52 protein-coding genes and 3 pseudogenes (2 of these 55 only partly in view) are annotated in these 55,873 nt (G+C 72.8%); 19 read left to right on the top strand and 36 right to left on the bottom strand.

Annotation, left to right across the window (positions count from 1 at the left end):
* On the top strand, window positions 1–277 hold the 3' portion of the coding sequence (locus tag ACFV0T_RS01745) for an ArsR/SmtB family transcription factor (protein WP_385773277.1). It extends 83 nt beyond the left edge of the window; the window shows 277 of its 360 coding nt (coding positions 84–360); its start codon lies off the left edge, out of view; the stop codon is at window positions 275–277.
* Between the two features lie 85 nt (window positions 278–362).
* Here ACFV0T_RS01745 and ACFV0T_RS01740 read toward each other — a convergent pair whose 3' ends face one another.
* Both ACFV0T_RS01740 and ACFV0T_RS01735 read right to left on the bottom strand, forming a co-directional pair.
* Entirely contained in the window at window positions 363–1,598 is a 1,236-nt protein-coding gene (locus ACFV0T_RS01740) for a 4-hydroxybenzoate 3-monooxygenase (protein ID WP_385773275.1), read from the bottom strand.
* A 132-nt stretch (window positions 1,599–1,730) separates the two neighbouring features.
* Window positions 1,731–2,138, bottom strand: coding sequence for a CoA-binding protein (locus ACFV0T_RS01735; protein ID WP_385773273.1), 408 nt, complete (start codon window positions 2,136–2,138; stop codon window positions 1,731–1,733).
* Window positions 2,139–2,302: 164 nt separating this feature from the next.
* On the opposite strand from ACFV0T_RS01735, the gene ACFV0T_RS01730 reads away from it, so the two are divergent.
* Together ACFV0T_RS01730 and ACFV0T_RS01725 are read left to right on the top strand one after the other, a co-directional pair.
* Complete coding sequence (locus ACFV0T_RS01730) at window positions 2,303–3,031, top strand: hypothetical protein (RefSeq protein ID WP_385773271.1); 729 nt, start codon at window positions 2,303–2,305, stop codon at window positions 3,029–3,031.
* A gap of 5 nt (window positions 3,032–3,036) precedes the next feature.
* Window positions 3,037–3,603: a SixA phosphatase family protein gene (locus ACFV0T_RS01725; protein WP_385773269.1), complete on the top strand. Its 567-nt coding sequence runs from the start codon at window positions 3,037–3,039 to the stop codon at window positions 3,601–3,603.
* A gap of 50 nt (window positions 3,604–3,653) precedes the next feature.
* Here the strand turns inward: ACFV0T_RS01725 and ACFV0T_RS01720 are convergent, their stop codons facing one another.
* Window positions 3,654–5,645, bottom strand: coding sequence for an amino acid transporter (locus tag ACFV0T_RS01720; protein WP_385773267.1), 1,992 nt, complete (start codon window positions 5,643–5,645; stop codon window positions 3,654–3,656).
* 131 nt (window positions 5,646–5,776) lie between these two features.
* Here ACFV0T_RS01720 and ACFV0T_RS01715 point away from each other — a divergent pair, with 131 nt between their 5' ends.
* From ACFV0T_RS01715 to ACFV0T_RS01705, 3 genes are all read left to right on the top strand, one after another.
* A complete protein-coding gene (locus ACFV0T_RS01715) occupies window positions 5,777–6,403 on the top strand; it encodes a YigZ family protein (protein WP_385773265.1) in 627 nt (208 codons plus the stop codon).
* A 203-nt stretch (window positions 6,404–6,606) separates the two neighbouring features.
* Window positions 6,607–7,770, top strand: coding sequence for an exonuclease SbcCD subunit D (locus tag ACFV0T_RS01710; protein WP_385773263.1), 1,164 nt, complete (start codon window positions 6,607–6,609; stop codon window positions 7,768–7,770).
* On the top strand, window positions 7,767–10,760 hold the full coding sequence (locus ACFV0T_RS01705) for an AAA family ATPase (protein WP_385773261.1): 2,994 nt from the start codon (window positions 7,767–7,769) through the stop codon (window positions 10,758–10,760). The genes ACFV0T_RS01710 and ACFV0T_RS01705 overlap by 4 nt, the downstream gene beginning before the upstream one ends.
* Before the next feature lie 79 nt (window positions 10,761–10,839).
* On the opposite strand, the gene ACFV0T_RS01700 is transcribed toward ACFV0T_RS01705, so the two are convergent.
* Entirely contained in the window at window positions 10,840–11,286 is a 447-nt protein-coding gene (locus ACFV0T_RS01700; protein ID WP_385773259.1) for an Lrp/AsnC family transcriptional regulator, read from the bottom strand.
* Window positions 11,287–11,434: 148 nt separating this feature from the next.
* Here ACFV0T_RS01700 and ACFV0T_RS01695 point away from each other — a divergent pair, with 148 nt between their 5' ends.
* A complete protein-coding gene (locus tag ACFV0T_RS01695) occupies window positions 11,435–11,974 on the top strand; it encodes a rhodanese-like domain-containing protein (protein WP_385773258.1) in 540 nt (179 codons plus the stop codon).
* Between the two features lie 225 nt (window positions 11,975–12,199).
* On the opposite strand, the gene ACFV0T_RS01690 is transcribed toward ACFV0T_RS01695, so the two are convergent.
* A complete protein-coding gene (locus ACFV0T_RS01690) occupies window positions 12,200–12,994 on the bottom strand; it encodes an ATP-grasp domain-containing protein (protein WP_385773257.1) in 795 nt (264 codons plus the stop codon).
* 77 nt (window positions 12,995–13,071) lie between these two features.
* On the opposite strand from ACFV0T_RS01690, the gene ACFV0T_RS01685 reads away from it, so the two are divergent.
* Together ACFV0T_RS01685 and ACFV0T_RS01680 are read left to right on the top strand one after the other, a co-directional pair.
* Entirely contained in the window at window positions 13,072–13,587 is a 516-nt protein-coding gene (locus ACFV0T_RS01685) for an Imm21 family immunity protein (RefSeq protein ID WP_385773255.1), read from the top strand.
* Between the two features lie 117 nt (window positions 13,588–13,704).
* Window positions 13,705–14,550, top strand: coding sequence for an SDR family oxidoreductase (locus ACFV0T_RS01680; RefSeq protein WP_385773253.1), 846 nt, complete (start codon window positions 13,705–13,707; stop codon window positions 14,548–14,550).
* Between the two features lie 70 nt (window positions 14,551–14,620).
* Here ACFV0T_RS01680 and ACFV0T_RS01675 read toward each other — a convergent pair whose 3' ends face one another.
* From ACFV0T_RS01675 to ACFV0T_RS01650, 6 genes are all read right to left on the bottom strand, one after another.
* Window positions 14,621–16,312, bottom strand: a complete 1,692-nt coding sequence (locus ACFV0T_RS01675; protein WP_385773251.1) for a DUF885 domain-containing protein — start codon at window positions 16,310–16,312, stop codon at window positions 14,621–14,623.
* 216 nt (window positions 16,313–16,528) lie between these two features.
* A complete protein-coding gene (locus tag ACFV0T_RS01670; protein ID WP_385773250.1) occupies window positions 16,529–16,804 on the bottom strand; it encodes a hypothetical protein in 276 nt (91 codons plus the stop codon).
* Window positions 16,801–17,271, bottom strand: a complete 471-nt coding sequence (locus ACFV0T_RS01665; RefSeq protein ID WP_385773248.1) for a GntR family transcriptional regulator — start codon at window positions 17,269–17,271, stop codon at window positions 16,801–16,803. Before ACFV0T_RS01665 ends, ACFV0T_RS01670 begins: the two co-directional genes overlap by 4 nt.
* The gene (locus ACFV0T_RS01660; RefSeq protein ID WP_385773246.1) at window positions 17,264–18,058 is read right to left on the bottom strand and encodes a hypothetical protein; all 795 of its coding nucleotides are present in this window, start codon (window positions 18,056–18,058) and stop codon (window positions 17,264–17,266) included. Before ACFV0T_RS01660 ends, ACFV0T_RS01665 begins: the two co-directional genes overlap by 8 nt.
* A 713-nt stretch (window positions 18,059–18,771) precedes the next feature.
* The gene (locus ACFV0T_RS01655) at window positions 18,772–19,278 is read right to left on the bottom strand and encodes a hypothetical protein (protein ID WP_385773244.1); all 507 of its coding nucleotides are present in this window, start codon (window positions 19,276–19,278) and stop codon (window positions 18,772–18,774) included.
* Window positions 19,248–19,550, bottom strand: coding sequence for a hypothetical protein (locus ACFV0T_RS01650; RefSeq protein WP_385773242.1), 303 nt, complete (start codon window positions 19,548–19,550; stop codon window positions 19,248–19,250). Before ACFV0T_RS01650 ends, ACFV0T_RS01655 begins: the two co-directional genes overlap by 31 nt.
* A gap of 530 nt (window positions 19,551–20,080) precedes the next feature.
* Between ACFV0T_RS01650 and ACFV0T_RS01645 the strand changes: the two genes are divergently transcribed.
* Together ACFV0T_RS01645 and ACFV0T_RS01640 are read left to right on the top strand one after the other, a co-directional pair.
* Window positions 20,081–20,719 carry an RNA polymerase sigma factor gene (locus tag ACFV0T_RS01645; RefSeq protein WP_385773240.1) on the top strand — a complete coding sequence of 213 codons (639 nt, stop codon included), beginning with the start codon at window positions 20,081–20,083 and terminating at the stop codon, window positions 20,717–20,719.
* Window positions 20,716–21,777, top strand: a complete 1,062-nt coding sequence (locus tag ACFV0T_RS01640; protein ID WP_385773238.1) for a CU044_5270 family protein — start codon at window positions 20,716–20,718, stop codon at window positions 21,775–21,777. Before ACFV0T_RS01645 ends, ACFV0T_RS01640 begins: the two co-directional genes overlap by 4 nt.
* A 330-nt stretch (window positions 21,778–22,107) precedes the next feature.
* On the opposite strand, the gene ACFV0T_RS01635 is transcribed toward ACFV0T_RS01640, so the two are convergent.
* Window positions 22,108–22,707 carry an Lrp/AsnC family transcriptional regulator gene (locus tag ACFV0T_RS01635; protein ID WP_385773236.1) on the bottom strand — a complete coding sequence of 200 codons (600 nt, stop codon included), beginning with the start codon at window positions 22,705–22,707 and terminating at the stop codon, window positions 22,108–22,110.
* A 60-nt stretch (window positions 22,708–22,767) separates the two neighbouring features.
* Between ACFV0T_RS01635 and ACFV0T_RS01630 the strand changes: the two genes are divergently transcribed.
* Entirely contained in the window at window positions 22,768–23,985 is a 1,218-nt protein-coding gene (locus tag ACFV0T_RS01630) for a trans-sulfuration enzyme family protein (protein WP_385773234.1), read from the top strand.
* A 247-nt stretch (window positions 23,986–24,232) separates the two neighbouring features.
* Here ACFV0T_RS01630 and ACFV0T_RS01625 read toward each other — a convergent pair whose 3' ends face one another.
* The 5 genes from ACFV0T_RS01625 to ACFV0T_RS01605 form a co-directional block, all read right to left on the bottom strand.
* Window positions 24,233–25,693: a GNAT family N-acetyltransferase gene (locus ACFV0T_RS01625; RefSeq protein ID WP_385773232.1), complete on the bottom strand. Its 1,461-nt coding sequence runs from the start codon at window positions 25,691–25,693 to the stop codon at window positions 24,233–24,235.
* A gap of 178 nt (window positions 25,694–25,871) precedes the next feature.
* Complete coding sequence (locus ACFV0T_RS01620; protein ID WP_385773230.1) at window positions 25,872–28,538, bottom strand: DUF6493 family protein; 2,667 nt, start codon at window positions 28,536–28,538, stop codon at window positions 25,872–25,874.
* Entirely contained in the window at window positions 28,535–29,956 is a 1,422-nt protein-coding gene (locus tag ACFV0T_RS01615; protein ID WP_385773228.1) for an SWIM zinc finger family protein, read from the bottom strand. Before ACFV0T_RS01615 ends, ACFV0T_RS01620 begins: the two co-directional genes overlap by 4 nt.
* Before the next feature lie 147 nt (window positions 29,957–30,103).
* Window positions 30,104–31,690, bottom strand: coding sequence for an alkaline phosphatase D family protein (locus ACFV0T_RS01610; protein ID WP_385773226.1), 1,587 nt, complete (start codon window positions 31,688–31,690; stop codon window positions 30,104–30,106).
* 681 nt (window positions 31,691–32,371) lie between these two features.
* Entirely contained in the window at window positions 32,372–33,202 is an 831-nt protein-coding gene (locus ACFV0T_RS01605) for an alpha/beta fold hydrolase (protein WP_385773224.1), read from the bottom strand.
* 336 nt (window positions 33,203–33,538) lie between these two features.
* Here ACFV0T_RS01605 and ACFV0T_RS01600 point away from each other — a divergent pair, with 336 nt between their 5' ends.
* On the top strand, window positions 33,539–34,300 hold the full coding sequence (locus ACFV0T_RS01600) for a GntR family transcriptional regulator (RefSeq protein WP_385773222.1): 762 nt from the start codon (window positions 33,539–33,541) through the stop codon (window positions 34,298–34,300).
* 95 nt (window positions 34,301–34,395) lie between these two features.
* Here ACFV0T_RS01600 and ACFV0T_RS01595 read toward each other — a convergent pair whose 3' ends face one another.
* The 3 genes and pseudogenes from ACFV0T_RS01595 to ACFV0T_RS01585 form a co-directional block, all read right to left on the bottom strand.
* The gene (locus tag ACFV0T_RS01595; RefSeq protein ID WP_385773220.1) at window positions 34,396–35,553 is read right to left on the bottom strand and encodes an ROK family transcriptional regulator; all 1,158 of its coding nucleotides are present in this window, start codon (window positions 35,551–35,553) and stop codon (window positions 34,396–34,398) included.
* 90 nt (window positions 35,554–35,643) lie between these two features.
* A pseudogene (locus ACFV0T_RS01590) lies at window positions 35,644–36,119 on the bottom strand (response regulator transcription factor).
* 14 nt (window positions 36,120–36,133) lie between these two features.
* Window positions 36,134–36,305, bottom strand: a pseudogene (locus ACFV0T_RS01585) (two-component sensor histidine kinase); the annotation flags it as partial.
* 19 nt (window positions 36,306–36,324) lie between these two features.
* Here ACFV0T_RS01585 and ACFV0T_RS01580 point away from each other — a divergent pair.
* Window positions 36,325–36,570, top strand: a pseudogene (locus tag ACFV0T_RS01580) (ABC transporter ATP-binding protein); the annotation flags it as partial.
* A 173-nt stretch (window positions 36,571–36,743) separates the two neighbouring features.
* Window positions 36,744–37,187: a hypothetical protein gene (locus ACFV0T_RS01575; protein WP_385773218.1), complete on the top strand. Its 444-nt coding sequence runs from the start codon at window positions 36,744–36,746 to the stop codon at window positions 37,185–37,187.
* Between the two features lie 29 nt (window positions 37,188–37,216).
* On the opposite strand, the gene mug is transcribed toward ACFV0T_RS01575, so the two are convergent.
* The 9 genes from mug to ACFV0T_RS01530 all read right to left on the bottom strand — a co-directional run bounded on the left by mug (window position 37,217) and on the right by ACFV0T_RS01530 (window position 47,209).
* Window positions 37,217–37,762 carry a G/U mismatch-specific DNA glycosylase gene (gene mug / locus ACFV0T_RS01570; RefSeq protein ID WP_385773419.1) on the bottom strand — a complete coding sequence of 182 codons (546 nt, stop codon included), beginning with the start codon at window positions 37,760–37,762 and terminating at the stop codon, window positions 37,217–37,219.
* Window positions 37,759–39,201: an adenylosuccinate lyase gene (gene purB, locus ACFV0T_RS01565; RefSeq protein WP_385773217.1), complete on the bottom strand. Its 1,443-nt coding sequence runs from the start codon at window positions 39,199–39,201 to the stop codon at window positions 37,759–37,761. The genes mug and purB overlap by 4 nt, the downstream gene beginning before the upstream one ends.
* 59 nt (window positions 39,202–39,260) lie before the next feature.
* A complete protein-coding gene (locus ACFV0T_RS01560) occupies window positions 39,261–39,602 on the bottom strand; it encodes a DUF4326 domain-containing protein (RefSeq protein ID WP_385773215.1) in 342 nt (113 codons plus the stop codon).
* 5 nt (window positions 39,603–39,607) lie between these two features.
* Window positions 39,608–40,396, bottom strand: coding sequence for an SGNH/GDSL hydrolase family protein (locus ACFV0T_RS01555; RefSeq protein ID WP_385773214.1), 789 nt, complete (start codon window positions 40,394–40,396; stop codon window positions 39,608–39,610).
* Between the two features lie 130 nt (window positions 40,397–40,526).
* The gene (locus tag ACFV0T_RS01550; RefSeq protein ID WP_385773213.1) at window positions 40,527–41,540 is read right to left on the bottom strand and encodes a hemolysin family protein; all 1,014 of its coding nucleotides are present in this window, start codon (window positions 41,538–41,540) and stop codon (window positions 40,527–40,529) included.
* Window positions 41,537–42,916 carry a hemolysin family protein gene (locus ACFV0T_RS01545; RefSeq protein ID WP_385773212.1) on the bottom strand — a complete coding sequence of 460 codons (1,380 nt, stop codon included), beginning with the start codon at window positions 42,914–42,916 and terminating at the stop codon, window positions 41,537–41,539. The genes ACFV0T_RS01550 and ACFV0T_RS01545 overlap by 4 nt, the downstream gene beginning before the upstream one ends.
* Window positions 42,917–43,117: 201 nt before the next feature.
* Complete coding sequence (locus ACFV0T_RS01540) at window positions 43,118–43,543, bottom strand: GNAT family N-acetyltransferase (protein WP_385773210.1); 426 nt, start codon at window positions 43,541–43,543, stop codon at window positions 43,118–43,120.
* A gap of 293 nt (window positions 43,544–43,836) precedes the next feature.
* Window positions 43,837–46,404, bottom strand: coding sequence for an ABC transporter permease (locus tag ACFV0T_RS01535; protein ID WP_385773208.1), 2,568 nt, complete (start codon window positions 46,402–46,404; stop codon window positions 43,837–43,839).
* 4 nt (window positions 46,405–46,408) lie between these two features.
* Entirely contained in the window at window positions 46,409–47,209 is an 801-nt protein-coding gene (locus tag ACFV0T_RS01530) for an ABC transporter ATP-binding protein (RefSeq protein ID WP_385773206.1), read from the bottom strand.
* A gap of 221 nt (window positions 47,210–47,430) precedes the next feature.
* On the opposite strand from ACFV0T_RS01530, the gene ACFV0T_RS01525 reads away from it, so the two are divergent.
* Entirely contained in the window at window positions 47,431–47,670 is a 240-nt protein-coding gene (locus ACFV0T_RS01525) for a toxin-antitoxin system HicB family antitoxin (RefSeq protein ID WP_385773204.1), read from the top strand.
* Window positions 47,671–47,674: 4 nt separating this feature from the next.
* A complete protein-coding gene (locus ACFV0T_RS01520; RefSeq protein WP_385773202.1) occupies window positions 47,675–48,049 on the top strand; it encodes a fic family toxin-antitoxin system, toxin component in 375 nt (124 codons plus the stop codon).
* Here ACFV0T_RS01520 and ACFV0T_RS01515 read toward each other — a convergent pair.
* From ACFV0T_RS01515 to bioB, 4 genes are all read right to left on the bottom strand, one after another.
* Complete coding sequence (locus tag ACFV0T_RS01515) at window positions 48,044–48,748, bottom strand: class I SAM-dependent methyltransferase (protein WP_385773200.1); 705 nt, start codon at window positions 48,746–48,748, stop codon at window positions 48,044–48,046. The genes ACFV0T_RS01520 and ACFV0T_RS01515 overlap by 6 nt on opposite strands.
* A 318-nt stretch (window positions 48,749–49,066) precedes the next feature.
* Window positions 49,067–49,783: a dethiobiotin synthase gene (gene bioD, locus ACFV0T_RS01510; RefSeq protein WP_385773198.1), complete on the bottom strand. Its 717-nt coding sequence runs from the start codon at window positions 49,781–49,783 to the stop codon at window positions 49,067–49,069.
* Window position 49,784: 1 nt separating this feature from the next.
* Window positions 49,785–51,065, bottom strand: coding sequence for an adenosylmethionine--8-amino-7-oxononanoate transaminase (locus tag ACFV0T_RS01505; RefSeq protein ID WP_385773196.1), 1,281 nt, complete (start codon window positions 51,063–51,065; stop codon window positions 49,785–49,787).
* Complete coding sequence (gene bioB, locus ACFV0T_RS01500) at window positions 51,058–52,302, bottom strand: biotin synthase BioB (protein ID WP_385773194.1); 1,245 nt, start codon at window positions 52,300–52,302, stop codon at window positions 51,058–51,060. The genes ACFV0T_RS01505 and bioB overlap by 8 nt, the downstream gene beginning before the upstream one ends.
* 147 nt (window positions 52,303–52,449) lie before the next feature.
* Between bioB and ACFV0T_RS01495 the strand changes: the two genes are divergently transcribed.
* Window positions 52,450–53,577 carry an 8-amino-7-oxononanoate synthase gene (locus tag ACFV0T_RS01495; RefSeq protein ID WP_385773192.1) on the top strand — a complete coding sequence of 376 codons (1,128 nt, stop codon included), beginning with the start codon at window positions 52,450–52,452 and terminating at the stop codon, window positions 53,575–53,577.
* A gap of 302 nt (window positions 53,578–53,879) precedes the next feature.
* On the opposite strand, the gene ACFV0T_RS01490 is transcribed toward ACFV0T_RS01495, so the two are convergent.
* Window positions 53,880–54,104, bottom strand: a complete 225-nt coding sequence (locus ACFV0T_RS01490; RefSeq protein WP_385773190.1) for a DUF397 domain-containing protein — start codon at window positions 54,102–54,104, stop codon at window positions 53,880–53,882.
* 9 nt (window positions 54,105–54,113) lie between these two features.
* The gene (locus tag ACFV0T_RS01485) at window positions 54,114–54,971 is read right to left on the bottom strand and encodes a helix-turn-helix domain-containing protein (RefSeq protein WP_385773188.1); all 858 of its coding nucleotides are present in this window, start codon (window positions 54,969–54,971) and stop codon (window positions 54,114–54,116) included.
* Window positions 54,972–55,180: 209 nt separating this feature from the next.
* Here ACFV0T_RS01485 and ACFV0T_RS01480 point away from each other — a divergent pair, with 209 nt between their 5' ends.
* Complete coding sequence (locus tag ACFV0T_RS01480; protein ID WP_385773186.1) at window positions 55,181–55,639, top strand: ATP-binding protein; 459 nt, start codon at window positions 55,181–55,183, stop codon at window positions 55,637–55,639.
* 74 nt (window positions 55,640–55,713) lie between these two features.
* Here ACFV0T_RS01480 and ACFV0T_RS01475 read toward each other — a convergent pair whose 3' ends face one another.
* On the bottom strand, window positions 55,714–55,873 hold the 3' end of the coding sequence (locus ACFV0T_RS01475; protein WP_385773184.1) for a C40 family peptidase. 314 nt of this gene lie beyond the right edge of the window; the window shows 160 of its 474 coding nt (coding positions 315–474); its start codon lies beyond the right edge, outside the window; the stop codon is at window positions 55,714–55,716.

The raw sequence follows: 55,873 nt of genomic DNA, 5'->3' as shown, positions 1-55,873 counted from the left end.
ACTCCTCGCCCTGCTCGGCGACCGCACCCGCCTCACGTTGCTGCACGCGCTGTCGGCGGGGGAGGCCGACGTCTCCACCCTCACGGAGGCGTGCGGCGCGGCCCGGCCGGCCGTGAGCCAGCATCTGGCGCGGCTGCGCCTGGCCGGTCTGGTGAGCACCCGCAAGGAGGGCCGCCGGGTGATCTACGCACTGCGCGACGGCCATCTGCGCCGCCTGGTGGACGAGGCGCTGAGCGTGGCCGACCACCGGCTCGGCGACCGGCCCGTGCACGACTGACCGACGGCCCTTCACGTCCGTCGGCGGGCAGCGGTGCCCAGGCACCGCTCCGCGTCCGTGGCGGCCACCGGGGTACTGCTCCGCGTCAGTGGCGTGCGGCCGTACCGAGGTACTGCTCGGCGAAGGCGGCGGCCGCGACCGGCGAGGTGAACAGCCGCCGCAGCCGGGCCCGCGCGGTGCCCGCGCGGAACGGGTCGCCCGTCGCGGGCCCGTGGTACACCTCGGAGAGCCACTGGGAGAACTCCTGGTAGTCCCACACGCGCCGCAGGCACGCCTCCGAGTAGCCGTCGAGCGCCCGCCGGTCGCCGTCGGTGACCTGGGCGGCCAGCGCGTCGCCGAGCAGGAACGCGTCGTGCAGGGCGAGGTTCATGCCCTTGGCCGCGATCGGCGCGACGAGGTGGGCCGCGTCCCCGGCCAGGAAGAGCCGCCCGTGGGCCATCGGTTCGACGACGTAGTCGTGCATGTCCAGCACGCGCTTCTCGATCAGCCGTCCCTCGGTGAGCGGTGGAGCGCCCGCCGCGCCGAGGCGCAGGTGCAGCTCCGCCCAGACCCGCTCGTGCGGCCAGCCGTCCGGGTCGTCCCCGGGCGGGCACTGGAGGTAGTAGCGGGTCACCTCGGGACCGCGGGCCATGTGCCCGGCGAATCCCCGCGGATGGACCCCGAACAGGACGCAGTCGGACGACGGGGGTGCCTCGGCGAGCAGGGCCAGCCAGCCGACGCCGTAGTCGTGCCGCGCCGTGCGGGCCCGGTCGGACGGCAGGGCGGCGCGCGTCACGCCGCGCGCCCCGTCGCAGCCGGCGACGAAGTCGCAGCGCAGCACGTGGCGTAGGCCGGTCTCGGGGTCGAGGTACGACACCGAGGGGCGCTCGGAGTCCAGGTCGTGCAGCCGTACGTCGCGCACGCCGAAGCGTATGTCCCCGCCGCGCACGTCCGCGTACTCGCGCACCAGGTCCGTCACCAGCAACGGCTGCGGATAGACATAGTGGTGACGACCCGTCAACTCCTCGTAGGGGAAACGGTGTCGCTCGCCGTCGAACCGGAACTCGCACTCGGTGTGCACCTGCGCCCGCTCCAGCAGGTTCGCCGCGAGACCGCGCCGCCGGAGGGCTCGCACGGCCCACTCCTCGACGACCCCGGCCCTGGGCCGTCGCTCGATGAACTCCCGCGTCTCCGTCTCCAGCACCACACACGCGACCCCCGCGGCCCGCAGGACGTTGCCGACGGTGAGTCCCGCGGGCCCGGCACCCACGACGACGACCGGATGGTGTCGCGGGGAAGGGGAGCCGGGGTGGCGGCGGGCGGGCGACGGGGACTCGGCCATCGTTCTTCCTCGGGTCTGCGTGACGCGGCGGAGCCCGGCGCGCGGGGCCCCGGACCAGGCTGCCAGAGGCCCGCCGCGCGGCTCGCGGCGGGTCCTGGCAGACGCTCCGTCAGCTACCCCACGGAGGCGCGCTCACCGCAGCGCCGGGATCTCGATCGCCGGGCAGCGGTCCATCACCATGTCCAGGCCCGCCGCGCGGATGCGGTCGTACGCCTCCTCGTCGACGACGCCGAGCTGGAACCAGACCGCCCGCGCGCCCTTGGCGACCGCGTCGTCGGCGACCGCACCGGCAAGATCGCTGTTGACGAAGACGTCGACGACGTCCACCTCGAAGGGGATGTCCGCGAGGGACGCGTAGCCCGGCTCGCCGTGCACGGTCTCCGCCTTGGGGTGGACCGGGACGACCCGCTTGCCGAAGCGCTGGAGCACCTCGGCGACACCGTACGCGGCGCGGCTCCGGTTCGACGACAGGCCCACCACGGCCCAGGTGTCACCGAGCTCGGTGAGGATCTTGCGGATCGTTGCCTCGTCGCCGTACACCGATGGCCTCCACGGAAGAGAGCGGGGGAAGAGCTGTCAGGGGGACAACAGCGCGGGGCGCGGCGGGATTCCGGGCCGGACCGCCCTACTCCCGGATCCGGCGCCGTGTCCTGATTCCACGCGGCCTGCCTGCGCTTCGGCGTCCGCCCGCCTACGCTCAGCCCGTGCTCCGCATCATCGACGCCCGTACCGGCGAATCCGTCGACGCCGCCCCCGCCCGCCGAGGCCTGACCCGTGTCGAGGCGCACGTGCCGGGATTCGACCCCTCGGCCGTGCGCGTGCTGCTCGTCACCGACCTGCTCGTGCGCGCCCTGGAACTCGGCGGTACGCCGGTCTGGGCGCTGCTGAGCGCACCGCGCGACCTGGCCGAGCTGCGCGCGAGCGCCGCCGCCCTCGGCGTCCGGCCCTTCGAGGACGGACAGGACACCGGGCCGGGACTGGGCGAGGCCCAGGTCCTGCAGGTGACCGGCGAGGGCGGCGCCGTGCCCGACGGGGTCCGGGTCGAGGTCGCGGCCGTCCACTGCGCGCAGCCGGCTGTTGCGGAGGGCGCCGACCCCGCCGCGCTGCGGCTGGCCCTCCTGGGATCGCCCCGCGGCGCGCCCGTCACCCTCGGCCCGGCGGCCCTGGCGGACGCCGAGCGCACCCTCGGGCGCTGGCGCCGCGCGGTCGCCACCTGGGCCCACCGGCCGTCCCGGCCGGTCCCCGACGACGTGCGCGCACGGCTGCGCGGCGCCTGGGAGGACGACCTGGACGTGCCCGAGGTGCTGCGCGTGCTGCACGCGGTGGAGGAGGCGGGACCGGAGCTGCCGGACGGCGCCCGCTTCGAGACGTACGCCTACGCCGACCGCCTCCTCGGCCTCGAACTCACCCGCGACCTCGGGGCCCTCGCGTGAACGGCGTGATTCCGCGTGCCGGGGCGGGACCGCTGCGCCGTCTCATCGTGCTGCGGCACGCCAAGTCCGCCTGGCCGGAGGGCGTCCCCGACCATCGGCGGCCCCTGGCGCCGCGTGGCCGCCGGGACGCCCCGGCCGCGGGCCGCGCGCTCGCCGAGGCCGACTCCCTGCCCGACCTCGCCCTGTGCTCGACCGCCCTGCGCGCCCGTCAGACCTGGGACCTGGCCGCCGCCCAGTGGGGCACCCCGCCGCCGGTGCGCTACGAGCCGAGGCTGTACGAGGCCGACGCGGCGGAGTTGCTGGAGGTGGTGCGCGAGACGCCCCCCGAGGTCGAGTCGCTGCTGCTGGTCGGGCACAACCCCGGCCTGGAGGACCTGGTCCTCGACCTGGCCGACGACGGCCTCGACGGGGCCTTGGACGAGGTCCGCGTGAAGTTCCCGACCGCGGCGATCGCGGTCCTCGCCTGGCACGGCCACACCTGGCGCGCGCTGGCCCCAGCCACGGCCCTGCTGACGTCGATGACCGTGCCGCGGGGGAGGAAGGGGGAGGAGGGCGGAGGACGAGGCAGGTAGCGAAGTCAGTATGAAGAGGAACGAGGAGGGGGAAGAAGGGGAGGACCGAGCTAGCCCACGTGGATGTACGGCCGCCGCTGCGGGTCCGGTTCCGCGCGGCGCAGCACCTCCTCGGTGACCGGTGCCACCTCGCCCTGGCCGAAGACCAGGAAGCGGATCAGATTGCTCACCGGGTTGCCCTCCGTCCAGTTGAAGTAGGCGTGCGGGACCCGGCCGGTGCGGTCGCGCAGGGTCAGCAGCACCGCGGCGACGGTGTTGGGCACCGTCGGCCCCTGCGCCCGCAGCCGCCGCACGCCGAGAGTGTCGTCGCCGTGCACGCTGACGTCGGTGCTGAAGTCCGAGGAGTCCCGCACCTGCACCTCCAGGAACAGCACCGGGCCGCCTTTCGGGATGGGGGTGTGCCCGCGCTGTTCGTGCTCCTTGGCCCGGTACTCCCGCCGGGTGTGCTCCGTGCCGTCGTTCGCGATCAGCCGCAGCGGTCCGCCGTGGGCGGCCTCGTCGACGATCCGTGCCGCGCTCGCGTCGAGGACGACCTCGGTGGCGCGCAGTTCGAAGGCCCGGTGCACCCGGGAGCTGAACGACGTGATCAGGATGGCCACGATGAAGATTCCCGCGATCTTGATACCGTCGGGCCGCTCGATGACGTTGGCCACCAGGGTGTAGGCGAAGACGGCGGTGATCGTGCCGAAGCCGAGCGCGGCCCGGTGCCGGCCGCGCCGGTGCACGGCGACCGTGGAGGCGAACGCCGCCGACAGCATCAGGACCAGCACACCGGTCGCGTACGCCCCGCTCTGCCGGTCGACGTTCGCGTCGAACCACAGGGTGATCAGGACGGCGGCCGTCATGAAGACCAGGACCAGCGGGCGCACCGCCCGCGTCCACTCGGGGGCCATGCCGTAGCGCGGCAGGTAGCGCGGGACGAGGTTCAGCAGCCCGGCGAGCGCGGAGGCACCCGCGAACCACAGGATCGCGATCGTGGACAGGTCGTAGATCGTGCCGAACACCTGGCCCAGGTGCTCGTGCGCGAGATAGGCGAGCGCCCGGCCGTTGGCCTTGCCGCCGCTCTTGAACTCCGCCTGCGGGATGAGGACCGTCGTGGCCAGGCTGGACAGCAGCAGGAAGCAGCTCATGATCAACGCGGCCGTGGTGAGCAGCTTGCGGGTACCCCGGATGCGGCCCGCCGGGTTCGCGTACGTGTCCGTCGGGGCGCCCCTGACCTGGGGCATCACGGCCACGCCGGTCTCGAAGCCGGACATGCCGAGGGCCAGCTTGGGGAAGACCAGCAGCGCCACGCCGACCATCATCAGGGGTGAGGAGTGCTCGGCGCTCAGCGCGTCGGTCCAGCTTCCGATCCGCACCGGGCCGGTGAACACCTCCCAGGCGGATTCGGCGAGCACGACCAGATTGAGGGTCAGATACGTCACCACCAGCACCACCGCGATACCGATGGCCTCCCTGAAGCCCTTCAGAAAGACGCCGCCCAGCAGCCCCACCAGCACGAGGGTGATCCACAGATTCTCGCCGTGCAGCCAGTGCGGGGCGAACGGGTTCTCCACCACGTGCGCGGCGGCGTCCGCGGCCGACAGGGTGATGGTGATGATGAAGTCCGTCGCCGCGAAGCCGAGCAGCACCAGCACCAGGATCTTCCCCGACCACCAGGACAGCAGCCGTTCCAGCATGGCGATCGAGCCTTCGCCGTGCGGGCTCTCGTGCGCGACGCGCCGGTAGACCGGCAGCGCGCCGAACAGCGTCAGCGCGATCAGCACCAGGGTCGCGAGCGGGGACAGCAGACCGGCGGCGAGCGCGGCGATGCCCGGCTGGTACCCGAGCGTGGAGAAGTAGTCGACACCGGTGAGGCACATCACCCGCCACCACCGGTGGCCCCGGTGATCGGCGGGGGGAGCCGCGTGCGGTCCGGGATGCCGGGCCGTCTGCTCGCTGAGCCCGTCCAGCAGCCAGGCCCGCCAGCGGGACGGGCGCGCGGCGGATTCCGTACGGGCGGGACCGGCGCCGCCGGTGCTCCCCACGTGCGTGCCGGTCATGCCGGTGTCTCCCTGTCTCCTGCGGTCGGCGGGGCCGGCCGGCCCCGGACCGACGACGGGCACGTCCCCACCACATCGTGGCCCGCACCTGCGCGGCGGGCGACCGCACGGGCTGCGCATAGGCTGGCCGGATGCAGGACGAGTACCGCACCGTCGCCCACCCGGGCGTGCACGAGACCGAGGTCAACCGTTCGCGCTTCCTGTGCGCGCTCGCCCCGGCCGCCACCGAGCAGGAGGCACAGGACTTCCTCGCCGCCGTCCGCAAGGAGCACGCCGACGCCACGCACAACTGCTGGGCCTACGTCATCGGAGCGGACGCCTCGATCCAGAAGGCCGGCGACGACGGCGAACCCGGCGGCACGGCAGGGGTGCCCATGCTCCAGATGCTGCTGCGCCGCGACATGCGGTACGTCGTGGCCGTCGTCACCCGCTACTACGGCGGCGTCAAGCTCGGCGCGGGCGGACTGATCCGGGCGTACGGCGGAGCGGTCGGCGAGGCTTTGGACACTCTCGGCACCCTCACCCGGCGGCGCTTCCGGCTGGCCACGGTGACCGTCGACCACCAGCGGGCGGGCAAGGTGCAGAACGACCTGCGCTCGACCGGGCGCGAGGTCCGTGACGTGCGCTACGGCGAGGCGGTCACCATCGAGATCGGCCTGCCGGACGCCGAGGTGGAGTCCTTCCGCGGCTGGCTCGCGGACGTCACGGCCGGGACGGCGGGCTTCGAGCTGGGCGGCGAGGCCTACGGCGACGCCTGAATCTCCCTACAGGTGTGGACATTTCCGGCGATTCGCGGCCGGGCGGGGGTGACGGATCGAGGTCTGTGGGGGATCAGGTACCGAAACGCGTTAGCGTGGTGGGTGCCGACCGGCGAGCCTGTGCCGGTGTGTGCGAGTCCATGGTGGTTCGTACCGGTTCCAGAGGGTGCAGTAGGGGGAGACGTGCAGGTCGGAGCGGTTTCTTGAGAGTCCTGCACACGTCCGACTGGCATCTCGGCCGGGCGTTCCACCGGGTCAACATGCTGGAGGCCCAGGCCGAGTTCATCGGCCATCTCGTCACGACCGCGCGTGAGCACGCCGTGGACGCCGTCCTCGTCTCGGGAGACGTGTACGACCGGGCGGTGCCGCCGCTCGCCGCGGTCGAGCTGTTCGACGACGCCCTGCACCGCCTCGCCGACCTCGGCGTGCCGACCGTGATGATCTCCGGCAACCACGACTCCGCCCGCCGGCTGGGGGTGGGCGCCGGGCTGATCGACCGCGCGGGCATCCACCTGCGGACCGAGCCGTCGGCCTGCGGAACGCCCGTGGTGCTCTCCGACGCGCACGGCGACGTGGCCTTCTACGGACTGCCCTATCTCGAACCCGCCCTGGTCAAGGACGAGTTCGGCGTGCTGAAGCCGGGACACGAGGCGGTGCTCGCCGCCGCCATGGACCGTGTCCGCGCCGACCTCGCCACCCGCGCCCGCGGCACCCGTTCCGTCGTCCTGGCCCACGCCTTCGTCACCGGCGGCCAGGCCAGCGACAGCGAGCGGGACATCACGATCGGCGGGGTGGCCGCCGTGCCCGCCGGCGTCTTCGACGGCGTCGACTACGCGGCACTGGGCCACCTGCACGGCTGCCAGACCATCACCGAGCGCGTGCGCTACTCCGGCTCCCCGTTGCCGTACTCCTTCTCAGAAGCCGGTCACCGCAAGAGCATGTGGCTCGTCGACCTCGGCGCCGACGGCACGCTCACCGCCGAACGGATCGACTGCCCGGTGCCCCGCGCCCTGGCCCGCATCAGGGGCCCGCTGGAGGACCTGCTCGCCGACCCGGCGCTCGCCCGGCACGAACAGGCGTGGGTCGAGGCGACCCTCACCGACCCCGTCCGCCCGGCCGACCCCATGGCCCGGCTCACGGCACGCTTCCCGCACACGCTCTCCCTCGTCTTCGACCCCGAACGCGCCCCGGACGACCCCTCCGTGTCCTACGCGGCACGGCTCGCCGACCGCAGCGACCAGCAGATCGCGGAGGACTTCGTGGCGCATGTGCGCGGCGCCGGACCCGACGAACGGGAGCGGACCGTGCTGCGCGACGCCTTCGACGCGGTGCGCGCGGACGCCACCGTGCGGGAGGTGGCCCGGTGAGGCTGCACCGCCTGGACATCACCGCCTTCGGGCCCTTCGGCGGGGCGCAGAGCGTCGACTTCGACGAGCTGTCCGGCGCCGGACTCTTCCTGCTGCACGGCCCGACCGGCGCGGGCAAGACCTCCGTCCTCGACGCGGTCTGCTACGCGCTCTACGGCTCGGTCCCGGGCGCCCGGCAGAGCGCGCAGGGCCTGACGCTGCGCAGCGACCACGCCGAGGCGGCCACCCGCACCGAGGTCCGCCTCGAACTGACCGCCGCCGGGCGGAGGCTGGAGATCACCCGGCAGCCGCCCTGGCAGCGGCCCAAACGACGCGGCTCCGGTACGACGCTCGACAAGGCCCAGACCTGGCTGCGCGAGTACGACGCCGTCGCCGGCGCCTGGAAGGACCTCAGCCGCTCGCACCAGGAGATCGGCGAGGAGATCACCCAGCTGCTCGGGATGAGCCGCGAGCAGTTCTGCCAGGTCGTACTGCTGCCGCAGGGCGACTTCGCGCGGTTCCTGCGCGCCGACGCCGAGGCCCGCGGCAAACTGCTCGGCCGGCTGTTCGACACGCATCGCTTCGCCGAGGTCGAGAAGCGCCTCGCCGAACGCCGCAAGGCCACCGAGACGCAGGTGCGCGAGGGCGATGCCGCACTGCTGGCGGACGCCCACCGCATGCAGCAGGAGGCGGGCGGCGCCATGGAGCTGCCCGAACTGGCCCCCGGCGAACCGGGCCTGGCTGACGCCGTGCTCGGTGCCGCCGCCGTCGCCCGCAGCACCGCCCGCGAAGAGCTCGCCGTCGCCCACTGCGGGCTGTCCGCCGCCGAGTCCGGGCAGGCCGCCGCCGAGCGCGCGCTGTCCGACGTACGCGAAGTGTCCCGTTTGCAGCAGCGGTTCGCGCAGGCACGGCAGCGGGCCGGACTGCTCCAGGAACAGGCCGAGGAACACCGGGCGGCACAGACGCGGATGGAACGGTCGCGCAAGGCGGAGGCGGTCGCGCCGGCCCTGGAACTGCGCGACGAGGCCGACGCCGAGCACCGCCGCTCCGCCCACGCCGAGACGCACGCCCGGGCGCAGCTGCCGGACTCCTTCGCGGAAGCGGGAGCGGCCGGACTCGCGGTGGCCGCCCGCCGGGCCGCCGAGGAGCTGGGCGGACTGGAGTCGGCCCGGCGGGCCGAACACCGCCTCGCCGAACTCACCGCCGAGCGCACCGGCCTGGACCGCCAGGAACGCGCTGACGACGACGTACTGGCGGAGGCGGAGAGCTGGCTCGGCGCGTGGGAGACGACCCGCGCCGGGCTCCAGGCCCGGATCGACGCCGCGCAGTCGGCCGCCGCCCGGGCCGAACAGCTCGCCGTGCTGCGCGAGCCCGCTCGGCAGCGACTCACCGCCGCCCGCGCCCGCGACCGGCTCGCCGAGGACACCGAACAGACCCGGCAGCGGGCACTCGCCGCCCAGGAGCGGGCGACGCAGGCCCGCGCCGACTGGCTGGACCTCAAGGAACAGCGGCTGAACGGCATCGCCGCGGAACTCGCCGCGAACCTCCGGGACGGCGAAGCCTGCGCCGTGTGCGGCGCCACCGAACACCCCGCCCCCGCCCGCAAGGTCGCCGGACACGTCGACCGAGAGGCGGAGGAACGCGCCCTGGGCCACTACCAGAGCGCCCAGGACCGACACGCCCAGGACGAGCGGCGGCTGAGCGCCGTACGGGAGGAGCTGGCCGCCGCCACCGCCGAGGCGAGCGACACCCCCACCGAGCAACTCGCCCAGCAGGCCGCGGAGTTGGAGCTGCAGTACAGCGAGTCGCGCCGGGAGGCCTCCGAACTGCACGCCGCGAACGAGGAGCTGCGGCACGCCGAGCAGGAGCGCGAACGGCGGACCGCGGTACGGCAGGAGGCGGCCGTGCGAGCGGCCTCCCGGGTCGGCCACCGGGAGCGGCTGGACCGCGAGAACGCCACGCTGGAAGAGGAGTTGACGCAGGCCAGGGGCGGCGCCGACAGCGTCGCCGCACGGGCCGCCCAGCTGGAGCGGCGGGTCGCCCTCCTCACCGACGCGGCCGACGCCGCCCGCGCCGCCGAGGACAGCGCGCAGCGGCTCAAGGACGCCGACGCGCGCCTCGCCGACGCCGCCTTCCGCGCCGGTTTCGACACCCCGCAGGCCGCGGCCGACGCGCTCCTCGACGACGCGGCCCACCGCGAGCTCCAACGGCGCCTGGACGTCCGGCAGACCGAGGAGAGCGCCGTACGCGCGATCCTCACCGAGGCCGACACCGCGGCCGCCGCCGATCAGCCGTCCGCCGACGTCCCGTCCGCCGAGCGGACCGCCGCCGAGGCGGCCCGACGGCTGCGCGACGCGGCCTCCGCGCGGGACGCCGCCGCCCGGCGCTGCGCCGAACTCGACCGGCTCTCGGCCCGCGCGGCCACCGGGGTACGGCGGCTCGCGCCGCTGCGCGAGGAGTACGACCGGGTCGCCCGCCTGGCCGGCCTCGCCGCCGGGACCTCGGCCGACAACGAACGCAGGATGCGCCTGGAGTCGTACGTGCTGGCGGCCCGCCTGGAACAGGTCGCCGCCGCCGCGACCGTACGGCTGCAGCGCATGTCGTCCGGCCGCTACACCCTCGTCCACTCCGACGACCGGGCCGGACGCGGCCGCAGCGGGCTCGGGCTGCATGTCGTCGACGCCTGGACCGGGCGGGAGCGGGACACGGCGACGCTGTCCGGCGGCGAGACGTTCTTCGCCTCGCTCGCGCTGGCGCTCGGGCTCGCCGACGTCGTCACCGACGAGGCCGGCGGAGTCCGGCTGGACACGCTCTTCATCGACGAGGGCTTCGGCAGCCTCGACGACCAGACCCTCGACGAGGTCCTCGACGTCCTCGACTCACTGCGCGAACGGGACCGCAGCGTCGGCATCGTCAGCCACGTGGCCGACCTGCGGCGCCGCGTCCACGCCCAGCTGGAGGTCGTGAAGGGCCGGTCGGGGTCGGCAGTACGGCAACGGGGCGTGCGCTGAGGCGACCGGCCCTCACAGACGTCGGCCCGCGCGTTCACCGGCCAGGCGTTCACCGGCCAGGCGTTCACCGGCCAGGCGTTCACCGGCCCAGCGGGCGCCGGGGCAGCGGTGACGAGTAGACGACGCTGGTGGTGACCGAGCCCAGCGCGCCGATCCGGCCCGAGACCTCCTCCAGATGACGCATCGAGCGGGCCGCGACCTTGATGACGAAACAGTCGTCCCCGGTCACATGGTGCGCTTCGAGGATCTCGGGCGTCACGGCGACGAGGTCGTGGAAGGGCTTGTAGTTGCCGTTCGGGTAGCGCAGGCGGACGAACGCGAGGATCGACAGGCCGAGCCGCTCGGGTTCGACGACCGCCGCGTAGCCCTTGATCACGCCCGCCTCCTCCAGCCGCCGCACCCGTTCCGTGACGGCGCTCGGGGACATCGACACGGCGCGGGCCAGCTCGGCGAAGCTGGCCCGGCCGTCGCGCTGGAGGACATCGAGGATCCGCCAGTCGGTGGCGTCCGGGGAATACGCGGTCATGAGGCAGAAATAGCAGGGAAATCCCCGGCCGATCAAGGGCCGGGCCGGGAATCGCCCCTTCAGCGAGCGGATCGCCGACCGTAGATTTCTGGCCAGGAAGAGCCGCCGCAGCGCCGACGCGGCGGCCCGAGGGAGGGCCGGACCAACCATGACCGCCACCACGACCGACACCGTCGACCCCGTCAACTCCGTCCACCCTGTCCACCCTGGCCACGCCGTCCACGCTGACAACCCCGTGCTGCGCGTCGCCCCGGCGGCCCCGGCCGAGGCCGCCGCGCACTTCCGGGCGAGCCTCGCCTTCCACGCCGACGTCTCCGATGTCGCCGCGGCGCTCGCGGCCGGCGGCGACCCCGGTTTCGTCGTCCTGGACTCGCGCTCCACCGAGTCCTGGGACCAGGGTCACATCCCCGGCGCGGTCCACCTGCCGACCGCGCTCGTCCCCGAGCAGGCCGGGGAACTCCTCGACAGATCCGTCCCGGTCGTCACGTACTGCTGGGGCCCCGGCTGCAACGGCGCCACCCGCGCGGCCCTCGCCCTCGCCGAACTCGGCTACCAGGTCAAGGAGATGCTGGGCGGCTTCGAGTACTGGGCACGCGAGGGCTTCCCGTACGAGACCTGGGAGGGCCGTGCCCAGGGCACCGCCGACCCGCTGACCGCGCCGGTGGACGCGGCGGACTGCGGCTGCTGACGCGACACCGGGCACGAACCGGCGGTGCGGGTTCGTGCCCGGCGGTGTCCGGGTGCCTCCTCGGCCTGGGTGACGTGGTCCGGATGTGTTCGTCGGCCGCGGTGGGCGGTGGGCGGTGGGCGGTGGGCGGTGGGCGGTGGAGGTGAAGGTAGTGGTGCTCGGGTGTCCCATTGCCGTGGGTGGCGGTGCTCGGCGCCCGGTGCCGCTCCGGCCGTCGGTGGCGGCTCAGTCCCGTATCACCTCCGGTGCCGGACGCAGGAAGCGGCACTCCGCCGCCGCGAACTCGCCCTCCGGGCGCGCCGCGCGCAGTACCACGTCCAGCGCCGCGTCCGCGTCACAGGCGTAATGCCCGCTGGCCCAGGCGGCGTTGGCCTCCACCACGGCCCAGCCGGAGCCGGCGAGCAGCCCCACGTCCACCACGACCGCGCTCGGCAGCCCCTCGGTGGCCAGCCGCCCGGCGAAGCCCAGCACCTCCGACCGGCGCGGATCCGCCGCCAGCGGTGCCACGTCGAGCTCGCCGCCCGTCGCGTACCGGCTGCCGGTGCGGACCTCACCGTCCAGGAGGAAGAGCCGGTACTCCAGGGCGAACGTCACGACGTCGCTCACCAGCACCGGCATGTCGTCGTCGACCGCGTCCTGCCCCGGCAGGCCGCTGCCGTCCCGGTAGACCCGCGCCGGGAAGCTCTTGTCGTTCGGCGGCTTCACGAACGCGGGCCGGCGCAGCCGCCGCGCCCGCGCGATCGTCGTGAACTCGACCTCCCGCAGGGTGTCTTCGTGCGGCAGCCGGGCGAGCCAGTCCTCAGGTGCCTCCAACAGCCCGAGCCCCAGCCCCCGCGCCACGGCGTCCGCGAACAGCGGTCCGGAGTACAGCGAGTCGCCCGCGCTCGCGGCTTCCCGCTCGGGCGCCCGGCAGTCGCGCAGCGTCTCGACCCGCATGCCGCGCCGCCGTGCGGCGTCCGCGAGGACGTGGCCGGTCGCCGTGACACGCGGGGAGAGGAACAGGGTCCGGGTGGCGTTCATGGGAGTCGACCATGGCGTACGAAGCGCTGTGGGGGACAGTGGATTTGTGGGAAGCCGGAGCGTGTAGGTTCTGCGGCATGGTGCGATACGCGGATCCGGACGCGGTGGACTGGGTGGAGTCGGGCGGCGGGCCCCTCATAGCGGTGCCGGAGACGGTGCTGCCGTTCTGGGCCGGTGCCGACGGGGACGAGACGGCCTCGGACTACGACCGGGCCTGTGACATCGACGCGGCCGTCGGCCTGCTCCCCGTGGGGGACAGCACGGCCCTGGTCCTCGGCGACGAGCCCGCGGCCACCGCCTACCTCCCCGACCACGGCACGTTCGTGCGCTGGTACGCGGCGGACTCGGCGGAGGAACTCCTCGCGGCGTTGCCCGCGGCGCTCGACACGGCGGCCTGGGAGCCCGAGGTGCGCTGGGACGTACCCGGCACGGTCCTCCTGTTCGACGCGGCCTGGCCCGGCAACGACTGCGCGCGGACCGACCACGTGAAGCTGTCGCTGCACCCCGGCCGGTACGCCGTGCGCTCGGCCCAGGTACAGCCCGGCCCCGAGACCTGGCTGGGGCTCGTCCAGCTGCGACGGCTGACGGACTGACGGACTGACGGACTGACGGACTGACGGACTGACGGGCGGACGCGGGCGGCCCGCGGCCGCCGCGCAGGGCCGAAAAACAGGTGCGTCGGTCCGGCACGGTCACCATCATGGTCGTTCATGCCCCGACCTCCGCACCCCGCCCCCGAGGACCTGCGCCGTGACCCCCTGCCGTTGCGCGGCCGAACCGCCCTGGTCACCGGCGCGAGCAGACGCGACGGCATCGGGCACGCGGTGGCCCGGCGGCTCGCCGCGTACGGCGCGAGCGTCTGTCTGCACCACCACGTGCCGCACGACGCCGCCATGCCCTGGGGTGCCGACCGGCCCGAGGAAGTGGCCGCGTCCGTGCGTGCGGCGCTCGGTGACCCACAGGCCCGGGTCGTCGCGAGGCCGGGCGACCTCTCGGACCCGGCCGCGCCCGCCGAACTGATCGCCACCGCCGCCTCGGCGCTCGGCGGCCGGCTGGACATCCTCGTCGCCAACCACGCCCTCAGCGGCTCCGACGGCACCCTCGACGCGATCGACGCCGCGATGCTCGACGCGCACTGGGCGGTCGACGCCCGCTCCGTGCTGCTCCTGGTCCAGGCGTACGCCCGGCTGCGCGCCGCACTGCCGTCGCGCACCCCGGGCGGACGCGTCGTGATGATGACGTCCGGCCAGGACCTCGGGGGCGGCATGCCCGACGAGATCGCCTACGCCCTCCAGAAGGGCGCGCTCGCCTCCGTCGCCCGGTCCCTGTCGACCACGCTCGCCGAGCACGCCGTCACGGTCAACACCGTCAACCCGGGCCCCGTGGACACCGGTTACGCGACCGGCGACGACCATGCGGCCGTCACCGCGCGTTTCCCCGCCGGCCGGTGGGGCAGGCCCGACGACCCGGCCCGCCTCATCGCGTGGCTCGCCACGGACGAGGCGGAGTGGGTCACGGGTCAGGTCGTCGACTCGGAGGGCGGCTTCCGGAGATGAGCCGGCCGCGGCAGCGGCGTCGGGGCTGTCGGGCCGTCGGGTCGGCGGGCTGACAGCCCCGACGGGGCCGTCAGAGTCGCGACAGCTCCTCCACCAGGTCGTCGAGGCCCAGCGACCCCTGGGACAGGGCCGCCATGTGCCAGGCCTTGAGGTCGAAGGCGTCGCCGTGCCGCTCACGTGCCTTCTCGCGTCCCAGCAGCCAGGCACGCTCGCCGAGCTTGTAGCCGATCGCCTGACCGGGCATCGTCAGATAGCGGGTCAGCTCGCTCTCCACGAAGTCCGCCGGACGGCTGCTGTGCGCGCCGAAGAACTCCTGGGCCAGGTCCGGAGTCCAGCGCTCGCCCGGGTGGAACGGGGAGTCCACCGGGATCTCCAGCTCGAGGTGCATGCCGATGTCGACGATGACGCGGGCGGCCCGCATCATCTGCGCGTCCAGGTAGCCGAGCCGCTGCTCGGCGTCGGTGAGGAAGCCCAGCTCGTCCATCAGGCGCTCCGCGTACAGCGCCCAGCCCTCGGCGTTGGCGCTCACCCCGCCGACGGTCGCCTGGTAGCGGGAGAGGTCCGCGGCCACGTGCGTCCACTGCGCGAGCTGGAGGTGGTGGCCGGGGACGCCCTCGTGGTACCAGGTGGAGACGAGGTCGTAGACCGGGAAGCGGGTCTGGCCCATGGTCGGCAGCCAGGTGCGGCCCGGCCGTGAGAAGTCCTCCGACGGCGGGGTGTAGTAGGGCGCCGCCGCGCCGCCCGGAGGCGCGATGCGGGACTCCACCTTCCGCACCCGCTCGGCGAGTTCGAAGTGGGTGCCGTCCAGCGCGTCGATCGCCTGGTCCATCAGGCCCTGGAGCCAGTCGCGGACCGCGTCGACGCCCTCGATGTGCTTGCCGTGCTCGTCGAGGTGCGCGAGCGCCACCCACGGTGTCGCCGCACCGGGCAGGACCTTCTCGGCCTCCTGCCGCATCTCGCCGAGCAGCCGGTGGTACTCGGCCCAGCCGTACGCGTACGCCTCGTCCAGGTCGAGGTCCGTACCGTTGAAGTAGCGCGACCAGCGCGCGTAGCGCTCCCGGCCCACGGTGTTCGGCGCGCCCTCGATCGTCGGCGCGTACACGTCCCGCATCCAGTCCCGCAGCTCCACGACGGCCCCGGTCGCCCCGCGCGCGGCCTCGTCCAGCTCCGCGCGCAGTGCCTGCGGGCCCGCCGCCGCGAAGTCCTCGAACCAGCCGCGGCCGCTGCCGTCGGTGTCCGACCACTCGGTCAGCTGCCCGATGAACGTCGCCGTCGGACGCGGCGCCGCGTACAGCTTGCGGTCCAGGCCGAGGGCGAGCGACGCGCGGTAGCCCGCCAGCGCCGTCGGTACCGCGCGCAGCCGCTCGGCGATCGCCGCCCAGTCCTCCTCCGTCTGCGCCGGCGTGACGGTGAAGATCTCGCGCACCGAGTGCGCCACCGTGTGCAGGTTGCCGACCGAGCGCAGGTGCTCGTCGGCCTCGTGCATGGCGAGTTCCGCGGTGAGCCGCTCGCGCAGCAGGCGCCCGCAGCGGCGCTCGATGTCACGGTCCGCGCCCGGCAGACGCTCGGCCTCGTCGAGCCGGGCGAGCGTCTTACGGGCCAGCTCGGCGAGCGCGTCCTGGCCCGTCGGCGAGGTGTCCGGCAGGCGGCTCGAGCTCTCCTTCACTCCCAGGTAGGTTCCGGTGATCGGGTCGAGGGCGATCAGCTCGTCGACGTAGGCGTCGGCGACCTCGCGGGGCAGCTGGCTCTTGGTCTCTGACATGCGGACATTCTCATACGGACAACGGCGCCGCGTCAGCCCGGTTTGGGCCGAGGAAGCCCGGTGAAGCTCCTCTGGAAGGCATGAGAGTCGGCGCCATGGGCGCTCGGGCGGACGGCCGTGAGCCGGGATGGACCCCTGGTGACGTCACTTGACTCACAACTCGCGGAAACCAGGGCCTGCTTGACGAGACCGGTCGGCCTCGGCCGATCGACCGGGTCAGTTCGTGTTCGGCGGGTGTGGTGGCTGGACACCTCGGACGCTCCCGGCTCCGAAAGTGGGCTCGGAGACGAGGCCCGGAACGTCGGTCTGCCCGTTCCGGGCGATCGATTCCCGTGGCCGCTCCAGGTCGCGGCAGATCTCGGTTGCGTCCGCTGCGAGACGGGCGTGCGTGAAGGAGGACAGCCAGTCGGGATCCGGACCGGCGGGGTGGATCGAGTCGAGCAGGGATTTTGGGCGTACGAGTGCGGCGGCGGCCTCTGCTCTGCCGCTCAACTCTGTTCCTCGCTCCTGCGACGCGCGCCGACGCCTGCCGTCTTGGGGCCACTCGCGCCGCTGTCGGCGGTGGCCGAAGAGGAAACGGACCTCGGGTCCAGGGCGTCCCGGACGGCGGTCAGGATGTCCTGGGTCTCGGCGCCGAGCGCTCGGGCGGCAGAGGTGAAGTCTCTTGCCAAAGTGGCGAGTTGGTCGACGTCGTGCGCCTGCGACCCGGACGGGGGCGCCGCGACCCGGGTGCCCGCGCCACGGCGGGTCCGGATCAACTCGGCTGCCTCCAGCTGGCGGTAGGCGCGGGCCACGGTGCCCGGCGCCAGATCGAGGTCGGCGGCGAGCTGGCGCACGGTCGGCAGGCGCTCGCCCTCGGTCAGCCGACCGGTCAGGATCAGCGCGGCCAGCTGGGCGCGAATCTGCTCGTAAGGCGGTACCTGGCTGGTGGTGTCGACGCGGACGGCGGGGTCACTCATCGTCGAAAGTCCCGTCGTCGGCTGCCTCGTCGTCGACGGCCCTGGGTGCCACCACGGTGACCAGGGACCATCCGAAGGTGAACAGGCCCAGCAGGCCCAGGGGGCAGACCGCCAGGATGGTGGCGGCGCCCAGCGGGCCGGCACAGGGCTTGTCAGTGAGCGCGACAAGGATCATCAACACGACGAGCAGCACCTGGCTCGACACCAGCAGCCCCCAGGCTCCGGTGATCGCCCAGGCGCGGTCGCGGCGCTGCTGGTCGTCGCCCGGGCTGTGGGCGATGCGGCGCAGCGCCCATACACAGACGGGGGTTCCGACCACGAGGGCGGCGAACATCGGCCCGCTGTAGTACAGGCCGGGCCAGGGACCAAGGGATGTGCGTATCCCTTCGCAGGTGACGGTGATGACACGCCCCGCTTCGCCTGCCCGGTCGAAGTCGGAGGAGGCCGTGGCCGCACCGATCGCCAGCAGGGTGACGAGGGACGCCGCCTGCAGAAGAAGCAGCGGCGCCATACGCGGCGGCACTTGGTCACGGACCAGGCGCGGGGCGAGACTTGCGGTGCGTACCGCTTCCTGGGGACGCAGGGTGAGGGCGTCGCCGAGCAGGACACCGCCGACCGCGCACAGGCCGAAAGCGGTGATGGCGAACACCAGGGGCATCGTGATGTCGTCGCTGTCCATCGTGACCAACTGCTGTGCGACGACGACGCCGATGGCCAGACCGGACCAGCGGGCGTAGTGGTCGGCGTGATCGAGGATCCGGGACTGGAGCGGGATGGTGTCGAGCACTACGGAGATCCCCCCGGATCATCTTGTATCAAGCGGTGGATACAAGATGGCCTCGGCCGGGATCTTGTGTCAAGCACTCGATACAAGGCGACGCACAGTGAGACGGCGTCCGGCGCAAGGGAGTTCCCTCCGGCGGGAAGGAGGTATGCCCTCCGGCCCAGGGTGCCTCCGGGCGGCTCTGCCCATGGTGACGTCGCATTCTTCCTGCCCGCAGGTTGCACCTGCCCGGCCACCACGTCGTCGGCCGGCCGCCGAGCGTGGCCAGCGGTGCGCGGCTCGTCGGGAACTGGCCCATCGTCGCCCTGACGGCGGACCGGCGGACCGGCGGACCGTCGGACCGTCGGCCCGTCGGACCGTCGGCCCGTCGGACCGTCGGCCCGTCGGCCCGTCGGACCGTCGGCCCGTCGGCCCGTCGGCCCGTCGGCACCGAACGCTCCCCGCACTGTCTGCACTGGTTCCGACCACGCGCCCGTACGCCCGAGGCATGCCTCCGGCGAACGGCTACAGCAAGAACGACAGCCCACACAGGGATCTTTCACCAGACGCTCGACAAGGCCGCGCTGACACGGCAATGACGCTCGGCCGACGTTCACGCCCTACAGCGTCGCGCGATGCCCGATTCGGACTGGGAAGCCGAAGTGGGACGGGGCCCCGACGTTGTCCTGCCGCGCCCCGGCTCACTGCAGAAGGGGCTGGGCACGGGATTCCCGGGATCATGAGGATGCCGAGGAGCCGGGCTCTGCGGTGGCCTCGGACTCGCGCTGTTCGAGCCAGGCCGCCGAGACCTCCTTCGGGACGCTCGGCAGCAGGCCGGCTTCCTTGGTGTAGGCCAGCCCCCGGGAGTATCCGCCGCCACCACAGTTGTCGGACTGGTGAAGGAGCTTCACGTCGACGGAGTCGTCGATGAAGGGCTTGGTTGCGCCGGCGCCGGTGACGCGGAAGCGGACCGGGTCGGTATCGGGGTCGACGTCGTCCGGCAGCACGAGGTTCGCCTGCGTGACGGCCTCCTGCTCGAACTCGCCCCTGACGCACTTGCCGCGCGTGCACAGCTCCCAGGAAGCGCCCGCGAGATCGTCGTAGCCGTCCTGCACGACGTACACGCCGACCTGGGACACCACGCCGACCCCGGCGCAGGCTCCCGTGTCGGCGCACCCGGAAAGACCGGCGATGAGGACGGCGACACCGCCGGTCACGCGCGCGTACCTGATCGGTATCGCCACTTCTTCACCCCTCCGGGAACTGCCTGCTCCGCCAGGGAGATGTCGGTGAAGATTACGCGGCACTCGCCGTCCCAGGCGTCACTGCACTTGGTCCAACGCTTCTCGACCCTGCGCAGGGTGCTGCCCTTCTTGGCGAGGAGACCGTGGGTGCGGCGGGTGCGTGGGAGTTCGGCGTACGCGGTTGCGGCGCCGGTGGCATCCCCCGCTTCGCCCTGCCACCGAGCGAGGTTGTCTCGGGTGGTGAGGGTGCGGAGGTGGTTGGGGCCCAGCACTCGCAGTCGGACATCCGGCCCGACGCCGGTTTCGTCACCCCGTCGAGCCCGAGGGATGTGAGGGCGGCCGGTTTGTCGGTGGTGAGTCTGGTGCGGCGGATCTTGGTGTTGGACGGCCCCCCGAGTTTGACCTCGGTGCGTCCTCAAGCCGCTCCAGGTGGGACCTGGGCGCGGTCGCGGAGCCGGTGCCGGCCCTTGTGCTGTGACAGGGCGTGGGGGCGGAGGTCGATCTTCTGGACAGCGGACGCCGCGCGCCCAATGTGACGCGGATTACCTCCTTTGTGGCCCTTTGGATTCATAGTCTTGGCTTGCTCCCGAGGCGCCGACACCGGTGGGCCGGCGGACCGGTGCGGAACGGGCGGACATGCGACGGCGTCGCCTCGCCTCGCACCGGCTTGAGGCGCCGGACCCCTGACCGCACCGACCACCCGGACGCCGTACGGCGGCCCTGCCCGCCGCGGTTTTCCTCGCGTCCCCGCGTGTGACGGGGCTCACGGGAACCGGGCTGCGCTTTGTGAACAGGAAGTTGTGTGAAGGTCTCTCTACGATCCAGGCTTCGGGCAGGTGACCCGGAAGCGTTCCGGGAACTGTTCCAGGAGCTCGCCCAAGCGGTCCACCGCCATGCCCTGCGTGCCACCGGCGACTGGTCGGCGGCCGAGGAAATCGTGTCGCTGACGTTCCTCGAGGTGTGGCGGCTGCGGGAAAAGCTGGAACCCAATGACGACAGCGTGCGCCCCTGGGTGTACGGCATCGCGACGAACGTGCTGCGCAACCGCGGCCGGGCCACGCGCCGCCACAAGGAAGCCATGGAGCGCATGCCGGCGCTCGACATCGTCCCCGACTTCTCCGACGCGGTCGCCGACCGCGTCGACGACGGCCGCAGACTCGCCGCCGTCAAAGCCGCCGTCGCGCGGCTGCGCAAGAGCGACCGGGACGTCTTCCTGCTCTGTGTGTGGTCCGACCTCGGCTACGCCGAGGCCGCCGAGGCGCTCGGCATCCCCGTGGGCACGGTCCGCTCCCGCCTGGCCCGCGCCCGCAAGCGGCTGCACACGTTCACCGAGGAGGAACTGAGAAAGCAGAAAAAACCCGGGGAACCGCCCGCCGTCCGAGAACAGATACGGGGTGACCGCGCCAACGCGGTCCGGTCGATACAGGAGACAGTCCGATGAACGCCCTCCCGCAACGGAGTGAAGAGACCGAACGCCAGACCATGGCGGATCAGTTTCCGGCTTCCGCGACGCACGGTCTCTCCTCCGCCCGTTCGGCACTCCTCGAGGAACACCTGATGCGTGAGATCACCCGTACCGAGTCGGCTCCCGTGGCCGCGGCGCCCCGCCGTCGCCCCCGCTGGGGCCTGGTGGCCATACCGGTGGCGGTCGCCGCCGCGGCGACCGCCGTGGTACTGAACGTCACCGGCTCGACCTCCCCCTCGGCGCCGTCCGTCGCCATCGCGCCCGTGGTGAAGGTACTGCCCGCGTCGGCCCAAGGCACCACCGAGCTGATGCAGCAGGTCGCCGCCGCCACCAGCGGCAATCGGCACCTGACGATCCGCCCCGACCAGTACGTCTACGTCAGGAGCCAGGTCGGCTTCAGCCGCCAGGTCGCGCAGCGCACCATGGACGGCCGGATCCGGATGGACGCCGTGCACGAGCGCGAGGTCTGGCTGCCGGAGGACCCCACACGCTCCGGGCTCATCCGTGAAGGCGGCGAGGACGTGAACCTCGGCGGGAGCGGTGTCCAGGTCAGCGTAGACGGAGAGGCGCCGACGGCGGCGGGGGCCGGCAACACGCCCTACGCCCAGGTGTCCGCGCTGCCCACCGACCCCGACGTCCTGCTCAAGAAGATCTACGCCATCACCGAGGGCCAGGCCCCCGGCCGTGACGCCGCGGCCTTCGACTGGGTCGGCGAAACAGTCGGCGAGGCCATCGTCCCGCCGAAGGTGGAGGCGGCCATCTGGCTGGCCGCCGGGAAGATCCCCGGCGTGGAGGTGGTGCACGGCGCCGTCGACGCCGCGGGCCGGCACGGCGAGGCTCTGGCCTTCGAGTCCCTCAACGAACGCACGGAGTACATCTTCGACAGGACCACCCACACCTACCTCGGCGAACGCAGCTACCTGGTCAAGGACAGCAAGGCGGGCAAGGCAGGTCAGCTGACGGGTATCAGCGCGGTCCTCGACCGGGGTGTGGCCGACAAGGTCGGCGAGGCTCCTTCCGGCCGCAAGGCGTGACGGATTCCGAGTCGCCCCGCGCGGCGTGACGAGGCCGAAGTGCCCAGGTCACCGGGTGACCTGGGCACTTTCGTGCAGCCGCACACTCGGGGACCGAGTGACGCCGGGACCTCGACCACACCGAAGACCCCGGCACGGACACGTCCGGACGCACACGCATGCCGGCCCACGGCACCACCGTGACCAGCACGGACTCCGCGTCGGCCACCACCGCATCACCCGGGCCCGCGGCCTCCGCACGTACGGTCCGGCACCTCTCCTGTCACGCAGTGATCAGGACGGCCCCTGTGCCACATTCGAAGATCCGCCCTGCAACGTGGATGTGCCGCGTCAGGCCGTTTTCCCCGCGGGCGTGGCCGCCGGCTTCGTCGCGGCCGTGCCGGCAGATCGCGCGGCGGGCGCGGCCGCCGGTGGCGCCGGCGGCGTGCCCGCGGGTGGCACCGCGGGTGTGCCCGCCGGGCCGGGCGGGAGCAAGGGGCCGCAGTCCCACTGCTGGAAGATCAACCGGGTCTCCACGCGGGCCACTTCCCGCTGGGACGTGAACTCGTCCAGCACCAGCCGTTGCAGATCGGCCATGTCCGCGACCGCGACATGGACCAGATAGTCGTCGGGTCCGGTGAGGTGGAACACGGTCCGCGCCTCGGGCAGCGCCCGGATCCGCTCCACGAACGGTCCCACCAACTCCCGCCGATGCGGTCTGACCTGCACCGACAGCAGCGCCTGCAGGCCGCGCCCCAGCTTCGCCGGATCCACCCGCAGCTGATGGCCGAGGATCACCCCCGCCCGGCGCAGCCGCGTCACGCGGTCCAGACAGGTCGACGGTGCGACCCCGACCTGCGCGGCGAGATCGCGGAACGTCGTCCGGGCGTCGTTCTGCAACAGCCGCAGCAGATGAAGGTCCACCGGATCCAGTGCGACAGATTCAGCCATCGGCCGAACGTAGCACGGTGTTCGAATACGACGCACCGGTCGGTGTTCACCCTTCCGTCCATGGACTCAGGGAGCACGTTCGCGCCGAACGACGACGTACGCATTCCGCCGAGGGCACTGGCCACCGAGGCCGTGCACGCCGGACGGGACGATCTCGCCCGCCAGGGCCTGCACGCCCCGCCGATCGACCTGTCCACCACCTACCCGTCCTACGACAGCCGGGGCGAGGCCGCCCGTATCGACGCCTTCGCCACGACGGGCGCCGAACCGGAGGGCCCGCCGGTCTACGCCCGCCTCGGCAACCCCACCGTCGCCCGCTTCGAGACGGCCCTGGCCCGGCTGGAGGGCACCGAGAGCGCGGTCGCGTTCGCCAGCGGCATGGCCGCACTGAGCGCCGTGCTCCTGGTCCGGGGGTCGATGGGCCTGCGCCATGTGGTGGCGGTGCGTCCGCTGTACGGCTGTAGCGACCACCTGCTGACCGCAGGGCTGCTCGGCTCGGAGGTGACCTGGACCGACCCGGCCGGCATCGCGGACGCCCTGCGCCCGGACACCGGCCTGGTCGTCGTCGAGACGCCGGCGAACCCCACGCTCGCCGAAGTGGACCTGCGAGCCGTCGCCCACGCCTGCGGCTCCGTGCCGCTGCTCGCGGACAACACCTTCGCCACGCCCGTCCTGCAGCGTCCCGCCGAGCAGGGCGCCCGGCTGGTGCTGCACAGCGCGACCAAGTACCTCGGCGGACACGGTGACGTGATGGCGGGTGTCGTGGCCTGCGACGAGGAGTTCGCCGGACGGTTGCGCCAGGTCCGGTTCGCCACCGGCGGGGTGCTGCATCCGCTGGCCGGCTATCTGTTGCTGCGCGGCTTGTCGACCCTGCCGGTACGGGTGCGGGCCGCCTCCGCGAACGCGGCCGAACTCGTCCGCCGCCTCGCCGCCGACCCGCGCGTCGCCCGCGTCCACTACCCGCGCATCGGCGGCGCGATGATCTCCTTCGAAGTCCACGGCGACCCGCACGAGGTGATCGCCGGCGTCCGCCTGATCACTCCGGCCGTCAGCCTGGGCAGTGTCGACACGCTCATCCAGCACCCCGCGTCCATCAGCCACCGCATCGTGGACCCGACGGACCGGCACGCGGCGGGCGTGAGCGACCGGCTGCTCAGGCTCTCGGTGGGCCTGGAGGACGTCGAGGACCTGTGGGCCGACCTGGAGCGGGCGTTGGGCGGGGCGACGACGGCTGACCGGCTCGTCACGGCGGAGCCGGGGACGGCCTCGGTCGTCTGAGCCGCCTTCTGTGCCGGTTCTCGTCGTCCTCGTCGTCCTGGCCGTCCTGGCCGTCCTGGCCGTCCTGATCGGCCGCCCCGGTCGTGCCGGCCGTCCTCATGACGAACGGCCCGGCGGAGTCCGTGTCCGCCGGGCCGTTCGGTCGAGTCGGTGCGGGCGCCTGCCAGGTGTGTACGGAGGTACCTGCACGGCGCCTGTGCGGCTCGTGTTGCGAGCCGCCGCGGTACGCGCGCTCGTGTACGGACCGCTAGTCGCGCACGATCCGCTCGCCGTACAGCTCCTGCTGTCGTTCCTGCTGCCCCTCGTGGGACGCCCGTGCCGTGGACGGCGCCGCGTTCACCCGGGCCGTGATCACCAGGGTGCCCTCCTCGATCTGGTAGTCGAGGGGCAGTCCGAGGCCGCGCATCGCGGCGACCATGCCGGTGTTCGACGCCTGCGTCACCGCGTACACGCTCTCGCAGCGCGCCTCGGCCGCCATCGCCACCAGGCGGCCGAGGAGCTCGGCGCCGATACCCCGTCGCTGCCATTCGTCCTCGACGAGCAGCGCGACCTCGGTCTCGTCGCCGTCCCACAGCAGATGGCCGAGTCCGACGATGCGTCCGGACGCGGTCTGCACCGCGAGGGTCCGGCCGAAACGGGGGCTGAGCAGGTGGTTCAGGTAGCGGTCCGCGTCACCGACGGGCCCGTGGTAGCGCATCGAGAGGGTCCGCGGCGAGCACCGCTCGTGCATGTCCTTCGCGGCCGCCACATCACTGATGTCGGCCCGGCGTACGGTGATGTCGTTGCCCTCGGGCAGCGTCAGCACATCCTCGCTGAGCGGAACGCGCGGACCGAGCCGGGCGTCCAGTTCCACCAGCGCCCGCGCCCGCGCGAACTCGGTCGGTGTGAACGGCAGATACGGCCGCTCCACAGTGATCACTCCGCCTTCCGGTGCCCGCAGCCGCATCACGGTGTCCTCGAGGACGCCCTCCACCGGTACCGACTCCGCCCCACGCGCCTTGCCCGGTGCCGTCGCGGGCAGCGAACGGATGGTGCACCGGCCCAGCAACTGGCGCAGTGCGAGCGGGAGTTCCGCCGCGTCCAGCGCGGTGCGGGTGGCGAGGCCGAGCACCCGGGTCGGGGCGTCCACCAAGTCGTGCGCGTCGGCGCGCTCGATCCAGGTGGCGCTGCCGCCCGCCTGCGTCACCGCACGGGTGATCTCGGCGGCGGCCAGCTCGCCGGGGGCCCGCAGCAGGAACTCGTCCACCGTGCCGTCGCCCAGCGGATGCGTCTGAAGGCTCAGTATGTCCACCCGCCGGCCGGCCAGTGCCATGCACAGCGCCGCCAGTGAACCCGGTTCGTCCTTCACGGTCGTCCGCATCCGCCACAGGGAGCTCTCCCCGCCCGCGCCCGGAACGGCGACGGGCGACGGGACGGACGGCCCGGCCTGCTGCTCACCGGAGCGCGACCGGGCACCGGTATCGGTCTCGGGAGGCGCGTGACCGTGGCGGCGTGCCCACCATGTGTGGAATCCCGCCGTCGCGGCGAGTGCTCCCGCCGAGATCACCAGCAGGGCGGGACCGTCGGGGCCATGACCGATCAGGTTCGCCACGGCGTCGGCCACCGCCACGGCGGTGAAGAGAGCGGCGAGTTCCACCAGGTCCCTCCGCCAGTGGTGCACGGGGCGACCATGTTTCGCACGCGTCACATCAGACAGGTCTCGATTCATGTAGCCACTGTGAAGGATCCGTGTTGCGTGATCACGAACGGTTTGTGACTGAGCGGTAAAGACTGGATCTGCACCTTTTGCAGCTATTTTGATCGTTCCGGTGCGGCGCATGAAAGCCCGCCTACCGTTCCAGGTCAGCCGCTCCGTCCGGGCGAGGCAGGCACCACGCCGGACTACGTCAGGCGGCCACCCCCTCGGTCAGCGCACTGCGCAGCCGACGGGCCTGCGTCACCAGCCGGGAGGAGCCGCGCCGGGCCGCCGCCTGCGCCAGATGCGGCAGATCGCCCCGCGCCCCGGACCGCTCGGCACACTCCGCGGCCACCGCCAGCAGCTCCCCGAGCCCCCGGGCCGGACCGGTCGCGCCGTCGACGGACAGATCGGCGAGCAGGAGCGGCAGCGCGTGGCCGAGCAGTCCCCAGATGGTGGCATTGGCCCCCGTGGCCGCCGCCGTCCGCAGGGAATCGGCCAACCGCTGCGGCTTCACGGCTCCGCTCCGCACCAGCTCGCCGAGGTCCGCGCCCAGCCGGGCCCCGTCCAGCTCGGCGCGCGCCGCCAGCACCAGCAGGGCGTCCACGGCGGCGAGCCGGTCCTGCGCGTGCCGTGCGCCGAGTCCGTACGCCAGGCACAGATGCACGGCGTCCCCCGCCTCCCCGCCCGACTCCGCGAGCAGCGGCAGGACGTCGGCGCCCCGGGCGTCGTCCACCGCGACCCCGGACAGGTCCCGCAGGAGCCGCACCGCCACCAATTCGCGCCGCTCCGGGAGCACGGCCAGCCAGTGCCGGCGCAGCTCGTGGTTCCAGTGCGGGCAGTAGCGGTGGCCGTCGAACACGCCCGCCGGGCGGCCCAGATGCGCGAACTCGGCGGGGAACTTCATCTGAAGTTCGAGGAGTTCGGCGGCCTCCACCAGGACGCGGGGGCCCGAGGTGCGCCGGCGTCGCGACGGCATCGAGGGTGCCTCGGAGGTGAGCCACGCGGCGAGGCGCGTCCCTTCGGGCGTGCCGAGCGCCGCCGCCCGTATCGCGGCCGCCGTGGCCGCCGTACGGTCCGTGCGACGCACCCGCAACAGCGCCTGCGCGAAGTCGGCCGCCCCGGCGTCGGCACCCAGACGCCGATAGGAGTCGAGACGCTCCACGAGTTCGTCCGGCTCCAGCAGGCCGGTGCTCCAGGACGGCGTCGACAGCAGGAACGGCAGCGGGTCCGTGCTGATCCGATGCGCCACCTCCCACAGACGGGCGTCGAAGGCACGGGCGAGCGCGCTGTGCGCACAGGACCGAGCCGTCGAGCCGCGCGAGACGCCCAGGCGGAGCCTGGTGTCCGGCCCCTCACCTGCCAGCGTCGCCAGGACCAGATCCAGGCCGTCCTCGGCGTCGTGGAACCCCTTGAAGGACGCGCCGTAGTGCGCGTCGGGCCGGTACACGTACTCGGCGTCGGTCCGGGCACGGTTCCACCAGCGCCGCGCCATCACCGGGACGAGGGCCTCCATCAGGCCCTCGCGGTCGCTGTACGCGAGCCGGACCAGGCCGTCGAGCGCGCGCTCGAACGAGGCCACGTCCCCCTCGGACGCCAGTACGGCGCCCAGTTCCGTGGCGAGTTCGATCGCCGAGCCGGGCGCGGGTGCCAGCCGCAGCGGCTCCGGCACGGGCGGCAGCACCTCCACATGCGCCACCGGCGCCTCGTCCCGGGACGCGGCCCCCAGCGTCCGTACCGCCCGGGTGCGCAGGACGGGGATCAACTGCCCGGCCGCTTCCGCCAGTCCGGCTCGCACCTGCGCGGAGTCGACCTTCCCGAGGTGTCGTTCCACGAGTCTCAACGCTCGCTCCTGCACGTACGGATCGTCGTGCCCGAAGGCTTGCGCGACGACCGGCAGCAGCTCCTCGGCCGCGGACGGGTCCCGCGGCAGCACCTTCCCCAGCAACACGAGCTGTGCCCGCATGAGCTTCTTCTCGCTGCGGAACAGCACGGCCGCGGACATCTCGCCGAGCCGGCGCGGCGGCAGCCCGCCGTCCAGGGCCAGGGCGCCCAGCACCGACTGGGCGTGCGAGGCCACCACGGAGACCGAGTCCGAGGCCAGCGCCAGCCAGTCCGCCGTCCGCTCCCGCTCCTCGTCGCGGGTGAGCGCCAGGGCCTTGAGCAGCCGCAGGAACGCCCGGTGGTCCGCGGCGGTGCCGCCGCGCAGCAGCCGGGCCACGCACGCGTCGACGGTCGCCGTCCGGTCGAGGGCGCCTTCGGCGGTGAGCCGGGCGAGAGCGTCGGCCCAGTTGTCGGGTCCCTCGGCGGATCCCCACTCCAGCGGACCGCCGATGTCGTCCGTCTCGAAGAGGGCGGCCGTGAGCCTGGCCAGGTGGGGATCCTCGCGCAACTGGTCGAGCACCGTGGCCCCGTGACGCCAGGTGGAGGAGGTGTGCTCCACCCACCCCCGTACATAGGCGTCCGTGGTCGGCACGGGACGGCCGGACAACCGGACCAGTCCCGCCATCAGCTCGTAGGCAACCCCCGAGGACACAGGGCGCTCCGCCAGCCGGCGGGTCACCTCGGCGAGCCAGGTGGAGTCGCGGTCGCCCAGAACGTGCAGCAGCAGCGCCAGTCGCGAGGACGACCAGTTCACGTCGGCGCCCGCGATCCAGCTCGTCACGGCCGCCGCACCGGTCTCGCAGGCGGCCCCGGCCAGATGCAGGGCGGGGTGGGCGCGCATCGCCTCCCGCTCCCAGCGAACCGGCCTGAGCTCCTTGCGCAGTGCCTTCAACCCGGGCAGGACCGCGCGCCGTTCGGCGTCCGTCATCCCGTCGAGCAGCCTCACCACGTCGGCCGTCCGACCCGCCCGCACCGCGTCCATCAGCGAACTCATCGCACACCCCCGTCGACTCGCGTCCCGATCTCCTGCTCCCGCACGGCGGCGCCCCGCCGCGCCATGCGCACCGCCAGCGCGTGCTTGCACGGCCCACGCCCGCCCCGGTACCTGGCCCACCACAGACAGCTACAGGTGAGCACCCCGGACCCGTCCCGCACCCGGTGCGCGTGCCCGTCCTCGGCCGTCACCGTCCCGATCGCGCCGTCCAGGACCACCCCACCCGCCGCCACCAGGGCCCGGGCCGAGCGCAGCCGCGGATTGTGGCGCACCACGCGCTCGGCGTCGTACGGCAGTTCGCGGTGGAAGTAGGCCGCCTCCGCCGTGTCGTACCCGACCCGGCCGGACGTGCCCAGGCGGACCAGCGCCGCCCGGACGCGCTCCACCGTGAGCCCCGAGGTGGCGGCCAGGTCGACGACATCGACACGGGGTTCCCAGGACAGGAGCACCGACAGGAGCTCGGCGTCCTCGGCGGCCTCGTCGGTGGCGAGGGCGTCCAGGACGCCGCCCTCGCCGGAGAACCCGCGCGAAACGTCCGGCGACAGCGTCAGGGTGAGCCGCATGCCCGGCAGGACGGCCTCCCAGGCGCTCGCCGTCGCCGCGGCTGTGGCAGCGGCGGCGCCGAGCACGGGGCCATAGACCCGCAGGGCCGTCGCGTGCCGCAGCACCCGCTGCAACGCGGCCAGTCGCTCCGGGCCCGGCAGGCACACCGCGCCTGGCACCGCCCGGGTGGTCGGCCGCAGTCCGTGGCCCGCGGGCACCACCCAGCGCGGGGCTCCCGAGCCGCTCCGGCCCGTGCCGCGGGGCAGCGTGCGCAGGAACCGCACCGCCTCGGCGGCGGGCAGTTCGGCCCGCAGATCGAATCCGGCCGCGATGACCTGGGCCTCGGCGAAGCCGCGCAGCCACCGGTCGGGAAGCGGCACCTTCTTCTCCACGACCGGGCCGTCCAGCGTGGTCACGGCCAGTTCCTCGGGTCCGACGCGCAGATGCAGCGGATCGTCCCCGCCGATCCGTGCCAGGGCCTCGCGCAGCGGGTTGTTGACGTCGACGTTCGTCGTGCCGTGTCCCACCTCGCCGCCGTCGAGGCCGCCGTCCAGCACGTCCAGGCGCGCGTACACCCCGCCGCAGCCGGAGAAGGACTCGAAGCGCAACCGGTCGCCGTTGCCGGTCACCACCGGGTCCAGCGAAGCACGCAGTTGCCGCTGGTAGTAGCGTGCCGCCGCCACGTCGGCCACCGCCAGCAGCCCGGCCGCCGCCACCTGAGGAGAAGTCAGGAAGCCGGTGAAGAAGCGCGGATGGGCCTCGGCGCCGGCGGGCGTCACGCCCCCGGACGTCTCGAGCCCCAGGCGCTGTCCGCCCGCGGCGGCTTCCAGCACGGAGGGTTGGCGATAGGCCACGGCCTGCGAAGATCGCGTCATGGAAAAACCGTAGAGGCGACCACTGACAATGGCTCTGGCCTGCGAAGACAGCGTCGCGGCGGCCGAATTGGCGGCCGCCGCGATGTGACGCGCACCGGGGGATGACGCCGGTGCGCGTCACACGTTCGAGGGTACGGGACCGCGGAGCTACTGCCCGACGCGTCCCGGCTGGAGGACCTTGGTGAACAGCACGCCGCCGTCCTGCTCGCGCAGCCGGACCGTCAGTTCCCCGCTGCCGCCGTCGATGTCGACCTCGCCGAAGAACTGGTAGCCGCCGGCGGGCGAGACGTTCGACGCGGTCGGCGCCTTCACGAACACCCGCTCGGGGCCGAAGGTGCCGTCCAGCGCGCTGGCCGGGAAGGCACCGGCGTTCAGCGGACCCGAGACGAACTCCCAGAACGGCTCGAAGTCGGCGAACGCCGCCCGCGACGGCTGGTAGTGCTGGGCCGAGGTGTGGTGCACGTCCGCCGTCAGCCACACGGTGCCGGTGATCCGCCGGTGTTTGATGTACCGCAGCAACTCGGCGATCTGCAGCTCACGGCCCAAGGGGGCGCCCGGGTCGCCCTGCGCCACCGCCTCGATGTTCGGCCTGCCCTCGGTGGTGTCGGGCACGACCAGGCCGAGCGGCATGTCGGCGGCGATGACCTTCCACACCGCACGCGAGCGCGACAGCTCCTGCTTGAGCCATTCGAGCTGCTCACGGCCGAGGATGCCCTGCGGGTCCACGGTCTGGTCGTCGGGGGAGTTGGCGTTGCGGTACGTCCGCATGTCCAGCACGAACACGTCGAGCAGGGGGCCGTGCCGCATGACCCGGTGGACGCGGCCCTCCCGCGCGCCCGGCCGCAGCGTCGAGATCGGGAAGTACTCGCCGAACGCCCGCCGGGCGCGCGCCGCCAGCGCGTCCACGCTCTTCTCGGTGTAGCGGGTGTCCGTGTCCGCGATCATCTCGCCCGGGTACCAGTTGTTGCGCACCTCGTGGTCGTCCCACTGGATGACCGACGGGACCTGGGCGTTGAACCGCCGCAGGTTCTCGTCGAGGAGGTTGTAGCGGAAGTTGCCCCGGAACTCGGCCAGGGTCTCGGCGACCTTGGCCTTCTCCTCGGTGGTGATGTTGCGCCAGGTCCCGCCGTCGGGCAGCGCCTGCGTCGCCGAGAGGGGGCCGTCGGCGTAGATGTTGTCGCCGCTGCACAGGAAGAAGTCCGGATCGAGCCCGGCCATCGCGTCGTAGATGCGGTAGCCGCCGATGTAGGGGTTGATGCCCCAGCCCTGTCCCGCCAGGTCCCCGGACCACAGGAAACGCACCCCGTGCCGTCGGCCGACCGGCACCGTGCGGAAGGTGCCGGTCACCGGCTCGCCGGTGCGGCGCGGGTCGTCGGGGTCGGCGAGCAGCACGCGGTAGTGGATCTGCTCGCCCGCCGGCAGCCCGTGCAGCCGGGTGGTGCCGGTGAAGTCGGTGTTCGCGCCGAGCAGCGGCCCGTGCCATCTGCGCGGGTTGCGGAACGACTCGGTCGCGGACGTCTCGACGATCATCCGGGCCGGCCGGTCGGAACGGACCCACACCAGCCCGGAGTCGGACGTCACGTCTCCCGTCTGCACGCCCCAGCCCGCCTGAGGGCGTCCCGACAGGGCGAACGCCGGCGCGGCGCCGAGTCCGGCGGGCACGGTCAGGGCCGCCGACGCGGCCAGCGAGCCGCGCAGCACGCTGCGGCGGCCGGGGAACGGACGGTGTGACATGACAGTGCCTCCAGGGACGGGAACCGGCTGGTGTGCGATGCCACAACTACTGGTGCGCCGCAGCGCTCACGCAAACCACAAGTGAACAACTGGGCGTCCGGGCAAGGGATTCGGGGCGGCGGCGCTCGTGGTCGGGGGCGCGCCGCAGACCGCGGCCGACATGACGCCGCAGACCACGGACCCGTCGAGCGTCGCCCTCGGGGTCAGGCCGTGGCCGCCTTCGCCAACTGCCGTATCCCGGCGGTACGCCCGGCGGCGCGGTCGACGAAGATCGTGGTCGCCGCTCCAGGAACCGGGCGGAGGTTGGCGAAGGCGGCCTGGCCGGGGGCCGGGTGGCCGAGGTCCGCTCGCGCTCCACGGTCTCCTCGACCGGCGCGTCGGGCACGAGCGGCCGGCCCGGGTGCGGCCCCGGCGCGGCCGTCTGGACCGCCCCGCTCGCCGGCACCGGCTACGGCGCCCACCCTTGTTGGCGCCGGCGGGCTACGGCGCCCACGCTCGCCGGCGGGCTACGGCGCCCACGCTCGCCGGCACCGGCTACGGCGCCCACGCTTGTCGGCACCGGCTACGGCGCCCACGCTCGCCGGCACCGGCTCCTGCGGCGCCGCCCAGGCCGCGTGGGCAGTTCCCTGGTCGGCGTCGGGCCACGGTGCGATCGGGCGCGTGGCGCCCCCAGGGGGCGGGTCAGCGGCTGCCGTCGAGGATGACGCGCGCGACCAGCGCCGGGTCGTCGTTCATCGGGCAGTGCCCGCAGCCGGGCAGCCGCACCAGTCGGGCCCGCGGGATGATCTGCTTGGCGCGCACCCCCTGCCGGCGCACGAGCAGCCGGTCCTTCGTGCCCCAGGCCACGGTGACCGGGACCCCGGGGACGTCGTCGGTGAACTGCACGTCGATCCCGGAGCGGAGGGTGGCGTCGAAGCCCGGGGCGTGCACCAGCGCGAGCGTCTCGGCGACCACGGCCTCGGGTGAACGGCGGCCCGGGCGGGCGTAGATCGTACTCGTGAGGGCCGTGCGGCCGGCGGCGGTACGGGCCAGCCGCTCGACCAGCGGCAGCGGCATCCGCTGCGCGATCTGCCGCATGGCGATCAGGACACCGAAGGCGTAGCGCCGCTCGGTCTGCGACCAGAATCCGGCGGGGGAAAGGGCCGTGACGGACCGTACGAGCTTCTCGCGCGCCAGGTCGAGGGCGAGCAGGCCCCCCAGGGAGTTGCCCGCGACATGGGGGCGGTTCAGCTCCAGTGCCGCGCAGAAGGCTCCGAACACTCTGCTCGTCGTGGCCAGGTCGTAGGAGAGGCCGTCCGGCAGTCCCGGGGACGCGCCGAAGCCGGGCAGATCCACGGCGATCACGTCCCGTTCGGTGGCCAGGATGTCCACCACGGGGTCCCAGGCCTGCCGGTGGTGACCTATGCCGTGCAGCAGGAGCAGCGGTTCGCCGCTGCCCACGCGCGCGTAGGAGACGGTCACGCGCTGCGGGCCCCGGGGGGATGGGACCTCGAAGGAGACGGTGGCGGGCATGGGGGTGCTCCTCGTCTGGGACTCGCCGACGGACGTCGTAGACAGCTTGTCAGCGATTGCTACCAGCGGGTAGCCCTCGGTCGTCCCGTAGGTCCCGGCGTCCCGGCTTCCCCCGAGCCGCGGAGTTTTGCCGGATGTCACGAATGTGGCCCCACGCGAACGCTCCGTGAACGCTCTGCGGCGACGTGCCCGGACGCGCCTGTATGGCGCTCACAGGAACGAGGATTGGTATTGACCAAGGGTGGGGGCCGCCTTATGGTCGCAGATAAGTGCAACAACCTTTAATAAACAAGGGCGCTAAAACGCCGCCGGAACACGGCGATTGCGGAGGACAGGGTGGGGACCACGCAGCTGGAACCGGTGTCGGAACCGAAGTACTGGCACCTCAGGACCGTGCTCAGTGAGGCACTGGACTCCGAGTTCACCGTGGGCGAGATCCTGCCCAACGAGCGCGATCTCGCGGCTCGCTTCGGAGTCGCCCGCGCCACGCTCCGGCAGGCCCTGGAACAGCTCGAACTGGAAGGCCGTCTGCAACGCCGCCGGGGCGTGGGGACGACTGTCGCCCCGCCGCGCGTGGGCGTGGCCGTCGGCACCGAGCAGCACGCCTGGCCCGGCGCGGCCGACGACGCCTGGCAGCCCGTGGACTCCACCCTGCTGATCCCGCCCGCGGCTGTCGCCGACGCCCTGGAGACCGGCCGGGACGAAGCCGTGCACACGGTGCGCCGCTCCCGGATGAGCCACGGCCAGCCCGTCGGCGCCGAGCTGCTCTACATTCCGCGGTCCTCGGTGCCCGACCTGTCCGCCATCGACGCCCCGTCCGGCGCGGCCCGCGCGCGTGCCGTACTGCGGGAGCTCCAGCGTCGGGAACTGGACGGCCAGGACAACGCGGTGGAGCTGGGCTCGGCTCGCGCGGACGACGCCAAGGAGCTCGACCGGCTGCCCGGGGCTCCCGTCCTCGTCGTCACCACACGCTTCCTCAGCGAGGGCGCCACCGCCGCGCTCTCGGTGGCCACCTACCGCGCGGACACCTGCCGGCTCACCTTCGGCGCCTCGGGCGGCGTGGAGATACACCACGGACCGGAGCGGCGGGCCTCCTGACCGACCCGCCGTTCGCGCCCCGGAACTTCACCGGGGCGCGAGTCGTTCCACCGGCAGCACCCGAAGCCGCGCCCTGAGTCTGCGGTGACGGCCCGTCAGCGGCGCGCCGTCACCGTGCCGTCCACCGCGAACAGTTGCTCCTCCACATGGTCGAGGGCCAGCCGCAGCGCACCCGTCGCCACGGCCGCCTCGCCGAGGAGGGACAGCGTCACCTTCGGCGGCCGCAGACAGTAGCGGGCCAGCTCGCGCCGCAGCGGCTCCAGCACCCCGTCCAGACCCGCCGCCCAGCCACCGATGACCACCAGTTCCGGATCGAGCGCCAGCGCGAGCGCGGCGACGTCGTGCAGGAGCCGCTGGATGAAGCGGTCGACGGCCGCCAACGCCCGCTGATCGCCCTCGCGTGCCTGCGCGAAGACCTTGGCGACCGCCCGCTCGTCCAGCGGATGCAGCGGCTCGTCCGTGGTCGACAACAACGTCTCCGGGGTGACCTCCCGGCCCAGCAGGTGCAGCGCGCCGATCTCACCGGCAGCCCCGCCGTACCCCCGGTGCAGCCGTCCGCCGATCAGCGAACCGGCCCCCGGGCTGAGCCCGGCCAGCACGAACACCACGTCGTCCGACTCGGTGGCGGAACCCTTCCAGTGCTCGGCGACGGCCGCGGCGTTGGCGTCGTTCTCGACCAGCACCGGACACTTGAAGGAACGGCTCAGCCGTTCGCCGAGGCGCAGCCCGGTCCACTCGGGCAGCGCGGTGCCCAGCCGCACGGTGCCGTCCGCCTCGACGATCCCGGGCGTCGCGACCCCCACCGCGCGCAGCGAGTGGCGTGGCACCCCGGCCCGACGCAGCAGCTCGGCGACCGCCGTGCGCAGCCGCTCAAGGCGCTCGTCCGCGGGGGCCGTCTCCTCGACGTCCTTGGCCTGGGCGCCGATCACCCGGCCGTCGAGGTCGGCGAGCAGCGCGGCGACCCGGTGCGAGCCGATCTCCAGGCCCAGCAGGTGACCGGCCTCCGCGCGGAACCGGAACCGGCGCGCGGGGCGTCCCTGACGCCGCGTCGCACCCTCCTCGGCGGCCATCTCGACGACCAGGCCGGCGGCGATGAGATCCTCGACGACACCCTCGACCGTCGGCCGGGACAGCCCGGTCACCCGAGTGATCTCCGTCAGCGTCGCGCAGTCCGTGGCACGCAGCGCGTGCAGCACCACCGCGGAATTGATCCTTCGCAGCAGCGAGGGATCCCCGCCGGTCAGCCGCCCCAACGTCCGTCCTCCCTGCTCGTGCGCGTGTTGGCCGGATCGTACTCGGCGCCGGGGTGCCCGGCGAGCTCCGGGCGCCCCGGATCTGTCCGTTCAGCTGGGCGCCACGAATCCCGACTCGTGCGCGGCGATCACCGCCTGCGTCCGGTCCCGCGCCCCCAGCTTGGCCAGGACGGCGCTGACGTGCGACTTCACCGTCTCGGCGCCAACCGTCGACCGGGTGGCGATCTCCGCGTCGGACAGTCCCCGGGCCTCACCGTTGCCGCGGACGGTGTCATACTCTTCCGCGAGCTGCCGCACCGACGCCGGGAACAGCAACGACCCGCCCTCGGCGATCCGCACCGCGTGCACGATCTCGGCCGGCCGGGCCCGCTTCAGCAGGAATCCGTCCGCACCCGCGCGCAGCGCGTCGTACACGTACGCGTCGTTCTCGAACGTCGTCACCACGAGGATCATCGGCGGCTCGGCCACCGTCCGCGGCACCGCGCGCGTGGCCGCACCTCCAGCACGGCCCGCAGACCCGCGCGTACGAGGGGTTCGTCGTCGACGAGGAGAACGGTGACCGGCATCCGGCCAGCGTAGATCAACGCAGCGGCAGTTCTGCATGCACCTGCCAATCGCGCTCGACGGGGCCGGTCCGCGCCCGGCCGCCGGAGCAGCGCCGCCAGCTCGCGTGTCCCGCGCAGACCGCTGCCCCGGCCGGGCCCCGACAGGTCCGCCGCGAGCGGATCACGGACCTCCAGCACCAGCGTGCCGTCGGCCACCGCCGACCGGGTGCGCGTCCGCACCACGGATGCCGACGCGCTCAGGAAGGTGCTGGCCGCGCACGGCCACGGCGCCGTCGAGCACGACGACGGGCACTGGGCGGTGGACCACGCCCGCGTGGACGACATCGGTCTGCCGGCCTCCGCGGTCGGCGTACCGCGCCTCGAACTCGCCACGGAGGGAGCCACGCTGGAGCAGGCCTACCTCGATCTGGCCGCGTCCGAGACCGAGTTCACCGCCCAGCGCCAGGAGGCACGAGCCCCGCGACGGCGGCCGAGGGCCGTGGACGGGCCTCGCGGTCACCGGGGCGTGGGCGGCGGCGGCCCTGTTGGCGGGGGCGTGGCGACGGAGCCGCGAGGACGCCTGATATCGGCCGACAGTGGCCTGACGCCCCGCCAATTGTCAGTGGTCGCGGTTTTACTGGAGCCATGGACATCGCACGGTTCCTCGCCACGATCGACCTGCTGTGCGTCCGGGACTTCCCCGCGGCGCACGGCAGGACGGACGTCGGCACGGGCGGACCCGGCTATCTCATAGCCGAGTTGCAGACCAGCGACGACTTCTGGGAGGACGACGGCACGCGGCGCGAGGAGACGGGCACCCAGTACGAATACGACCGGGACGGCCTCACCGAGCGGCTGACCGCCCGCTGGGGACCACCGCACCGCGTCAGCCTGGCGAGCGTCCTCGACCGCACCCTGGGTGAGGAGGACATACCCGAGCCGTGGGCCGCGCTCAGCGGACATGTACCGGACCTGCACCTGTGGCGGCCGGCGGGGACGGAACGCTGGCTGGCCCTCGGCGTCTCCCAGTGGGACAAGGAGCTTTCGTTCCAACTCCTCGCCGTCGTCACGGAGGTGGACCCGCCGTGACGCCGTGACGACGGCGAGGGCGTGACCGGTCAGCTCCGCGCCGCCTCCCGCAGCCGGGCGAACTCGTCCGCCATGGTCGCCGCCGTCCAGTGGGCGTTGAGCCCGCTCGGATTGGGCAGCACCCACACGCGCGTGTCCCCGATCGTCCGCTCCTGCGGGCCGATCCGGGCCTTGCGGTCGCCGAACGCGGCCCGGTACGCGGTGACGCCCACGACCGCCAGCCGACGCGGCCGCAACCGCACCACCTTCGCGGCCAGCAGCCGGCCTCCCTCGCGGTACTCCTCGGCGCTCAGCTCGTCGGCCCGCGCGGTCGCCCGCGCCACGACGTTCGTGATGCCGAGCCCGTACGACGGCAGCTCGCCCTGCTCCTCCGGCCGCAGCAGCCGCGGCGTGAACCCGGACAGGTGCAGCACCGGCCAGAAGCGGTTGCCGGGACGGGCGAAGTGGTGGCCCGTCGCCGCGGTCATCAGCCCGGGATTGATCCCGCAGAACAGCACGTCGAGGCCGTCCGCGACCACATCCGGTACGAGGCGGTCGCGGGCGGCCTCCAGTTCCGCCTGGGTGAAGCGGGTCAGAGGATCGCTCCGGGCGTGTAGCCCGCGGCCTGCGGACGCTGCTTCACGATCTCCTCGACACGGCTCACGACGGTGCTCACCTGGGCGGCCGCCGCGCCCGTGAAGGACAGCTTGTCCGCCATCAGCGCGTCGAGCTGCGCGCGGTCGAGCGGGATGCGCTCGTCCGCGGCGAGCTTGTCGAGGAGTTCGTTGCGCTCGGCGCCCTGCTCACGCATCGCCAGCGCCGAAGCCACCGCGTTCTCCTTGATGGCCTCGTGCGCGACCTCCCGGCCGACCCCGGCGCGCACGGCGCCCATCAGCACCTTGGTGGTGGCGAGGAACGGCAGGTAGCGGTCCAGTTCACGCGCGACGACCGCCGGGAACGCGCCGAACTCGTCCAGCACCGTCAGGAACGTCTCCAGCAGGCCGTCCAGCGCGAAGAACGCGTCCGGCAGCGCGACCCGGCGCACCACCGAGCAGGACACGTCGCCCTCGTTCCACTGGTCGCCCGCCAGCTCGCCGGTCATCGACGCGTAGCCGCGCAGGATCACCATCAGGCCGTTGACGCGCTCGCAGGAGCGGGTGTTCATCTTGTGCGGCATCGCGGACGAGCCGACCTGGCCCGGCTTGAAGCCCTCGGTCACCAGCTCGTGCCCGGCCATCAGCCGGATCGTCTTCGCCAGCGACGAAGGCGCGGCCGCCAGCTGCACCAGCGCGGTGACGACCTCGTAGTCCAGCGAGCGCGGGTAGACCTGGCCGACCGAGGTGAAGGCCTGCGAGAAGCCGAGGTGCCCGGCGATCCGGTCCTCCAGCTCGGCGAGCTTCGCCGAGTCGCCGCCGAGCAGGTCCAGCATGTCCTGGGCGGTGCCGACCGGACCCTTGATGCCGCGCAGCGGGTAGCGGCCGAGCAGCTCCTCGACCCGGCCGTACGCGACGAGGAGCTCGTCGGCGGCCGTCGCGAAGCGCTTGCCGAGGGTGGTGGCCTGGGCGGCCACGTTGTGCGAGCGGCCGGCCATGACCAGCTCGCCGTACTCGCCCGCCAGCTTGCCCAGCCGGGCCAGGACGGCCACCGTGCGGTCGCGCACCAGCTCCAGCGAGAGCCGGATCTGGAGCTGCTCCACGTTCTCCGTGAGGTCGCGGGACGTCATGCCCTTGTGGACGTGCTCGTGCCCGGCGAGGTCGTTGAACTCCTCGATCCGGGCCTTCACGTCGTGCCGCGTGACCTTCTCACGCTCGGCGACGGAGGCCAGGTCGACGGTGTCGAGCACGCGCTCGTAGTCGGCGATCGCCTCGTCCGGCACCTCGATCCCGAGGTCCTTCTGCGCCCGCAGCACGGCGAGCCAGAGCTGACGCTCCAGCTTCACCTTCTGCTCGGGCGACCAGAGCGTGGCGAGCTCGGCGGAGGCGTAGCGTCCGGCGAGGACGTTCGGGATGCGGGGCTTGGCGGGCGCTGAAGTCACGTGGACGAATTGTACTGGCGATTCATGCAGGCCAGCGCCACAGGGGTGTTCGTCGGAAGCTACGAGAGCGCGTCGGCGAGCTCGGCGAGCACGTCCGCGTGACAGGGTTCCGGCGCGCACCAGCAGGCCAGTGCCCTGCCGTGCAGTTCCACCACGCGGTCCAGCAGCTCGGGGCGTTCCAGCAGATAGGCCCGGTACATCGCCATCACCTCGGCGCGTGATCCGTCCCGCTTCTTCGTGGCGGTGTCGTACGCGAACGGATTGCACAGCGGGTGCCGGGGCAGGTTCCAGCCGCCCAGCGTCCAGCGGCGGCCGACGTAGACGACGTCCTCGGGGGCGTCCTCCAGCCGTGGGCCGAGGTCGTGGATACGGCCCCTGAGGTTGATCACCCGGGTGCTCATGGGGCCTACGCCACCGGGTTCTCGTACGGCAGCAGCTCGGGGCGCTTCGCCGGGAGGCCGTCGCCGGAGGAGCGGCCCGTCAGACGGCGGCCTATCCACGGCAGCAGGTACTGCCGGGTGAAGCGCACGTCCGCCACCCGTCGGTCCATCCATCCCGGAGGGGCGGTGGCCGGTATCGGGGTCCGCCACTCGGCGTCCTCGGGTTCGTGGCCCAGTTGCTGCCACACCGCCTCCGCGACCCGGCGGTGACCCTCGGCCGTGAGGTGCAGCCGGTCCACGTCCCACAGCCGCGGATCGCCGAGCGAGGGCGCCCCGTACAGGTCGACGACGACCGCGCCGTGCCGCGCGGCGAGCTCGTCGACGCAGTCGAACAGTTCTTCCATGCGCGGACGGAACCGCGCCAGGACCGGACCCTCCCGGCCGGGGCTGCGCATCAGCACGAGCTGCTTGCACGCCGGGGCGAGCTGTTCGACGGCCTCGGTCAGCAGGCCCCGGACCCGGCCCATGTCGCACTTGGGGCGCAGGGTGTCGTTGAGGCCGCCGACCAGGGTGATGACATCGGCTCCCATCGCGGCGGCGACGGGCACCTGCTCGTCCACGATCTGGCCGATGAGCTTGCCGCGCACCGCGAGGTTGGCGTACCGGAATCCGGGCGTCCGGGCGGCCATCCGGGCCGCGAGGAGGTCGGCCCAGCCTCGGTACGAGCCGTCGGACAGCCGGTCCGACATGCCCTCGGTGAAGGAGTCGCCGACCGCGACCAGGCTGCTGTACATGGGTGTGGGATTCGTCTGCATGGCGTCAGAGATGGTATCCCGCACCCATACCCGCCGGTCGGTCGGCCTCTCCTCGGACGCCGGCTGCGTCCCTCCGTAGCCTCTCCGCGGGCGTCGGCACCCCCGCGCGGGCCCCTCCACCGGCGTCGGCTCAGGTCCGTTGTCCGAACAGCTCCCGCAGCACGTCCTCCATGGTCACCAGGCCTGCCAGCCGGCCGTCGGCGCCGATCACGGCCGCCAGATGCGTACGGCTGCCGCGCATCGCGGTGAGGACGTCGTCCAGCGGTGTGTTCTCCCGCACACGCGCGATGGGCCGGATGTCCCGCAGCTGGAACGGCATGTCCCGCGGCGAGGTGTCCAGGGCGTCCTTCACATGCAGGTAGCCGGCGATCCGGCGGCCCTCGTCGACGACGGGGAAACGGGAGAACCCCGACTCGGCCGCCAGCCCCTCCAGCTCCTCCGGGGTGACGCCCACGCGCGCGTAGACGACACCCTCCAGCGGCAGGACGACGTCGCGTACGGGCCGACGGCCCAGCTCGAGGGCGTCGTTCAGGCGCTCCCGCGCGCGGTCGTCGATGAGGCCCGCCGCACCGGCGTCCTTGACGATCTGGGCGAGTTCGGCATCCGAGAACGACGCCCCCACCTCGTCCTTGGTCTCGATCCGCATCAGCTTCAGCAGAGCGTTCGCGAAGGCGTTGATCGCGAAGATCACCGGGCGCAGCGCCCGGGACAGCGTGACCAGCGGAGGGCCGAGCAGCAGGGCGCTGCGCACCGGCTCCGCCAGCGCGATGTTCTTGGGCACCATCTCGCCCAGCAGCATGTGCAGGTACGTCGCCAGGGTCAGGGCGATCACGAAGGACACGGCGTGTCCCGCGCCCATCGGCACGCCGAGCGCGTGGAACAGCGGCTCCAGCAGATGCGCGATCGCGGGCTCGGCGACCACACCGAGCACCAGGGTGCACAGGGTGATGCCGAGCTGTGCGGCCGCCATCAGCGCGGACACGTGCTCCAGGCCCCACAGCACGCTCTTGGCCCGCCGGTCGCCCTGCTCGGCGTACGGCTCGATCTGGCTGCGGCGCACGGAGATCAGCGCGAACTCGGCTCCCACGAAAAAGGCGTTGACGACAAGAGTCGCGAAACCGATCAGCAACTGCAGCACGGTCATCGGTCCGCCTCCTTGTCGTCGTCGTCCTGGTCGTCCTTGTCGTCCTTCGAGTCCTTCCCGTCGTTGTCGGCGTCGCGCGGCGCGTGCAGCAGCACGCGCGCGGCCCGCCGTCCGGACGCGTCCACCACGTCCAGGCGCCAGCCGGCCACCTCGACGCCGTCACCCACCTCAGGTATGCGGCCGAGTTCCGCGGCGACGAGACCGGCCAGCGTCTCGTACGGCCCCTCGGGCGCCCGCAGGCCCACCCGCGCGAGCTGGTCCGTGCGGGCGGCGCCGTCCGCCGAATAGACGGCACGGCCGTCTGCGTCGGTGCCGGCCGGGGCCAGGTCGGGGGTCTCGTGCGGATCGTGTTCGTCGCGGACCTCCCCGACGACCTCCTCGACGATGTCCTCCAGGGTCACCACACCCGCCGTGCCGCCGTACTCGTCGATCACGACGGCCATGGTGCGCTTGCCGCCCAGCCGGTCCAGGAGCCGGTCGACGGTCAGCGACTCAGGTACGAGCAGCGGTTCGCGCATGATCTCGGAGACGGGCACCCGGGACCGGCGCTCCGACGGCACGGACAGCGCGTCCTTGATGTGCGCGATGCCGACCACCGCGTCCAGGCTGGTCCGGTACACCGGGAACCGGGACAGGCCGGTCGCCCGGGTGGCGTTCGCGATGTCCTCGCAGGTCGCCTGGACGTTGAGGGCGATGACCTGGACGCGGGGCGTCATCACGTTCTCCGCGGTCAGGTCGGCGAGGTTCAGGGTGCGCACGAACAGCTCGGCGGTGTCCGCCTCCAGGGCGCCCTGCCGGGCGGAGTGCCGGGCGAGGGCCGCGAGCTCCTGGGGGCCGCGCGCGGAGGCCAGCTCCTCGGCGGGCTCGATGCCGAAACGGCGCACGATGCGGTTCGCCGTGTTGTTCAGGTGGGTGATGAAGGGCCGGAAGGCGGCACTGAACCAGCGCTGCGCGTTGCCCACGGTTCTGGCGACGGCCAGCGGGGAGGAGATCGCCCAGTTCTTGGGGACCAGCTCGCCGACGACCATCAGGACCACCGTGGACATGGCCGTGCCCAGGATCAGCGCGACCGAGCTCGCGGCCGAGGCCGAGACGCCGAGGGACTTCAGCGGGCCCGCGAGCAGTTTGGCGACCGACGGCTCGGCGAGCATGCCGACCACCAGGTTGGTGACCGTGATGCCGAGCTGCGCCCCGGAGAGCTGGAAGGTCAAGTTCCGCACGGCCTTCAGGGCCCCCGCCGCGCCGCGTTCGCCGCGTTCCACGGCCCGCTCCAGCTCGCCGCGCTCGACCGTGGTGAGCGAGAACTCGGCGGCGACGAAGGCACCACAGGCGACGGCGAGCAGGATCGCCAGCAGCAGGAGGAGCACTTCGGTCATCGGGTCACCTCCGTCCCATGATCCGGCAGGGCAGGGAGGATCGCGCGATGTCGCGTACTGGGAGGCTCGCCCATGGGCGGACGCTCACACCTTTCGTCGAGGTCGTCGTCGAGGTCGTCGGACAACCGGTTCACCGGAGAACCGGGAGGGTCCCCCAATAGTAAAGGATGGGCAAAGGAACCTCTGTGGCCGGGGAGGCGTTCAGTCGGTGAGTGGCTTCACCCAGCGCCGCCACTGTTCCTGGGGCGTGTACCCCGCCGCTCGCCAGGCATGGTGCGCGGTCTCGTTCCGGGCCAGCACCATCGCGTCGGCTCGGCGGCCGCCGAGCCGCACGAACCGCTCGTCGGCCGCGGCCAGCAGCGCCGAGCCGATGCCCTGCCGCCGTCGCCGCGGATCCACCGCGAGCCGGTACAGATGGCAGCGCCAGCCGTCGAAGCCCGCGATCACCGTGCCGACCAGCTCGCCGTCCCGCTCGGCGAGGATCAGCGCCTCGGGGTCGCGGGCCACCAGCCGTTCCACGCCGTCCCGGTCGTCGCTGATGCTCGTGCCCTCGGCGGCCGTCGTCCAGAAGGCCAACACGGCGTCGATGTCGTCGGGGGCGGCGGCCCGTATCCGCAGGTCGGTCATGCGCTGATCGCATCACGGAGGACGGCCCGGGGCGCGGAAATTTCAGCATCCGGACAGCCAGGCCGTCCGGCAAACCGGCGCCCTGCGAGCCCGCGCCAGTCCGGACCCGCGCCAGTCCGGACCAGCGCCAGTCCGGACCAGCGCCTCCCGGACCCGGCCCCTCCGAACCGGGCCCGCCGTCCCCGACCGCTCCGCGCGATCCCGACCGCTTCCGACCTCTGCCACCGACCCCGCCGTCCCGGCCGTCGCCGACCGACCCGTCCCGAACGCACCGCATCGATCGTCCGTACGCGTCACTCGTGCGCGATGGCCGCCAGCACGTTCATGCGCGAAGCGCGCAGCGCCGGAAGCAGTGCCGCCACCACGCCGACCACCGCCGAGCCGATCATGACCGCGACGATGGTGCCCCACGGGATCGTGAGCACCTTCATGCCCTGCAACGCCAGCACCTGCTGGGTGCACACGCCCCACACCAGCCCGAGCGCGAGTCCCAGCACCGCGCCGAACACCGCGATCACCACCGACTCCAGCCGGATCATCCGGCGCAGCTGCCGCCGGGCCAGGCCGATGGCGCGCAGCAGTCCGATCTCGCGGGTGCGCTCCACCACCGACAGGGCGAGGGTGTTGACCACGCCGAGCACCGCGATGACGATCGCGAGCCCGAGCAGCGCGTAGACGAGGTAGAGCAGCACGGCGATCTGGTCGTGGACCAGCTTCTTGTAGTCGGCCTGGTCGCGGACCTGCACCTGCGGATACGGGTCGAGCGCCGCCTCCAGCACGGGACGCAGCCGGTCGGCATCGGTGCCGGACGCCGCGTTCACGTACAGCGAGGAGTCCTGGCCGCCGGGGACGTACTTCTCGACCGTGCCGATGCCGAGGAACAGGCCGCCCTGCGTGCCGAACCCGCCGGACGAACCCTGGTCGGTGAGGGCGGCGACCTTCAGCTCGGTCGTACGGTCGCCCGGGAACTCGACCGGGAGCACGCTGCCGACCCGTACGCCGTGGTCCTTGGCGAAGTCCGCGTCCATGCCGACGCTGCCGTCCGCGAGCGCGGCCGCCGAGTCGCCCTCGGCGTACGTCACATGGGCGACGTCGTCCACCCGGGCGTCGTAGCCCGCCGCGGTCGTCTCGACCCGCTTGCCGTCCGGCAGCCGTACCGCGAGCGGCGCGAACCGCTGCCGTACGACGAGCCCGACGCCCTCGGTGCCCCGGACCTTGTCCGTGACCTCCTGGGAGAACGGCACGAAGTTGCTGTTCTGGATCACGAAGTCGGCGCCCAGCGTCTTGTCGATCTGCTGGTCGAAGGAGCTGGACATGGAGGCACTGGCCACCGACATCCCGCCGACCAGCGCGAGACCCACCATCAGCGCGGACGCCGTGGCACCCGTACGGCGGGGATTGCGCAGCGCGTTGCGCTGGCTCATCCGGCCGATGGACCCGAACAACGCGGGGAAGGCCGCGCCGAGCACCCGGATCACCGGACGCACCAGCAGGGGGCCCGCGATCACGGTCGCGACGAGGGTGAGTACGACGCCGAGGCCCAGCAGGGAGGCCGCCGAGGCCGTCTTGCCGGCCGTCGCGCAGCCCACCAGCGCGGCCACGCCGGCCGCTCCGACGAGCGAGCCCACCACCGCACGCACCTTCAGCGGCCGGCCCACCCCGGAGATGTCGGCGTCCGCGAGGGCCGCCATCGGCGACACCCGCGCCGCGCGCCGGGCGGGGAGATAGGCGGCCACGAAGGTGACGCCGACGCCGACGACGTACGCCGCCACCGGGGTGGCCCAGCCGACCACCATCTCCGTCGTCTTCAGGTTCATGCCGAACGCGCTCATGAGCTTGATCAGTCCGGCCGCGAGCCCGATCCCGGCCGCCAGACCCAGCGTCGAGCCGACCAGGCCGAGCAGCACCGCCTCCGTCAGCACGGACCGCCGCACCTGCCGCCGGTCGGCGCCGAGCGCGCGCAGCAGGCCCAGCTCGCGGGTGCGCTGGGCGATCAGCATCGAGAAGGTGTTGACGATCAGGAAGACCCCGACCAGCACGGCGATCCCGGCGAAGCCGAGCATGACGTACTTGATGACGTCCAGGAATCCGCCGAGGGCGGCGGCGGCCGACTTGGCCTGCTCGTCGGCGGTGCGCACCTCGTAGGCGCCGGTGCCGACCGCGGAACCGATCCGGCGCTTGAGTTCGGCGTCGCTCACGCCCGGCGCCGCGTCCACCGAGATGCCCGTCGCGCGGTCCGCGGAGCCCAGCAGCTGGTCGGCGGCGGTCTCCGGGTCGAGGAAGACCAGGGCCGCGCCCGGGTTGGTGGTGGTGAAGGTGGCGATGCCGACGATCTCGACCTTGAAGCTGCCGGGCTGCGCCATCACGGTCAGCGTGTCGCCGATCTTCACGTGCTTCTTGTCGGCGGTGTCCGCGTCGAGGAGGGCCTCGGACGCGCCGTGCGGGGCGTGGCCCGAGGTGAGCTTCACCGGGCTGCGGTCGGTGAGGTACCAGTCGCTCGCGATGGTGGGGGCGCCGGTGGTCGGTCCCACCGACTTGTTCCCGCTGTCGACGACCGTGATGTTCTCGACGCCCACGTCCGAGTGGGCCGACGCGACGCCGTCGACCCCGGCCACCCGCTCCGCCAGCGACGCGGGCAGCGTCTGGACCGCGCCGGTCGGCACGGCCGACTTGAGGTCCTGCTTCGGCTCGATCGTCACGTCGGCGGAGGTGGACGCGAACAGCCGGTCGAACGTGCGGGTGACCGTGTCGGAGAAGATCAGGCTGCCCGCGACGAACGCGACGGACAGCACGATCGCCAGCGCGGACAGCAGCAGCCGCCCCTTGTGCGCGAGGAAGCTCCTCAGTGTCGCCTTGAGCACCGGGTCAGTTCTCCTTGCCGGGGTTCTGGGGGACCGCTCCGGTGAACAGGCGCATGCGTTCGAGCACGGCCTCCGCCGACGGCCGCTCCATCTCGTCCACGATCCGGCCGTCCGCGAGGAACAGCACCAGGTCGGAGTGGGCGGCGGCACCGGGATCGTGGGTGACCATGACGACCGTCTGGCCGAGGTTGTCGACGGCCTCGCGCAGGAAGCCGAGCACCTCGAGACCCGCGCGGGAGTCGAGGTTGCCGGTCGGCTCGTCGGCGAAGATCAGTTCGGGGCGGGAGGCCAGCGCCCGGGCACAGGCGACGCGCTGCTGCTGGCCGCCGGAGAGCTGGGACGGCCGGTGCCCGAGCCGGTCGCGCAGGCCGAGGGTGTCGATGACCTGGTCCAGCCACTTCTGGTCGGGCTTCTGCCCCGCGATGTCCATGGGCAGGGTGATGTTCTCGGCCGCGCTCAGGGTCGGGATGAGGTTGAACGACTGGAACATGAAGCCGATCCGGTCCCGGCGCAACCGGGTCAGCTCGCGGTCCTTCAACCCCGTGATCTCGGTGTCGCCGAGCCACACCTGTCCGGCCGAGACGGTGTCGAGCCCGGCCAGGCAGTGCATCATCGTGGACTTCCCCGAGCCCGACGGCCCCATGACCGCGGTGAAACGGCCGCGCGCGATGTCGACGTCGACCGAGTCCAGGGCGAGCACCGCCGTCTCGCCCGAGCCGTATGCCTTGGTCAGACCGCGGGCGCGGGCCGCGATCCCGTCGGCCGATGCCCGGCCGGGGGCGTGCTCCGCAGCAGGTGTGGACAAGGCTGCCTCCTCGCTCACATGGACGTAACGACTCCTCGTCCCGGCCGAGACTAGTGTGACCGGCCGCACACCCGGTATCCCCCCTGGGGTCGAGGCCTTCTCCGCCCCAGGTCGGGCCCCCGATACCGGTGTAAGGGGCAAGCTCCACCCGGTGGATGACACGGAGACGTTTCCGCGGGGGCCTCTTGCCGGTGCTAGCGTTCCGGCGCTAGCGTCGAGGTATGGCGAAGACCCAGCTGAACGTACGCGTCGACGAGGGCACCGCCCGCGCGGCCCGCGAACGCGCCCTGGCCCGTGGCATGAGCGTCAACCGCTACATCGAGGAACTCGTCCGACAGGACGCCGGGGAGGCGGGCCACACCTTCGTGGAGGCCGCCGCCGACTTCATGAAGCAGTACGAGGCCGTTTTCGCCGAGGAGTTCGGCACGGACGGCGAGAAGCCGCGCGAAGGCCGCGGCTGATCCGTTGAACAACGTGCGGATCGACCTGGCCTGGCTCCTCATGCTCGCCGAACAGAAGACACCGGGCGATCCCCAGGTCACCGACTGGGGAGCCCTCGTCGCCGCCGTCGCCCGCCACCAGGCCGACATATTCGACGTCCCGGTGTACGACACCCCGCACGCGCGGGGCGCGGCGCTGCTCCAAGTCCTCATCCACGTCCCGGCGTTGGAACGCTCCAACGCGCTGTTCGCCTCCGCGGTCGCCTACGGCTACCTCGTCGCCAGCGGCCTCAAGGTCGCCACGTCGCCCGAGCAGGTCCGCGACCTGGCCCGGCTGGTGAAGAGCGGCGAGGCCTCGGTCGACGACATCGCGCGCGAACTGCGGCAATGGAGCCTATGAGGCGCCCGGTTCGCCGAGTGTCGCGGGGCGCCACGCGGTGCCCAGCACGCAGGACGAGGTGGGCAGCCGGGGCCCCTTCTCCGGGATCGACAGGCGCCGGTAGGGGCCGAGTTCGAATCCAGCGGTACGCACCGCGGCGACCGGGTCCCGGGACAGGTGGCAGCCGCCGTTCAGGTGCGGCCACACGGTGCGGTCCAGCGCCTGCTGGGTGACGGCCATCGCCCGGCCTCCGGCCCGGCCGTGCTCGAAGAACCGCAGCTGCCCGCCGGGCCGCAGCACCCGCCGTGCCTCGACGAGGGCGCGCGACACCTCGCGCACGCTGCACAGCACCAGGCAGAGCACGACCGCGTCGAACGCCTCGCTCTTGACGGGGAGTGCCTCCGCCGCACCCGGGACGACGTCCACGGGGACCTCGCAGCGCAGCGCCGACTCCACCGCCGCCTGCCGCAGCAGACGCTCGGGCTCGATCGCGACGACCTCGGCGACCGTACGCGGATAGCGGGCGAAGTTCAGGCCGTTGCCGGCGCCGATCTCGATCACCCGCCCCGACAGTCCGGCGAGCAGCCGGTCGCGTACGGTGCCCATGCCGAACCTGGTCTCGGCGACGACGCTCAACCGGGCGTAGCGGCGGGCGAACAGCGGATGGTGGACGGCATCCCGAGCCACCTTGTCGGAGCGGACGACGGACCGTGCGGGCATGGCGACCTCCCGGACCGGACGGGACCTTACGGTGAGTGTCCCCCGTGAGGCCCCGCCGCACCCGCGCCCGGGGGCGCCCGCCCGTCCGGCCGCGCCGGTCTGCCCTCGAACGGCCTACCTCACGTGTCCCGTACCTGCGAACCCGGTCCCAGCAGCCGGTCCCCGGCGCCGGGTCCAGGAGCGAACCCGGAACCGGATCAGGGCCGAAGGCCGAAACCCACGCCCTCCGCTACGAAGCTCCCGCACCGCGTCCGCTACGAAGCCTCCCGGACCGCGTCCGCCAAGGAGCCGTCGAGCCGTCGTCCCGCGCCCCGCCCCCTACGGAGCCTCCCGCACCCCGAACTCCGTCGCGTCCCACGTCCCGTCCAGCCTCGGTGCCAGCCAACCCGGCGCGGCGGAGCGGAAGTCGGTGGGCGCGAGCGTGCCGGCGCCGGCGGGGAGCGCCCCGAGCAGGGGAGCTCCGGCCACGACCGGCAGATCCGCCACGTTGCACCGCGAGGCGAGGTCGGGCGAGTCCGGCCAGCTGCCGATCACCACACCCAGCAACTCGATCCCCCGGGAACGCAGTTCACATGCCGTCAGCTCGGTGGTGTTGAGCGTGCCCAGGCCCGCCGAGGCCACCACCAGCACCGGCGCCCGCAGCAGGCGGGCCGCGTCGGCCAACGTCCCGCCGTCCGGGTCGAACCGCACGAGCAGCCCGCCCGCGCCCTCGACCAGCACCAGGTCGTGTTCCGTGGCCAGCTTCTGCGCCGCGTCGGCCACGTCGTGCGGACGCACCGGCGCCCGCCCGGCCCGCCGTGCCGCCGTGCCCGGCGCCAACGGTTCGGGATACCGGGCGAGTTCGGTCGCCGTCACCGCACCGGCCAGCCGCGCCACCTCGTCGGCGTCGCCCGGCTCGTCCGGCCGTACCCCCGTCTGCGCGGCCTTCAGCACGGCCACCGAGCGGCCGGCCGCGACCGCGGCGGCGGCGACCGCCGCGGTCGTCACGGTCTTGCCGACCTCCGTGCCCGTGCCCGTGATCACCAGTACCGGCATGTCATCCCTCCCGTGCCGCGGCGCACACCGCGCGTGCGATCCGTGCGACGTCCGCGTCGTCCGTGACGTACGGCGGCATCGTGTACACCAGGTCGCGGAAGGGCCGCAGCCACACGCCCTCGCGCACCGCGGCCCGGGTGGCCGCCGCCATGTCCACCGCGTGGTCGAGCTGGACGACCCCGATGGCACCCAGGACCCGGACCTCCTTCACCCCCGGCAGCGCGGAGGCCGGCTCCAGTCCCTCCCGCAGTCCCGTCTCGATCCGCTTGACCTGCGCCCGCCAGTCCTGGCCGAGGAGCAGGTCGATCGAGGCGCAGGCCACGGCCGCCGCCAGCGGGTTGCCCATGAACGTGGGGCCGTGCGCGAGCACCGGCACCTCGCCGCGGGAGATGCCCTCGGCCACCCGCGAGGTGCACAGCGTCGCCGCCATGGTCAGATAGCCGCCGGTGAGCGCCTTGCCCACGCACATCACGTCCGGGGTCACCGCCGCGTGCTCCGCTGCGAACAGTGCGCCCGTACGGCCGAATCCGGTCGCGATCTCGTCGAACACCAGCAGCACGTCGTGCGCGTCGCAGGCCTCGCGCAGCACCCGCAGATACGCGGGGGAGTGGAAGCGCATCCCGCCGGCGCCCTGTACGACCGGCTCGACGACCACCGCGGCGAGTTCTCCCGCGTACGCCTCGATCGCGGCGCGCAGCTGGTCGGCGTACGACTCGTCGTACCCCGTCGGCGGTGGGTCCGCGAACACCTGGCGTGGCAGCACCCCGGTCCACAGCTCGTGCATCCCGCCGTCGGGGTCGCACACGGACATCGGCTGCCAGGTGTCGCCGTGGTAGCCGCCGCGCCAGGTCAGCAGCCGGTGTTTCTCGGGGCGGCCCAGCGAACGCCAGTACTGGAGGCACATCTTGACCGCGACCTCGACCGACACCGAACCGGAGTCGGCGAGGAAGACATGTTCCAGACCGGCCGGGGTGATGTCGACGAGGAGCTTCGCCAGCCGTACGGCGGGCTCGTGGGTGAGTCCGCCGAACATCACGTGACTCATGCGCGACAGCTGCTCGTGCGCGGCCGCGTTGAGCACCGGGTGGTTGTAGCCGTGGATGGCGGACCACCAGGACGACATGCCGTCGACCAGTTCGCCCGAGCCGTCCGCCAGGGTCAGCCGCACCCCGCTCGCCGACTCCACGACGAGCGGCTCCGTACGGCCCGGCATCGGGCCGTACGGATGCCACACGTGCCGCCGGTCGAGGTCGAGCAGTTCCGGCACGCTCAGGTCAGGCATTGGGCGCGAGATCCGTACCGGTGCCGCGGCGGCGTACCGCGACGAGGTCCGGGCGCGGCTCGTTGACCGGTGCGGGGACGGTGGAACCGAAACCGCCGTCGGCCTGTGCGGAGCCGGCGGAACCGCAACCGCCCTCGCCTTGTCCGGATCCGGCGGACCCGCAGCCGGCCGCGCCCTGTGCCGAGCCGGCGGGACCGCAGACGCCGGCCCCCTCGTGCCCGTGGCAGCCGCCCGCCCGGTGCTCGGGCAGCGTCACCTGGTCGGCGCCCTCCACCTCGAAGCCGGCGTCCGCGATCATGTCCAGGTCGGCCTTGCCCGCCTGGCCCTCGCTGGTGAGGTAGTCCCCGAGGAAGATCGAGTTGGCCAGGTGCAGGGCGAGCGGCTGCATCGAACGCAGATGGACCTCGCGGCCGCCCGCGATGCGCACCTCGACGTCCGGGCAGACGAACCGCACCATCGCCAGGATCCGCAGACAGCGCTGCGGGGTGAGGTTCCACTCCTTGGCCAGCGGTGTGCCCTCGAACGGGATCAGGAAGTTCACCGGAACGGAGTCGGGGTCGAGCTCGCGCAGCGAGAAGACCACGTCGACCAGGTCCTCGTCGCTCTCGCCCATACCGGCGATCAGCCCCGAGCAGGCAGACAGGCCCGCCGCGTGCGCCTTCTGCACGGTGTCGACACGGTCGGCGTACGTGTGCGTGGTCGTGATGTCCGCGTACGTCCCCTCGGACGTGTTGAGGTTGTGGTTGTACGCGTCCGCGCCCGCCGCGCGCAGCCGCTCCGCCTGGCCGTCGGAGAGCAGGCCGAGGCAGGCGCACACCTCGACGCCCTCGTTCTGGTCCTTGATCGCCTTGATGGTGTCGGTGACGCGGTCCACGTCCCGGTCGGTCGGGCCGCGGCCGCTGGCCACCAGACAGACCCGCTTGGCACCCCCGGCCAGACCGGCGGCCGCGGCCTGGGACGCCTCGTCCGGCTTGATCCAGGTGTACTTGAGGATCTCGGCCTTCGAGCCGAGCCGCTGGGAGCAGTAGGAACAGTCCTCGGGGCACAGTCCGGACTTCAAGTTGACGAGGTAGTTGAGCTTCACCCGTCGGCCGAACCACTGCCGGCGCACCTTGCCGGCCGCGGCCACCACATCGAGCAGATCGTCGTCGGCGGTGGCCAGTACGGCGAGTGCTTCCTCGCGGCTCGGCAGCTCGCGCCGCAGCCCCTTGTCCACCAGCGTGTTCAGCAGGTCCATGAGAGCCGATCCTGTCGTAAGGACGTGCTTCGGGCCAAGGAGAGTTCGTACAACAGAGGCACTTCGTGGTGTGTGGATTGCCACATCCTGGCCCGCTGATCATCCCGCTAGTGTCTGTCCACTGCCTACAAAATCCCCGGAGGACCCATGGCGTTCGGCTGGATCGACGAGCAGGCGGAACTCCGCCGTCGCGCCGGGCTCGTACGGACCCTGCGCCCGCGCCCCGCCGACGCGCCCCTCCTCGACCTCGCGAGCAACGACTACCTGGGCCTGGCCCACCATCCCGAGGTCGCCGAGGGCGCCGCGCGGGCGGCCCGGACCTGGGGCGGCGGCGCCACCGGGTCCCGGCTCGTCACCGGCACCACCGAACTGCACACCGAGCTCGAACGGGAACTCGCCGCGTTCTGCGGCTTCGAGGCCGCGCTCGTCTTCTCCTCCGGCTACGCGGCCAACCTCGCGGCGGTCACCGCGCTGGCCCCGCACGGCTCGCTGATCGTCTCCGACGCGGGCAACCACGCCTCGCTGATCGACGGCTGCCGACTGGCCCGCGGCACCGCGCAGGTCGTCGCGCACGCCGAACCGGACGCCGTCCGCAAGGCGCTCCAGTCGCACGACGGGCCCGCCGTCGCCGTCTCCGACACGGTCTTCTCGGTCGACGGCGACGCCGCCCCGCTGGCCGCGCTCGCCCTGGCCTGCCGTGAGCACGGCGCCGGGCTGGTCGTCGACGACGCGCACGGGCTCGGTGTGCTGGGCGACGGCGGCCGCGGAGCGCCGTACGCGGTGGGACTCGCGGGCGCGGACGACGTCGTCGTGACGGTCACCCTGTCCAAGTCGCTGGGCAGCCAGGGCGGAGCGGTGCTCGGGCCCGCCCGGGTGATCGACCATCTGGTCAACACGGCCCGGACGTTCATCTTCGACACGGGCCTCGCCCCCGCGGCGGCCGGCGCCGCCCTGTCGGCCCTGCGGCTGCTGCGTCGCGAGCCGGAGCGGGCGGCCCGCGCCCGCGCGGTGGCCGGCGACCTGCACGCCCGCCTGACCGCCATGGGCCTGGAGGCGGTGCGTCCGGACGCCGCGGTCGTCTCCGTACGGGCTCCGTCCCCGGAAGCGGCCCTGCGCTGGGCGGCCGACTGCCGGACGGCGGGTGTCGTGGTCGGGTGCTTCCGGCCGCCGTCCGTGCCCGACGGGATCTCACGGCTGAGGCTGACCGCCCGCGCGGACCTCACCGAGGACCGGATCGCCCGCGCGGTACGGGTGATCGGCGAGACACGACCATGAGTCGGCGTGACAGGGCCGTGTGTCGCACGATTCGTCATCTATCGGCTGAATCGGCTGAATCGACTGATCGACTGAATCGCCTGATCGGCCGATTGGCCTAGTGGCGCATTGACCTTGACCTGTTGCCCGATCGGCGTTACTCGACGCTGAGGTACGCCGTCGGGTGCTGATGGCCTGGCGAGGGAAGCTGATTGGCGCTGATCAGAGTGGATCAGTACAGAGCTGATCAGAATGGATCAGGGTGGGTCGGAACAGATCGGACCGGACGGGACTGGACGGGACCGGACGGGACCGGACCGGAGTCAGTGGAACGTGGCCGTGAATCCCGCCCAGCTCTCGGGGGAGAAGAGCAGCGCGGGTCCGGCCGGATCCTTGGAGTCGCGCACGGCGAGCAGCCCGGCCCACGGCCCTGAGGCCGGCCGGGCCGTCTCGACGCAGTTGTTCGCTCCCGTGCTGTAGCTGCTGCGCAGCCATTGCGCGTCGTGCAGATGAGTAGCGGAAGGTACGTTCCGAGGCAGTGCGGTCATGGTGCCTCCTTACGCGCCGTCACCTATCCCGGCGATGAAATCCAACGAGTCCTCGGGCGAAAGGGCGTGGATCTGAAGGGTGTTGAAGGCCTCCGAGTAGGCCTGGAGGTCTTCTTTCCGTTCGAGGTAGAGGCTACTCGTCATGTGGTCGAGAACAACCACATCCAGATCAGAAGTGCTCGGAAATGACAAGATAACGAAAGGTCCGGTGATGCCAATGTGTGCCCCCGCGCGGAACGGCAGCACCTGGAGCCGCACTTGGGGCAGGCGTCCCGCCTCCACCAGTCGCCGCAGCTGCCGCGCCATCACGTCGGGGCCACCGACCTCCCGGCGCAGCACCGCCTCGTCCAGGACCGCGGTCAACTCCAGCGGCGGATCCGCGCGCAGCACGTGCTGCCTGGCCAGCCGCACCTCCACGAGCGCGTCGAGCCGTTCCTCCTCCAGCCCCTCCACGGCCGCCCGGGTCACCGCGTGGGCGTACTCGGGCGTCTGCAACAGCCCCGGGACCACCGACGTCTCCAGCGTGCGCATCGCGCTCGCCTGTGACTCCAGACTGATGAAATCCCGGTAGGTGGGCGGCAGCACGCCACGGTACGCGTGCCACCAGTGGTCCCGGCTGCCGTCGTGGGAACCCGCCAGTACCAGCAGCAACTCCCGATGTTCGGCCTCGGCGACACCGTAGGCGTCCAGGAGTAACCGCACATCGGCCGGTTTCACCCCGCTGGCGCCGGTCTCGATCCGGCTCACCTTCGACTGGTGCCAGCCCACCAGCCGGGCCGCCTCACCACTGGTGAGCCCCGTGCGGGCGCGCAGCGCGCGCAGTTCGGCGCCCAGTTTCCGACGGCGCACCGCGGGACCGTACTGCATGGGAAACTCCTTACGCCTTCCGGGCCGCCCAAATACGGTCTGCCGTCGCAGAGTTCACCGCTTCGAGCGACAGATATATGCATATCTTGGTGGATCGCCACCGTGACCGGCTCGCTAATGGCAGTCTGACGGAGAAGCACCAGTCCGGGACCGTACTCGAATCCGCTCCTTGTCGGACTGCGGTCCCGCGGGAAAGGGACGACGTCGCCATGGCAGACCATCTGGAAGCATCCATCACTCTGCCGAGCGATCCCGGCTCGGTCTCCACCGCCCGCACCTTCGTGGCGAGCGTGCTCGGGGAGTGGGGCCTGCCGGCGGACGTGGAAATGGCCGACACCGTCCGACTGATCGTCTCCGAACTCGCCACCAACGCCGTTCAGCACACTTTCGGGCAGTCGCCCACCTTCACGGTGGACCTCGCCCTCGACCGCGACGAGCGGTTGCGCATCGGCGTCACCGACAGCCACCCGCGCTTCCCCAAACGACTCCCGGCCGCCGTCCAGCAGGACAACGGCCGGGGCATGGTGATCATCCGCTGGCTCACCGCGGAGTGCGGCGGCAGGCTGCGCGTCCGCCCCACCCGTGAAGGGGGCAAGACGGTCTTCATCGAGCTCCCGTGGACCGTGCCGGCCGAGCCGGTGCCGGCCGTGGCGCAGCAGGAGCCTTGAGGCCCCAGCCGCGCCCCCGGGAGAGACCCGGTGCGGTGGCGGCGCGTCAGGACGCCGCCACCGCACCGGGTGGATCAGCTGACCCTGCCGTACCAGACGCTCTTGGTCCAGATCTTCTGCAACCGCACCACATCCCCCGTCTTCGGGGCGTGCCAGAGCTTTCCCTTCCCGGCGTAGATGCCGACGTGGTACACGCTGGAGCCGGAGTGGAAGAACACGAGGTCCCCGGCCTTG

This window comes from Streptomyces sp. NPDC059582, from assembly GCF_042735715.1.
Lineage (GTDB): Bacteria > Actinomycetota > Actinomycetes > Streptomycetales > Streptomycetaceae > Streptomyces.
This window is presented reverse-complemented; position numbering and strand designations above follow the sequence as displayed.

What these genes read in the sequence shown, in the direction of transcription:
- ACFV0T_RS01740 (WP_385773275.1), bottom strand. Translation starts at nt 1,598, where the DNA reads ATGGCCGAGTCCCCGTCGCCCGCCCGCCGCCACCCCGGCTCCCCTTCC.
- ACFV0T_RS01720 (WP_385773267.1), bottom strand. Translation starts at nt 5,645, where the DNA reads ATGACCGGCACGCACGTGGGGAGCACCGGCGGCGCCGGTCCCGCCCGT.
- ACFV0T_RS01715 (WP_385773265.1), top strand. Translation starts at nt 5,777, where the DNA reads ATGCAGGACGAGTACCGCACCGTCGCCCACCCGGGCGTGCACGAGACC.
- ACFV0T_RS01700 (WP_385773259.1), bottom strand. Translation starts at nt 11,286, where the DNA reads ATGACCGCGTATTCCCCGGACGCCACCGACTGGCGGATCCTCGATGTC.
- ACFV0T_RS01695 (WP_385773258.1), top strand. Translation starts at nt 11,435, where the DNA reads ATGACCGCCACCACGACCGACACCGTCGACCCCGTCAACTCCGTCCAC.
- ACFV0T_RS01690 (WP_385773257.1), bottom strand. Translation starts at nt 12,994, where the DNA reads ATGAACGCCACCCGGACCCTGTTCCTCTCCCCGCGTGTCACGGCGACC.
- ACFV0T_RS01685 (WP_385773255.1), top strand. Translation starts at nt 13,072, where the DNA reads ATGGTGCGATACGCGGATCCGGACGCGGTGGACTGGGTGGAGTCGGGC.
- ACFV0T_RS01680 (WP_385773253.1), top strand. Translation starts at nt 13,705, where the DNA reads ATGCCCCGACCTCCGCACCCCGCCCCCGAGGACCTGCGCCGTGACCCC.
- ACFV0T_RS01675 (WP_385773251.1), bottom strand. Translation starts at nt 16,312, where the DNA reads ATGTCAGAGACCAAGAGCCAGCTGCCCCGCGAGGTCGCCGACGCCTAC.
- ACFV0T_RS01665 (WP_385773248.1), bottom strand. Translation starts at nt 17,271, where the DNA reads ATGAGTGACCCCGCCGTCCGCGTCGACACCACCAGCCAGGTACCGCCT.
- ACFV0T_RS01640 (WP_385773238.1), top strand. Translation starts at nt 20,716, where the DNA reads ATGAACGCCCTCCCGCAACGGAGTGAAGAGACCGAACGCCAGACCATG.
- ACFV0T_RS01635 (WP_385773236.1), bottom strand. Translation starts at nt 22,707, where the DNA reads ATGGCTGAATCTGTCGCACTGGATCCGGTGGACCTTCATCTGCTGCGG.
- ACFV0T_RS01630 (WP_385773234.1), top strand. Translation starts at nt 22,768, where the DNA reads ATGGACTCAGGGAGCACGTTCGCGCCGAACGACGACGTACGCATTCCG.
- ACFV0T_RS01625 (WP_385773232.1), bottom strand. Translation starts at nt 25,693, where the DNA reads ATGAATCGAGACCTGTCTGATGTGACGCGTGCGAAACATGGTCGCCCC.
- ACFV0T_RS01620 (WP_385773230.1), bottom strand. Translation starts at nt 28,538, where the DNA reads ATGAGTTCGCTGATGGACGCGGTGCGGGCGGGTCGGACGGCCGACGTG.
- ACFV0T_RS01615 (WP_385773228.1), bottom strand. Translation starts at nt 29,956, where the DNA reads ATGACGCGATCTTCGCAGGCCGTGGCCTATCGCCAACCCTCCGTGCTG.
- ACFV0T_RS01610 (WP_385773226.1), bottom strand. Translation starts at nt 31,690, where the DNA reads ATGTCACACCGTCCGTTCCCCGGCCGCCGCAGCGTGCTGCGCGGCTCG.
- ACFV0T_RS01605 (WP_385773224.1), bottom strand. Translation starts at nt 33,202, where the DNA reads ATGCCCGCCACCGTCTCCTTCGAGGTCCCATCCCCCCGGGGCCCGCAG.
- ACFV0T_RS01575 (WP_385773218.1), top strand. Translation starts at nt 36,744, where the DNA reads ATGGACATCGCACGGTTCCTCGCCACGATCGACCTGCTGTGCGTCCGG.
- ACFV0T_RS01560 (WP_385773215.1), bottom strand. Translation starts at nt 39,602, where the DNA reads ATGAGCACCCGGGTGATCAACCTCAGGGGCCGTATCCACGACCTCGGC.
- ACFV0T_RS01555 (WP_385773214.1), bottom strand. Translation starts at nt 40,396, where the DNA reads ATGCAGACGAATCCCACACCCATGTACAGCAGCCTGGTCGCGGTCGGC.
- ACFV0T_RS01550 (WP_385773213.1), bottom strand. Translation starts at nt 41,540, where the DNA reads ATGACCGTGCTGCAGTTGCTGATCGGTTTCGCGACTCTTGTCGTCAAC.
- ACFV0T_RS01545 (WP_385773212.1), bottom strand. Translation starts at nt 42,916, where the DNA reads ATGACCGAAGTGCTCCTCCTGCTGCTGGCGATCCTGCTCGCCGTCGCC.
- ACFV0T_RS01540 (WP_385773210.1), bottom strand. Translation starts at nt 43,543, where the DNA reads ATGACCGACCTGCGGATACGGGCCGCCGCCCCCGACGACATCGACGCC.
- ACFV0T_RS01525 (WP_385773204.1), top strand. Translation starts at nt 47,431, where the DNA reads ATGGCGAAGACCCAGCTGAACGTACGCGTCGACGAGGGCACCGCCCGC.
- ACFV0T_RS01515 (WP_385773200.1), bottom strand. Translation starts at nt 48,748, where the DNA reads ATGCCCGCACGGTCCGTCGTCCGCTCCGACAAGGTGGCTCGGGATGCC.
- bioD (WP_385773198.1), bottom strand. Translation starts at nt 49,783, where the DNA reads ATGCCGGTACTGGTGATCACGGGCACGGGCACGGAGGTCGGCAAGACC.
- ACFV0T_RS01505 (WP_385773196.1), bottom strand. Translation starts at nt 51,065, where the DNA reads ATGCCTGACCTGAGCGTGCCGGAACTGCTCGACCTCGACCGGCGGCAC.
- bioB (WP_385773194.1), bottom strand. Translation starts at nt 52,302, where the DNA reads ATGGACCTGCTGAACACGCTGGTGGACAAGGGGCTGCGGCGCGAGCTG.
- ACFV0T_RS01495 (WP_385773192.1), top strand. Translation starts at nt 52,450, where the DNA reads ATGGCGTTCGGCTGGATCGACGAGCAGGCGGAACTCCGCCGTCGCGCC.
- ACFV0T_RS01490 (WP_385773190.1), bottom strand. Translation starts at nt 54,104, where the DNA reads ATGACCGCACTGCCTCGGAACGTACCTTCCGCTACTCATCTGCACGAC.
- ACFV0T_RS01485 (WP_385773188.1), bottom strand. Translation starts at nt 54,971, where the DNA reads ATGCAGTACGGTCCCGCGGTGCGCCGTCGGAAACTGGGCGCCGAACTG.
- ACFV0T_RS01480 (WP_385773186.1), top strand. Translation starts at nt 55,181, where the DNA reads ATGGCAGACCATCTGGAAGCATCCATCACTCTGCCGAGCGATCCCGGC.